Origin of the sequence: Silvibacterium bohemicum (genome assembly GCF_001006305.1) — a bacterium.
Taxonomy (GTDB): Bacteria; Acidobacteriota; Terriglobia; order Terriglobales; family Acidobacteriaceae; genus Silvibacterium; species Silvibacterium bohemicum.
In genome coordinates this window covers 615,881-673,551 of record NZ_LBHJ01000012.1, presented here as the reverse complement: position 1 = coordinate 673,551, position 57,671 = coordinate 615,881, and the positions used below count along the sequence as shown (strand labels likewise).

General features: G+C 60.0%; 44 protein-coding genes and 1 pseudogene (1 of these 45 cut by a window edge). 22 read left to right on the top strand and 23 right to left on the bottom strand.

All coding sequences use genetic code 11. The features are described from left to right. Together fabF and XX99_RS19060 are read right to left on the bottom strand one after the other, a co-directional pair. Positions 1-1,242: the 5' portion of a beta-ketoacyl-ACP synthase II gene (gene fabF / locus XX99_RS19065; protein ID WP_050060952.1), read on the bottom strand. Its footprint begins 6 nt before the window's first position; the window shows 1,242 of its 1,248 coding nt (coding positions 1-1,242); the start codon lies at positions 1,240-1,242; its stop codon lies off the left edge, out of view. A 2-nt stretch (positions 1,243-1,244) separates the two neighbouring features. Next, positions 1,245-1,490, bottom strand: a complete 246-nt coding sequence (locus XX99_RS19060; RefSeq protein ID WP_050060951.1) for an acyl carrier protein — start codon at positions 1,488-1,490, stop codon at positions 1,245-1,247. Positions 1,491-1,702: 212 nt separating this feature from the next. On the opposite strand from XX99_RS19060, the gene rmuC reads away from it, so the two are divergent. Beyond that, positions 1,703-3,205 carry a DNA recombination protein RmuC gene (gene rmuC, locus XX99_RS19055; RefSeq protein WP_231581497.1) on the top strand — a complete coding sequence of 501 codons (1,503 nt, stop codon included), beginning with the start codon at positions 1,703-1,705 and terminating at the stop codon, positions 3,203-3,205. Here rmuC and XX99_RS19050 read toward each other — a convergent pair whose 3' ends face one another. The 4 genes from XX99_RS19050 to XX99_RS19035 form a co-directional block, all read right to left on the bottom strand. After that, a complete protein-coding gene (locus tag XX99_RS19050; protein ID WP_050060949.1) occupies positions 3,206-3,424 on the bottom strand; it encodes a hypothetical protein in 219 nt (72 codons plus the stop codon). Between the two features lie 54 nt (positions 3,425-3,478). Continuing rightward, positions 3,479-4,054: an HIT family protein gene (locus XX99_RS19045; protein ID WP_050060948.1), complete on the bottom strand. Its 576-nt coding sequence runs from the start codon at positions 4,052-4,054 to the stop codon at positions 3,479-3,481. Positions 4,055-4,363: 309 nt separating this feature from the next. After that, entirely contained in the window at positions 4,364-5,536 is a 1,173-nt protein-coding gene (metK, locus tag XX99_RS19040; protein WP_050060947.1) for a methionine adenosyltransferase, read from the bottom strand. Positions 5,537-5,813: 277 nt separating this feature from the next. Next, positions 5,814-6,305: a helix-turn-helix domain-containing protein gene (locus XX99_RS19035; protein ID WP_050060946.1), complete on the bottom strand. Its 492-nt coding sequence runs from the start codon at positions 6,303-6,305 to the stop codon at positions 5,814-5,816. Positions 6,306-6,656: 351 nt separating this feature from the next. Here XX99_RS19035 and XX99_RS19030 point away from each other — a divergent pair, with 351 nt between their 5' ends. From XX99_RS19030 to XX99_RS19015, 4 genes are all read left to right on the top strand, one after another. Continuing rightward, on the top strand, positions 6,657-7,772 hold the full coding sequence (locus tag XX99_RS19030; RefSeq protein ID WP_050060945.1) for an ABC transporter permease: 1,116 nt from the start codon (positions 6,657-6,659) through the stop codon (positions 7,770-7,772). A gap of 163 nt (positions 7,773-7,935) precedes the next feature. Further along, the gene (locus XX99_RS19025) at positions 7,936-9,504 is read left to right on the top strand and encodes an ArnT family glycosyltransferase (RefSeq protein ID WP_050060944.1); all 1,569 of its coding nucleotides are present in this window, start codon (positions 7,936-7,938) and stop codon (positions 9,502-9,504) included. Between the two features lie 144 nt (positions 9,505-9,648). After that, positions 9,649-10,569 carry a DUF5715 family protein gene (locus XX99_RS19020; protein ID WP_050060943.1) on the top strand — a complete coding sequence of 307 codons (921 nt, stop codon included), beginning with the start codon at positions 9,649-9,651 and terminating at the stop codon, positions 10,567-10,569. 79 nt (positions 10,570-10,648) lie between these two features. Further along, complete coding sequence (locus tag XX99_RS19015) at positions 10,649-11,548, top strand: CPBP family intramembrane glutamic endopeptidase (protein ID WP_050060942.1); 900 nt, start codon at positions 10,649-10,651, stop codon at positions 11,546-11,548. Positions 11,549-11,573: 25 nt separating this feature from the next. Here the strand turns inward: XX99_RS19015 and XX99_RS19010 are convergent, their stop codons facing one another. The 3 genes from XX99_RS19010 to gyrA all read right to left on the bottom strand — a co-directional run bounded on the left by XX99_RS19010 (position 11,574) and on the right by gyrA (position 15,634). Then, positions 11,574-12,284 (bottom strand): CPBP family intramembrane glutamic endopeptidase, encoded by a 711-nt coding sequence (locus XX99_RS19010; RefSeq protein WP_156186075.1) that lies wholly within the window; start codon positions 12,282-12,284, stop codon positions 11,574-11,576. Between the two features lie 80 nt (positions 12,285-12,364). Beyond that, positions 12,365-12,778 (bottom strand): GlcG/HbpS family heme-binding protein, encoded by a 414-nt coding sequence (locus tag XX99_RS19005; protein WP_050060940.1) that lies wholly within the window; start codon positions 12,776-12,778, stop codon positions 12,365-12,367. 183 nt (positions 12,779-12,961) lie between these two features. Beyond that, positions 12,962-15,634 carry a DNA gyrase subunit A gene (gyrA, locus tag XX99_RS19000; RefSeq protein WP_050060939.1) on the bottom strand — a complete coding sequence of 891 codons (2,673 nt, stop codon included), beginning with the start codon at positions 15,632-15,634 and terminating at the stop codon, positions 12,962-12,964. A 268-nt stretch (positions 15,635-15,902) separates the two neighbouring features. On the opposite strand from gyrA, the gene XX99_RS18995 reads away from it, so the two are divergent. From XX99_RS18995 to XX99_RS18980, 4 genes are all read left to right on the top strand, one after another. After that, entirely contained in the window at positions 15,903-17,078 is a 1,176-nt protein-coding gene (locus tag XX99_RS18995; RefSeq protein ID WP_231581496.1) for a Fic family protein, read from the top strand. Positions 17,079-17,099: 21 nt separating this feature from the next. Continuing rightward, positions 17,100-18,269, top strand: coding sequence for a hypothetical protein (locus XX99_RS18990; RefSeq protein WP_050060938.1), 1,170 nt, complete (start codon positions 17,100-17,102; stop codon positions 18,267-18,269). A gap of 74 nt (positions 18,270-18,343) precedes the next feature. Then, positions 18,344-19,378: a Holliday junction branch migration DNA helicase RuvB gene (gene ruvB / locus XX99_RS18985; protein ID WP_050060937.1), complete on the top strand. Its 1,035-nt coding sequence runs from the start codon at positions 18,344-18,346 to the stop codon at positions 19,376-19,378. Between the two features lie 33 nt (positions 19,379-19,411). After that, positions 19,412-19,966 (top strand): thioredoxin family protein, encoded by a 555-nt coding sequence (locus tag XX99_RS18980; protein ID WP_050060936.1) that lies wholly within the window; start codon positions 19,412-19,414, stop codon positions 19,964-19,966. A 52-nt stretch (positions 19,967-20,018) separates the two neighbouring features. Here the strand turns inward: XX99_RS18980 and galU are convergent, their stop codons facing one another. From galU to XX99_RS18960, 4 genes are all read right to left on the bottom strand, one after another. Beyond that, positions 20,019-20,894, bottom strand: a complete 876-nt coding sequence (gene galU, locus XX99_RS18975) for a UTP--glucose-1-phosphate uridylyltransferase GalU (protein ID WP_050060935.1) — start codon at positions 20,892-20,894, stop codon at positions 20,019-20,021. Positions 20,895-21,011: 117 nt separating this feature from the next. Beyond that, complete coding sequence (locus tag XX99_RS18970) at positions 21,012-22,766, bottom strand: DUF885 domain-containing protein (protein ID WP_050060934.1); 1,755 nt, start codon at positions 22,764-22,766, stop codon at positions 21,012-21,014. A gap of 38 nt (positions 22,767-22,804) precedes the next feature. Further along, the gene (gene mfd / locus XX99_RS18965) at positions 22,805-26,359 is read right to left on the bottom strand and encodes a transcription-repair coupling factor (protein ID WP_050060933.1); all 3,555 of its coding nucleotides are present in this window, start codon (positions 26,357-26,359) and stop codon (positions 22,805-22,807) included. A 101-nt stretch (positions 26,360-26,460) separates the two neighbouring features. Continuing rightward, positions 26,461-29,088: a SpoIIE family protein phosphatase gene (locus XX99_RS18960; protein ID WP_184085095.1), complete on the bottom strand. Its 2,628-nt coding sequence runs from the start codon at positions 29,086-29,088 to the stop codon at positions 26,461-26,463. A 157-nt stretch (positions 29,089-29,245) separates the two neighbouring features. Here XX99_RS18960 and XX99_RS18955 point away from each other — a divergent pair, with 157 nt between their 5' ends. The 8 genes from XX99_RS18955 to cmk all read left to right on the top strand — a co-directional run bounded on the left by XX99_RS18955 (position 29,246) and on the right by cmk (position 38,967). Next, on the top strand, positions 29,246-30,178 hold the full coding sequence (locus XX99_RS18955) for a VOC family protein (RefSeq protein ID WP_050060931.1): 933 nt from the start codon (positions 29,246-29,248) through the stop codon (positions 30,176-30,178). Between the two features lie 144 nt (positions 30,179-30,322). Next, a complete protein-coding gene (locus XX99_RS18950) occupies positions 30,323-30,796 on the top strand; it encodes a thioredoxin family protein (RefSeq protein ID WP_231581495.1) in 474 nt (157 codons plus the stop codon). Positions 30,797-30,827: 31 nt separating this feature from the next. Further along, positions 30,828-31,706: a YihY/virulence factor BrkB family protein gene (locus XX99_RS18945; RefSeq protein ID WP_050060929.1), complete on the top strand. Its 879-nt coding sequence runs from the start codon at positions 30,828-30,830 to the stop codon at positions 31,704-31,706. Positions 31,707-31,844: 138 nt separating this feature from the next. After that, entirely contained in the window at positions 31,845-33,317 is a 1,473-nt protein-coding gene (gene pyk, locus XX99_RS18940; RefSeq protein WP_231581493.1) for a pyruvate kinase, read from the top strand. Between the two features lie 68 nt (positions 33,318-33,385). Beyond that, positions 33,386-33,826, top strand: a complete 441-nt coding sequence (locus XX99_RS18935) for a hypothetical protein (RefSeq protein ID WP_231581492.1) — start codon at positions 33,386-33,388, stop codon at positions 33,824-33,826. A gap of 100 nt (positions 33,827-33,926) precedes the next feature. Further along, a complete protein-coding gene (gene mutL / locus XX99_RS18930) occupies positions 33,927-35,867 on the top strand; it encodes a DNA mismatch repair endonuclease MutL (protein ID WP_050060926.1) in 1,941 nt (646 codons plus the stop codon). A gap of 32 nt (positions 35,868-35,899) precedes the next feature. Continuing rightward, positions 35,900-38,245: a hypothetical protein gene (locus tag XX99_RS18925; RefSeq protein ID WP_156186074.1), complete on the top strand. Its 2,346-nt coding sequence runs from the start codon at positions 35,900-35,902 to the stop codon at positions 38,243-38,245. Next, positions 38,242-38,967: a (d)CMP kinase gene (gene cmk, locus XX99_RS18920; RefSeq protein WP_050060924.1), complete on the top strand. Its 726-nt coding sequence runs from the start codon at positions 38,242-38,244 to the stop codon at positions 38,965-38,967. Before XX99_RS18925 ends, cmk begins: the two co-directional genes overlap by 4 nt. On the opposite strand, the gene XX99_RS18915 is transcribed toward cmk, so the two are convergent. From XX99_RS18915 to XX99_RS18885, 7 genes and pseudogenes are all read right to left on the bottom strand, one after another. After that, on the bottom strand, positions 38,924-40,489 hold the full coding sequence (locus tag XX99_RS18915) for a DUF4097 family beta strand repeat-containing protein (RefSeq protein ID WP_050060923.1): 1,566 nt from the start codon (positions 40,487-40,489) through the stop codon (positions 38,924-38,926). The genes cmk and XX99_RS18915 overlap by 44 nt on opposite strands. A 3-nt stretch (positions 40,490-40,492) precedes the next feature. Beyond that, the gene (locus XX99_RS18910) at positions 40,493-40,810 is read right to left on the bottom strand and encodes a hypothetical protein (RefSeq protein WP_050060922.1); all 318 of its coding nucleotides are present in this window, start codon (positions 40,808-40,810) and stop codon (positions 40,493-40,495) included. After that, positions 40,807-41,889, bottom strand: a complete 1,083-nt coding sequence (locus tag XX99_RS18905) for a LiaI-LiaF-like domain-containing protein (RefSeq protein WP_050060921.1) — start codon at positions 41,887-41,889, stop codon at positions 40,807-40,809. The genes XX99_RS18910 and XX99_RS18905 overlap by 4 nt, the downstream gene beginning before the upstream one ends. Beyond that, the gene (locus XX99_RS18900) at positions 41,886-42,776 is read right to left on the bottom strand and encodes a hypothetical protein (RefSeq protein ID WP_050060920.1); all 891 of its coding nucleotides are present in this window, start codon (positions 42,774-42,776) and stop codon (positions 41,886-41,888) included. The genes XX99_RS18905 and XX99_RS18900 overlap by 4 nt, the downstream gene beginning before the upstream one ends. After that, entirely contained in the window at positions 42,777-43,577 is an 801-nt protein-coding gene (locus tag XX99_RS18895) for an RNA polymerase sigma factor (RefSeq protein WP_231581491.1), read from the bottom strand. It lies immediately after the preceding gene. Between the two features lie 313 nt (positions 43,578-43,890). Further along, a pseudogene (glgC, locus tag XX99_RS18890) lies at positions 43,891-45,150 on the bottom strand (glucose-1-phosphate adenylyltransferase); the annotation flags it as partial. Between the two features lie 107 nt (positions 45,151-45,257). Then, positions 45,258-45,551 carry a hypothetical protein gene (locus XX99_RS18885; RefSeq protein ID WP_050060918.1) on the bottom strand — a complete coding sequence of 98 codons (294 nt, stop codon included), beginning with the start codon at positions 45,549-45,551 and terminating at the stop codon, positions 45,258-45,260. A gap of 121 nt (positions 45,552-45,672) precedes the next feature. Here XX99_RS18885 and XX99_RS18880 point away from each other — a divergent pair, with 121 nt between their 5' ends. Together XX99_RS18880 and XX99_RS18875 are read left to right on the top strand one after the other, a co-directional pair. Then, the gene (locus XX99_RS18880) at positions 45,673-46,086 is read left to right on the top strand and encodes a hypothetical protein (protein ID WP_156186073.1); all 414 of its coding nucleotides are present in this window, start codon (positions 45,673-45,675) and stop codon (positions 46,084-46,086) included. A gap of 72 nt (positions 46,087-46,158) precedes the next feature. Beyond that, positions 46,159-47,751 (top strand): acyl-CoA mutase large subunit family protein, encoded by a 1,593-nt coding sequence (locus XX99_RS18875; protein ID WP_050060916.1) that lies wholly within the window; start codon positions 46,159-46,161, stop codon positions 47,749-47,751. An 8-nt stretch (positions 47,752-47,759) separates the two neighbouring features. Here XX99_RS18875 and XX99_RS18870 read toward each other — a convergent pair whose 3' ends face one another. Beyond that, positions 47,760-48,821, bottom strand: a complete 1,062-nt coding sequence (locus tag XX99_RS18870) for an SDR family oxidoreductase (protein ID WP_050060915.1) — start codon at positions 48,819-48,821, stop codon at positions 47,760-47,762. 397 nt (positions 48,822-49,218) lie between these two features. On the opposite strand from XX99_RS18870, the gene XX99_RS18865 reads away from it, so the two are divergent. Together XX99_RS18865 and XX99_RS18860 are read left to right on the top strand one after the other, a co-directional pair. Next, positions 49,219-51,702 carry an ABC transporter permease gene (locus XX99_RS18865; RefSeq protein ID WP_050060914.1) on the top strand — a complete coding sequence of 828 codons (2,484 nt, stop codon included), beginning with the start codon at positions 49,219-49,221 and terminating at the stop codon, positions 51,700-51,702. Then, on the top strand, positions 51,703-52,116 hold the full coding sequence (locus XX99_RS18860; protein ID WP_231581489.1) for a pyridoxamine 5'-phosphate oxidase family protein: 414 nt from the start codon (positions 51,703-51,705) through the stop codon (positions 52,114-52,116). 94 nt (positions 52,117-52,210) lie between these two features. Here the strand turns inward: XX99_RS18860 and tyrS are convergent, their stop codons facing one another. Further along, the gene (gene tyrS, locus XX99_RS18855; protein WP_050060913.1) at positions 52,211-53,470 is read right to left on the bottom strand and encodes a tyrosine--tRNA ligase; all 1,260 of its coding nucleotides are present in this window, start codon (positions 53,468-53,470) and stop codon (positions 52,211-52,213) included. 516 nt (positions 53,471-53,986) lie between these two features. Here tyrS and XX99_RS18850 point away from each other — a divergent pair. Then, on the top strand, positions 53,987-56,149 hold the full coding sequence (locus tag XX99_RS18850) for an elongation factor G (RefSeq protein WP_050060912.1): 2,163 nt from the start codon (positions 53,987-53,989) through the stop codon (positions 56,147-56,149). A gap of 75 nt (positions 56,150-56,224) precedes the next feature. Here the strand turns inward: XX99_RS18850 and XX99_RS18845 are convergent, their stop codons facing one another. Beyond that, complete coding sequence (locus XX99_RS18845; protein WP_082125715.1) at positions 56,225-57,517, bottom strand: sensor histidine kinase; 1,293 nt, start codon at positions 57,515-57,517, stop codon at positions 56,225-56,227. Positions 57,518-57,671: the final 154 nt, after the last annotated feature.

The following is a 57,671-nucleotide window of genomic DNA, read 5'->3' as shown; positions in this document are numbered from 1 at the left end:
CTCCCAGCGGCGGAAGACCAGCGAGCCGTTGGTGCCTCCGAAGCCAAAGGAGTTCGACAAGGCATAGTCGAGCTTCGCATTCTGAGGATGATTGGCAATGTAGTTCAGCTTGCACTCCGGATCGACATTGTCGAGATTTGCGGTCGGAGGAACGATCTGATTCATGAGGGCCATGATGGTGATGCCGGCCTCCAGACCTCCGGCGCCGCCCAGCAGGTGGCCGGTCATCGATTTCGTCGAGCTGACCAGCAGCTTGTGGCTGGTGGCATGTTCGCCGAAGAGGCGCTGCATGGCCTTCGACTCGGTGGCGTCTCCCAGCGGGGTCGAGGTGGCATGTGCGTTTACGTAGTCGATCTGCTCGGGCCGCAGGTTGGCGCTCTTGAGAGCGTTTTCCATAGCACGGAAGCAGCCGTCTCCGTCTTCGGGCATGCCGGTGATGTGGAAGGCGTCCGCGCTCATGCCGTAGCCGATAATCTCGGCCACGATCTTTGCGCCGCGAGCCTTGGCGTGTTCGAGCTCTTCGAGGATCAAGATGCCCGCTCCTTCGCCGCAGACAAATCCATCGCGATCTTTGTCGAAGGGACGGCAGGCGTGCTCCGGATCATCATTGCGCGTAGAGAGCGCGCGCATGGCCGCAAAACCGCCGATGCCCATGGGAGTAATGGCCGCCTCAGAACCGCCGGCGATCATTACGTCCGCGTCGCCCCGCTCGATGATGCGATAGGCATCGCCGATGGAGTGCGCGCTGGTGGTGCAGGCTGTCGCCGTGGCCTCGTTGGGGCCTTTGGCGCCGTACCGGATGCTCACCTGGCCGGCAGCAAGATTGATGATGGCTGCAGGAATGAAAAATGGGGATATCTTGCGCGGACCACCGGCAAGCATGGCGCTATGCTCGCGCTCGATGATGTCGAATCCGCCGATACCGGAGCCGATGTGAACTCCAACGCGCGTCGCATTCTGGTCGGTGATCTTGAGGCCTGAGTTCTCCATGGCTTCGTGGGTAGCGCCAAGGGCAAGATGGATGAAGCGCGCCATCTTGCGCGACTCCTTCTTATCCACGAAGTCGAGTGGATCGAAGTTCTTGACCTCGGCCGCAAAGGTGACGGAGAAGCCTGTCGTGTCGAAGGCGGTAATGGGCGCCATCCCGCTCTTACCCGCGAGCAGCTTCGACCAGATCTCGGGAGCCGTGTTGCCCACTGCGCAAACCAGCCCGAGCCCGGTAACTACAACGCGCCGTTGCAAGGTTACTTGCCGCCTTTCGCGTTCTTATCGATGTACTCGATAGCATCCTTCACGGTCTTGATCTTCTCGGCGTCCTCGTCGGGGATCTCGATGTCGAAGGCTTCCTCAAACTGCATGACCAGCTCAACGACGTCGAGCGAATCGGCGCCGAGGTCTTCCTGAAAAGAAGCGCTGGGGGTGACTTCGGCTTCATCGACCTGGAGCTGCTCGACGATGATCTGCTTAACCTTCTCTTCCACTGCTGCCATGCGTGTCTCTCCTCTTGGGTGCTACTGAATCAGTTCGGTTGCAGATTTTTGTGCCGGATATAGAGACACAACTTTTCCTTGCCCCGAAATTTCAAGTCTACTGAGGCCGTTTAGTGGTGTAAAGCGGCGGAGGCGTTTCTCTTCAACTTCTCCACAGAGATGCCCGGACGCCGGGAAGGGTGCAGCGTTATAGTTCATCCATGATTCTATGGATGGTAATCGCGCTCGCGGCTGCGGGACTGGCCGCATTGCTGGCGTGGCTGGCGGCAAAGGCGGCCACTGGGCAGCGCGCTGAGGGTTTAGCCGCAGAAGTGTCCCAGAAGTCCGCCGCGCTCGATGCGGTGATGCGCGAGAAATCCGCGGCAGAAGCGAACTGGAACGAACGCGATGCGAAACAGCGCTCCGAAATTGCCAGGCTGGAGGCCGGAAACAGCCATTTACAGCAGCGAGTCGAGGCCCTGCAGAGCGAATGCACCAGCAATGAGTCGCTTAAGGATCAGCTGCGTGGGGACATTTCGGGGCTCAAATCGACGGTCGCAGAGCTTACGGCTAAGTTTGAGGCAGAAAAGAACGCATCGCAGGAGAAGCTTACGGTGCTGACCTCGGCCCGGAAAGAGCTTTCAGATCAATTCGAGGCTCTCGCCAACCGCATTCTGGACGAGAAATCGAAGAAATTCACCGATCAGAACGAGGCGAATCTGGGCAATCTGATTAAGCCGCTCAAGGAGAAATTCGGCGAATTCCAGACCAAAGTCGAGAGCCTGGAGAAAGACGGCCTCACCGGCCGGACCGAGCTGAAGACTCAGATTGAGCAGCTTCGCACGCTGAACGAGCGGCTTTCGCAGGACGCGACCAACCTGGTGAGCGCGCTGCGCGGCTCGTCCAAGACCCAGGGAGACTGGGGCGAGTTAGTGCTCGAGAGCATCCTCGAATCTTCCGGATTGCGCAAAGGGTACGAATATCGCGTACAGGAAAGCTTCACGCGCGAGGATCGGACGCGGGCGCGGCTAGACGTGATCCTGGATTTGCCGGAAGGACGGCACCTGGTGCTGGACTCCAAGGTGTCGCTCAACGACTACAACGACGCCTGCAGCGCAGTGGAGGACTCCCTGCGCGATGCCGCATTGGGCCGCCATCTGACTGCGGTGCGGACGCATATCCGCGACCTCTCGAAGCGCGACTACCACGCCCTTTACAGCCTCAACTCGCTGGATTTCGTGATCATGTTCGTCCCCATCGAGCCGGCATTCATCGCCGCCATCGGCCGGGACAACAAGCTGTGGCAGGAGGCCTGGGAGAAGAGCGTCCTACTGGTGAGCCCCAGCACGCTACTGTTTGTACTCCGCACCGTTGCCCAACTGTGGAGACAAGAGCAACAGACCAAAAATGTGCAGGAGATCGTCCGGCGTGGCAGCGAACTTTATGACAAGCTCGCCGCCTTCGCCAAAGATCTAACCGATGTCGGCAAAAGCCTGGACGCAGCGCGGAGCAGCTACGACGACGCGTACAAGAAGCTGGCTCAGGGCAAGGGCAACGCCATCCGCCAAGCAGAGATGCTGAAAGAGCTAGGGGTGAAACCGGTGAAGTCCCTTCAGCAATCGCTGCCTCCAAAGCTGGCCGGGCTAGCCTTTCAGGATGAACAGGACGGGAGTGATGACGGCCTGAGCCTGGCTGCCAAAAGCGATGAGGAGACAGCGTTAAATCGCCGCGAGTAGCTATTTCTCGTCGTTCGTCGTGAACGAGCCAGTCGCATGCTGGCCGGGCGCCTCTTGCGGATGCCGCTCCGAATCTTTGGGATCTTTGTTTACGACCGCGCGGTGTGTTGCCTGGCCGGCTTGACGGGGATCTGGGGGCTCTACGGGCTGCACGCTGGGCTGGGGCTGATTTTTGGCCTGTTCCTCAGCCGGCTCCTGCTGTTTCGCTGCTTCCGCCATGAATGACTCCTCCGTGCTTCTCCACCGTTGGATGCACAGGGCAGAGATGGCGCGTTAGCTTCCCGGGGCGATACGGAAGGCTTGGCGCAGGCGCTGCCAGGTCACTGAGAGATCTTCGGGAAGGACGCGGCTTTCGGCTACCACAGTCATGAAGTTGGTATCTCCAGCCCAGCGCGGCAGCGCATGCAGGTGAAGGTGTTCGGCCACTCCCGCTCCCGCCGCCTTCCCCAGATTCAGTCCAAAATTAAATCCGTGGGGATGGTAGACCTCTTGGAGCGCCAGCTCGCAGCGCTGGGCCAGATCGGCCATCTCGTGCGCGGTCTCCCGGTCGAGCACGGCAAGCGACGACCTGTGAGCATACGGGACGATCATGACGTGTCCGGCATTGTAGGGATAGCGGTTGAGACAGACGAAGTTGAACTCGCCGCGATCGACGATGCCGGCTACGCGCTCGGCCTCATCCACAGCCATGCCTTGGGTGATGGCGTAGTCGGCGGCGGCGATGATGTTGCAGAAGACGCAACCCTCGTCTCCAGGCCACGCGCTCAGCTCCTCGGGAACGCCCTTGCGCGCGTTCTTTTGCTCATCGGTGACATAGGCATAGCGCCAGGGAGTCCAGAGATGGTCCATGGATAGAGATTAGCTAAAGTCCGGGTGGCTAAAAAGCGGACAGCTAAAAAACGGGTAGCTAAAGTCCGGTTGGCGGTAAGACGGCGAGACAGGCTGCACGGAAGGAAACCTGAGCTTGGGGGGGCCTCATTTTGACGACCGCAGAAAGGAAGAATTCCGGCGATGCTTTGGTCAAACAACACTTGGAATGGCTCTACACATCGCACTTCGCTAAAAAAAACAAGGCAGACTCCGAAGAGCCTGCCTTGTTTTGCTAACCGTTTCTTTGCTAACTGCTTTTAGCTGACCGGACTTTTAGCCAGCCGCTTCTTAGCGACCCGCCTTTTCGCTAACCGCCGCCTGTTCCTTCAGAGCAGCTGCCTTGTCCGTTAGCTCCCAGCCGAAGTCGGCTTCGTTGCGGCCGAAGTGGCCGTAGGCTGCCGTCTTGCGGTAGATGGGCCGACGCAGGTTCAGGCTCTCGATGATGCCCTTGGGCGTCAGCTTGAAGTTGTCGCGCACCAGCTTCTCGAGCTGCTCGGCCGGAAGCTTGCCGGTTCCGAAAGTGTCGACCAGTACGCTGACCGGCTCGGCCACGCCAATGGCGTACGCCAGCTGAACCTCGCAGCGCTCGGCCAGGCCGGCGGCAACGATGTTCTTGGCGATATAACGCGCCATGTAGGCAGCGGAGCGATCGACCTTTGTCGGATCCTTGCCCGAGAACGCGCCGCCGCCGTGACGGCCCATGCCGCCGTAAGTATCGACGATGATCTTGCGTCCGGTCAGGCCGGTGTCGCCCATGGGACCGCCGATGACGAAGCGTCCGGTGGGATTGATGTGGTACTTGGTGTTCTCATCGAGAAGATGCGCGGGCAGGACAGCCTGGATGACATGCTTCAGGATGTCGGCGCGAAGATCTTCGGTCGAGATGTTCTCGGCATGCTGGCTGGAGATGACCACGGCATCGATGCGGACCGGCTTGTGGTTCGCGTCGTACTCCACGGTGACCTGGCTCTTGCCGTCGGGACGCAGGTAGGGCAGCTTGCCGTTCTTGCGGACTTCGGTAAGGCGACGCGTGAGCTTGTGCGCAAGCGAGATCGCGGTCGGCATCAGCTCTTCGGTCTCGTTGCTGGCATAGCCGAACATCATGCCCTGGTCGCCGGCCCCGCCGGTATCCACGCCCATGGCGATGTCGCCCGACTGCTTGTTGATCGAGGAGATGACGGCGCAGGTGTTGGAGTCGAAGCCATACAGCGCGTTGTCGTATCCGATAGCCGCCACGACACCGCGGACCAGCGATTGGAAATCGACATAAGCGCGCGTGGTGATTTCACCGGCGATGACGACCAGACCGGTAGCGGTCAGGGTTTCGCAGGCTACACGGCTGTAGGGATCCTGCTCCAGGCAGGCATCGAGGATAGCGTCGGAGATCTGATCGGCGATCTTATCCGGATGCCCCTCAGTCACCGACTCTGACGTAAATAAAACTCTATTGCGTGCGGACAATACGGAGTTCCTCCAATTTGGGATGGCAACGGCTCGCGGAAACTCGTCTTCCGCATTGGCCGGATTGATTCACAGGTAGATTCCATGACTTGGAGAGAAATGACTGGCGGCCAGGAATCTGGAGTGGACATCCCGAAATCAACATCTGTTCGATGTTACAAGACCAGAGCTAACTGCGACAAAGGACTAAAGCGAATGGGCGAAACAAAATGGTCACCAGCGATTGGCTAGCTTGAACGGGGCAGAGGTGGGCAACTGTGGAAAGAGAAATGACGGGTCAATGCGGAAGACGGTGCGGAAGGTCGGCGGCGGCGGCAGAGACTTCCTGCGTACGAGGATGAGCAACTTGCGCCGACATCTTGTTGCTGACGTAATGCCAGACAAACCATCCCAGCACCGCGAGAAGGGTCAACAGGAGTGCGACTCCAGCCCAGCGGAGACGCTTGTTGGGGAGGTCGCCTACATTGGTGCGATTCTTGCCCACGTTTTCGGCGAATTCGATCCAGCTGGCGTCATCGTCCTTGAGCTGCCCGCTGCCTTGATAGGCAGCCATGAACCGCTCGACCCAGGCATCTTCGTCCAGGCCTACGACTCGCGCATACCCGCGCACGATTCCCTTGTTGAAGACTCCGCCGGGCAGACGCTGGAAGTTGCTGGATTCCAGAGCTTGCAAGTGGCTGCTGCTGATCTTCGTGGCCTCGCTGATGGCCTCCAGACCAATGCCCCGGCTTTCCCGTTCTCTCCGTAACTCGGTGCCGAATTCAGACATGCTTCCGAACCTCACTACAAAAGGCAGAAGGGCAAGGATTTCAATGACTTACAGTAGATATATCGCCGGAGCCTGGGGGACGTCAAAGGAAAACTGCATAATTTCCCTTTATTTTCATATACCTACTGGATACTGCCTGCACCACCGGTGGTGCTTTTGTAACTCTGAATTCACATATCGGCAACTTCCGTCCGATATTTCTCATTTTGGTACACTCACCAGAGTGAGTGCAACTGAGGGGACTGATCTAATCGCTTCGATTAAAGCGTTAGCACCCCGGAATTCAGGGTTGTCGGACAGCTGTAAATGCTCCCTCCAACCGCTCATTTGTAGCCTGACTTCTATCCACTCATGAATAAACTGGTCATCGGCAACCTTCTTCACCGCCCTCTCCGCACGCTCATCAGCGTGGTGGCCGTAGCCATCGAAGTGGTGATGATTCTATCCATCGTGGCTGTCATGGTGGGCCAGGTCAGCAATGCCAGCCGCCAGACGGGCGGCATCGGCGCCGACATCATCATGCGCCCCCCAAACGCCAGTTTCATCAGCTCGGTGGGCGGCGCGCCGGTTCCGGCGAAGATTGCCGAGGTGCTGCGCAAGCTGCCCCATGTGGCAGTTGCTGCGCCCGCGATTACCGACTTCAATATGGCGGGCGGATTGGAGACGATCTGGGGGATCGACTTCCAGAGCTTCAATGCCCTGCGGCCCTTCGTCTTCCTCTCTGGCGGCCCCTTCACCGGCCCGAACGACGTCATGGTCGACGATCTCTACGCGCGCTCCGCGCCCAAGAACAGCGGACCAAGGGTAGTCGGCGCCACCATCCAGGTCTTGAATCATCCCTTTCGCATCAGCGGCATCGTCGAACACGGCAAAGGAGGACGCGTCTTTCTTCCCATCCGTACCCTTGGTGCGCTGATGGGGAGCGCGGACAATGCATCGCTCTTTTACATCAAAAGCGATGACCTGAAGAATCAGGACCTGATCCGCAACGAGATTCATGCCACGCCTGGCCTAAGCCAGTATCAGGTTCAGACAGTTCAGGAGTTCTTCTCGCAGATGACTCCCGACCACCTGCCGGGCTTCAATATCGCGCTGCGCGCCGTGATCGGCATTGCGGTCATCGTCGGCTTTCTGGTCATCTTCCAGTCGATGTACACCGCGGTTCTGGAGCGCACCCGGGAGATCGGAATTCTCAAATCGCTGGGCGCATCGAAGACCTATATCGTCAATGTCGTTCTGCGGGAAACGGCGCTGGTCACCATTGCGGGCATTATCGCTGGCATCCTCCTGGCGGAGGCGCTCAGGCTCATCATGGCTTATCGATTTCCTACCTTGCCCTTCCCCATCACTGCTGAATGGAGATTGCGCGGAGCGGTGATCGCACTGGTCGGGTCCATCTTGGGTGCAATTTATCCAGCCTGGAAGGCGGCACGGAAAGATCCCATCGACGCTTTGGCCTACGAATAAGGCCACGTCTGCGGGCTTTCCGTTGTGACGGTTATCATCATTTCTATACTTCAATAAAGTGACTGTCGTTCACTGGCATTGCCCCTTGCCTTGCTCCGGAACCCCATCGGGAACCGCTACTTCTGCCGACGTTCGTGTTCGTTATCAAGAGAGCCAGAGTGCAATGAAGCGGAAGCAGCTCGTCCAAAATCTGGGCTGGTGCCTGTGGATCGCGGCGATCGTGGTGATTGCCGCGGTGCACGCGGTCCATCTGCGCGCCGATTTTCCCAACTACTCGCCTTGGATGGACTACTCGAAATACACAGACGAGGGATGGTACGGCAAAGCGGCGATCGAGCACTACGTGCTTGGGTCGTGGTATGTGCGCGGCGATTTTAATCCCTCGGTCGCGCTCCCTGTTCTGCCTGCGCTGGAGTGGATCGTGTTTCACTTCACCGGCGTGAGCCTGGTGGGTGCGCGCTTGCTCGTGCTGGCGGCGTTTGCGCTAAACCTGGTGCTGGCTTACGGAATCGTGCGCACACAAGCCTCGCGATGGATAGCGTTGCTGGCGCCGAGCCTGCTCGCGGTCAACGCATTTTTATACGCCTTCAGCCGCCTGGCCATCCTCGAGATGCTGCTGATCCTATTTCTGCTGGCGTCGTGGCTGCTTGCGCTGCGGCTGCCAAAGACGGTGAATGAGGTAAGCAGGATTGCTCTGCTGTCCGCCATCGGGCTTCTGCTCTGCCTGATGGTTTGGAGCAAAACCACAGCGATCTTCGTGGCGCCGTCGACGCTGCTGCTTATCTGGCACGCTTATGGTTACAGATTCCGAGCCGGCTGCAAGGCCATCTTTGTAACTCTCCTGGCCGCCGTTCTGCCCTGGAGCGCGTATTACCTGCTGTGCGTACGTCCGCACTATGCCTTCGATTACCACTATCTCTTTGCGGCCAACGAATGGGTGCAGCCACCGACGCTGATGGGACGTCTCGCTGCGTTCTGGTACGCGCTGCATGGATCGCTGTGGATCGATCCGTGGCTGTGCCTGCTGGCGCTGTTTCTCATCGCGCTCTCCGTAGTATTCTTTCGCGCCATCTGGAAGAATCCGGTCTTCACCGCGTCTTTGCTGGCCATTGCCGGCTACATCTTCTTCATCGGCTGGCATAACAATATGCAGCCGCGCTATTACCAGGTCATCGCCTTTCCTGTGGTATTCATCGTCGCTCTAAGCCTCGACACTCTGCTTCTAACAAAACATGCGGACGGTATTACGGGGAAACTACGGCTGCCGCTGGCGATCGCGTGCATTGGCGTCGCTGCAATTTCCTCGGTGCGAAATCTGAACGAAGTCGTCTATTGGACCGGGCATCCGCAGTATTCCTGGATCTCAGCAGCGACTCAGATCACCCGTTACATCGACGAGCATCCGAACGGCAATCGTCTGCTGCTCTCGATCAGCGGTGACAACATCACGCTGGTGACGCACCTACCGGCCATCTGCGATGACTTCGGGACCTGGGACCTTCCGCTGCGGATTCATCACTATCAACCGGGGTGGTATGCGGCATGGAATGAGCTCGATCCTGGCACTCTGCAAGATCTTCATACGCAATATTCGCTGGAGCAGGTGGCGGTTTTTCATGCCTTCGACGATCCGGATCGCAACCAATTGGTGCTTTATAAGCTGCATCCTCTGCCTCCCAACCAGCAGCACTATGACGAAGCCTTCGAAGAAGCCGGCAACGCGGGCAGATGAACGGGCCGCTTATACAAATCCTGGCCTGAATCCCCCAAATTGGGGAACGCGTGAACCCGAATGGCTACTTTTCTTTTCGGAATGGGTTCAGTAGGCTAAAGAAGCTCTGAACGGCTTTTACCGCGACCGGCTTTTGGGTCCCTCATGCGTAGTTTTCGTCTCATTGCTGTATCTGCTCTGGTTGTGCTGCTGAGCGGGCTTGCACCCTTAGCGCTCGCGACCGTGTCGCATCCGGAGACATACCACCGGCATGCACGGCACCTGCAGGCCGCGTCCTCCGCTCGCCATGCGGGCACTCGGAGTCGATCGCGGCGCCCGGCATCGGTTTGTCGCACACGTCAGCAGCTCCCGGTTCGCGGCTCGAGACGACGCGGCGCAGCGCTGATTGCTGCGCACCGGCATGCCGCTCCCATTGCTCCACAGAAGATAGAGGTAGCGACGACGATTCCAACTGCTCCGTTGAAGCACTGGGTGATTCTGCCTCCGCTCACCGGCTCGCATCAGTCGCTGGTGCGGCAGAACGTGCGGACCGTGGCGGACGGCCTGGAGCGTATTGAGGACGACGCGCAGCTCAATGAGTTGCGGCGCGAACGAGCGCTAGTGCCGGTGCCGGTAAGCGCGCAGCTGCACATCAACGAAGGATTGCCGATGAACCGGCGTTATTGCCGCCCGTGGACGGCGCAATTCCTCGCCGATCTGGCGAGAGCGCACACTACACGCTTCCGCCGCAGCCTGCAGGTGAACTCCGCAGTGCGGACGGTCGAATATCAGCGCTATCTGATGGAAGTCAACGGCAATGCAGCGGCCGCCGACGGCGATATCGCCTCCCCGCACCTCACCGGCGCGGCCGTGGATATTGCCAAGAAAGGCCTCTCCACTTCGGAAGTCTCGTGGATGCGCGCTTATTTGTTGCCGCTGGAGCAGGCCGGAAGGATCGACGTCGAGGAAGAGTTCTACCAGGCCTGCTTTCACGTCACCGTGTATAAGTCCTATACGCCGGCGCCCAATCCTGGAATGCCGAGATATCGGGCAGGCTCTACTCTGCTTGCGGAGCGCGTGAAATAAGGAGTCTTCCGTGCGGCTACGTTCAACGTTCGATCTCCATTTGACAACTTTAGTGAGCGATTGGCTTTAAGATCGACCGGTGACCACTTTAGTATTACCTGCATGGACGACAGTAGCCGGTGGTGCCCTTGCTTTGGCTCCGGTGCTGTGGTTCGGCTTCAACAGCGAACGACTACAGGCATGGCCCTCTGACCGCAAAGCGGCTTCGTCCGCAATCCAATTGGCATTGCCAGCGCTGCTCTGCGTGCCCTATACCGTCGTCACCGCTCCGCTGGGAATGTTTCATTGGAAGTGGTTCTTGCTCTATGCATTTCTGCCGGTGTTGATCGCCGGGGTCCTGATGCTGGTCACAAGGCTGGATCCGGAGCAGCGCGGGCATTGGCTGGAGTTCGTTGTCCTGCTCACGCTGGGGCTGACCGTCGACCTTCGCTGGTTTGACAACGCCTGGCCACGGCACCTGGATGCGTTCAATAAGATTCTTCTGCTGGATGCAGGACTCTACGCGTTTCTCATCATACGGCGGTTGACCGGCGTAGGCTTCGATCTGCGTCTGCGGCGGGATGACTGGAAGATTGGCCTTCGCGAATGGGCCTTTTACGTGCCGATCGCCCTCTCGCTCGGTTTAGCGGTGGGATTTCTCCACTGGCATCGCCACCTGGAGCGAGCCTGGATGGCGCCTCTGATCTGGATAGGCATCTTCTTTGTGGTCGCGCTGCCCGAGGAGATCTTCTTTCGCGGCTGGATGCTGAATCTATTGGAGCGCAGGCTGGGACGGACGGCGGCGTTGATCATCACGTCCATTGTCTTTGGGCTGGCGCATTTCAATAAACGGACGACTTCGTTCAACTGGCGCTATGTGCTTCTTGCGGCCATCGCCGGCATCTTCTATGGGCGAGCCTGGAGTAAGCAGCGGCGCTCGAGTGCATCTGCGATTACGCATGCGTCCGTGGATACGATATGGGGCGTGTTGCTGCGGTGAGCCCGCAACGCCGATATCGTCCGCATCAGGGCTGATGGGGATGAAGATATCTTGCTGGGGGATGGTAGTGGAGATAGCCGATCCCCACGCGCATGTGCCGCTGGATGTGGTTTGGCACTGTGATGGCCACGCCGATTCCCAGGATGGCGTGGGCGATTCCCAGAGTGTAGAGGTTGCGATAGCGCAGAAATAAAGCGCACGCGATGAATCCCCATATCAGCGTGAGGACAACGAGGATCGGATTGGGAATATGCGCGAGGGTGAAGAGCGCGGTGGCTCCGGCTGCCGCGACCCATCGATTGGAGAATAGACGCAGGAAGCGGCCGAGGAAATAATCCTGCAAGAGAAATTGCTGCACCAGAGCCCAGAGGATGTATCCGGTGAAGTGGAAGTCGAGAGAAACGCGGCCCAAGTGACGATGCAGGGTATGAGCGTGCCACGCAACAGCGATGGAAATCGCGGCGAGCAATGCGGCAAGGCCCACGACCCATAGCGAACGCAGGAATCCTTCGCCGGTGAGTCCGAGCGCTGCCGGTTTTTCACGGCGCAGAACAGTCACCGCAATCAGAACAATGATGGCAATCCAATAAAGGATGCGCTGCGCGGGATTGGGCGTCCAAATGACGGCGAGGATCAGACCATAACCGAGAGTGAGTTCGAAGATGTCGCGACGGCGTGAGACATGCCGCTCTGCGCCAGAGCGATTCTCCACCATCACGGTTTCCGGGCGGGTCATGCTTACTTTGACGGGCCGGCACATCGGCTGGACGCGGCAGAATGAAGGTTCATTCCACCGCGTGTTGGCCAATGGGAAGGTTAGAGAGCCGCTGCGCCGGCTTCGGCTACCGCGTGGTCCTGATCGCCCGATCCACCGCTAACACCAATGGATCCGATCACCTTGTCGCCCTTCTTCAGCGGAATGCCGCCCGCGAAGATCATGATTTTTCCATCGTTCGATGCGTGAATGCCGAAGAACTGGCTGCCAGACTGCGAATGAGGGGCGAGATCCTTGGTGGCGATGTCGAAGGCCCGCGAAGTGAAGGCCTTCTTGATAGAGATATCGACGGAGCCGATCCATGCCCCGTCCATGCGGACATGGGCGACGAGATTGCCGCCCGCGTCAGCAACAGCAATGTTCATAGGCTGGCCGATCTCGGCGGCTTTCTTTTCGGCAGCGGCGATAATGCGGCGCGCGTCTGCGAGGTTCACGGTTTCTACGGATGTTGGCATGAGTTCTCCTATGCTTTTGTTAAATGTTCAAGTGGGTCGTTGACCAGAAAGCAGACTAGCATCTGCCGATTAAGATCCGTACAGGCGTCGCGACGCAAATGCCGCGCGAAATCCCTGCAAAGGAAGGGATGCTGCGAGGAAAGAAAAAGGCGCTGTTGCCAGCGCCCTTCCTTTTGATATTGCTTACTGCAGCAGCGTTCCGTTCTCCGGCTCGATCTTGGCTTCCTCGGGCGGGATGACGACGGCTGCGGCGACCTTGTCGTCTTCCTCGAGGTTGAGCAGCTTGACGCCTTGCGTCGAGCGGCCCGCGGCGCGGATGGTCTTGGTGTCAATGCGGATGATCTTGCCGTATTGGCTGATGACCACCAGCTCCGATGTGTCGTCGACGAGTAGGATCGACGTGACCTTGCCGTTGCGCGTGGTGGTCTTGACGTTGATGACGCCCTTGCCGCCGCGCGTCTGGAGACGGTACTCATCGACGTCAGTACGTTTCCCGAAGCCGTTGTCGGTGACGCTGAGAATCAGGCAGGCGCAGTCAATGCCTTCCCCATCTTTCCTGCGCTCCTTCGGAGTAACGGCAATGCCCACCACGTAATCGTTCTTGCCAAGATCGACTCCGCGCACGCCATGGGCGGTTCGTCCCATGGATCGAACGTCGTTTTCGTCGAAGCGGATGGCCATGCCGTCGTGCGTGGCGATGAAGACAACCTGGTTGCCGTCGGTGATGCGAACACCGACCAGCTCATCCTCGTCGTCGATGCCGATGGCAATGATGCCGCGCGCCATAACGTTAGAGAAGTCCTTCAGCGGCGTCTTCTTGACCGTGCCTTTGCGCGTCGTGAAGAAGATGAACTTGCCTTCTTCCTCAAGATTGCGCAGGGCAAGGATGGTGCGCACATTTTCGCCGGGCTGCAGGTTGAGCAGGCTGGCCATCGACTTGCCCTTGCCGGCCGCTCCCACATCCGGAACCTCGTATACCTTGAGCCAGTAGACGCGTCCGGTATTGGTGAAGCAGAGCAGGTAGGCGTGCGTGGAGTCGATGATGAGCTGCTGCACGAAATCTTCCTCGCGCGTCTTCATGCCCAGCCGTCCGGTGCCGCCGCGGCGCTGCTGACGGTAGGTGGAAATAGGCGTCCGCTTCAGGTAGCCGGAGTGCGAGACGGTGACGGCAACCTGCTCATCGGCGATGAGATCTTCGAGCTGCAACTCGGCGGTCTCATCCAGAATCTGCGTGCGGCGCTCGTCGCCGTATTCCTTCTTGACGGCTTCGAGCTCTTTGACGATGACAGCGCGCAGCTTCTTCTCCGAAGCCAGGATCGATTCGTACTCGGCGATGTGCTCGCGAATCTCAGCCAATTCTTTGAGTAGTTCGTCGATCGAGAGCTGAGTGAGGCGATAGAGCTGCAGTTCGAGAATTGCGTCGATCTGACGGTAGCTGAGGGTCAGCGTGGCGGTAACGATGGTCGCCGGATCGATGTTGTACTTTGCCGGATCGAGCGTGACGCCCGCCAGAGCCTGATCGCGGACGGTGATGGTGCGTCCGGAGAAGAACTGGAAGAGGTTCTCGCGCGCATCGGCGCGGGAGGACGATCCGCGGATGATCTTGATGACGTTGTCGAGATGGTCGAGCGCAATCTGGTAGCCAAGCAAGATATGCTCACGCTCGCGCGCCTTGCGCAGCTGATAGGCCGTGCGGCGGCGCACCACATCGATGCGGTGATCGAGGAAATGCCGGATCGCGTCGGGGAGCGAAAGCTCCTTCGGCTGACCGTTAATCACGGCCAGGAAGATCATGGAGAAACCTTCCTGCATCTGCGTGTGCTTGTAGAGCTGGTTGAGCACGATCTGTGCTTCGGCTCCGCGCTTGAGCTCGATCATGATGCGCATGCCGTCGCGGTCGCTCTCGTCGCGAACGTCGGAGATCTCGTCGATGATCTTGTCGTTCACCAGCGCAGCGATGCGCTCGATCAGCTTCGACTTGTTCACCTGATAGGGGATCTCGCTGACGATGATCGCCTGGCGTCCCTGGGGCATGTTCTCGATGGCGCACTTGGCGCGCATGAGGAAGCGGCCGCGGCCGGTCTTGTAGGCCTGCGCGATGCCGCTGCGTCCGTAGATGAATCCGCCGGTCGGGAAATCCGGACCCTGCACGTGCTTCAGCACTTCGAGGAGGCCGGCCTGCGGATTATTGATCATCTCGATGGCGGCGTTCACAACCTCGGTGAGATTGTGCGGCGGAATGTTTGTCGCCATGCCCACAGCGATGCCGCTCGATCCGTTAACGATGAGGTTGGGGATACGGGTGGGCAGGACGGTAGGTTCAAATGTGGACTCGTCGTAGTTAGGCGTGAAGTCGACGGTCTCCATCTCGATGTCGGCCAGCAGATCGCCGGCTACCTTCATCAGGCGGCATTCGGTATACCGCATGGCCGCGGGCGGGTCGCCGTCGACCGAGCCGAAGTTGCCCTGTCCATCGATCACCGGATAGCGCATGCTGAACGGCTGCGCCAGACGCACCAGCGTGTCGTAGATGGCCGAGTCGCCGTGCGGGTGATACACACCCATGGCCTGTCCTACGACCTTGGCGCACTTGGTGTACTTCTTGTTATGCTGCAGGCCCATCTCGTGCATGGTGTAGAGCACGCGGCGGTGAACGGGCTTGAGCCCATCGCGGGCGTCGGGCAAGGCGCGGCCGATGATGACCGACATCGAATAGTCGAGGTACGACCGGCGCATCTCGTCTTCGATATTGATCGGAATGAGATTGGCGGCGCCGGTGGGACCGGTCGAACCATTGGGGCCATCGCCATTGTTGCCGTCGCCGAGGGGAAGCTGAGGGTTCTGATCGTCTGCCATAGTTGATTGGGGTCAGGGCGCAGACTGTTTTCATCCGATGAAGAGCTGGGAAGAATGAGTTACGAAGAGAGCCTGCGGAAAATGACCTAAATCTATGATACTGCTTTAGTTAGTCCGCAGCAATGGCGGTTTGGCCAATGGATTCAGGAGTTTGCCGCCCACACTATCGTGTCATCTCGAATTTTGTTCGAAGCGGTCTTGAGAGCCCCTGATTAAAGATCGTTACTTAAGGGTGAGCTTATTTAAGAATTTCTCTTTTTTTTAAATTATGCTTAGCTTCATGCTGCGAGGCCTTCAAGGAAAACACTCCATTCAATTCCGTGGCAAGCCAGAAAGCTATTTGGCTTTTGTTCCAGCATCGCTGCCCCCGGCGCCTGCACTGGAATGGAATGCGCGCATCCGCCATGCGCTTTCAAGAGCGGACAGCATGATCGGCAGGTTGGATGGAATAGGACAAATCCTTCCGGATACCAATCTGTTCATTTCTATTTATAGCCGTAAGGAGGCAGTCCTTTCCTCGCAGATCGAGGGAACGCAATCGACCTTATCCGAGCTGCTGCTGTTCGAAGCTGACCAGTCATCCACAGAACATAGGCTGGATATTCTCGAGATTTCGAACTATCTGGCAGCAATGCGCCATGGCCTGAAACGCCTTGGCGGGGGGTTTCCGCTCTCGCTGCGACTCATTCGCGAGATGCATCAAAAACTTCTTCATACTGGCCGTGGGAGCGATAAGACTCCGGGCGAATTTCGCACATCTCAGAACTGGATTGGAGGCAGCGGCCCGAGCAATGCCACGTACATACCACCCCCGGTCACGGAAATGCAAGAATGCCTGAACCGATTCGAGCAGTTTCTACACGACGGCGCCAAGGATTTCCCACCTCTTGTGCAGGCGGCGTTGCTGCATGTTCAATTTGAGTCCATCCATCCTTTTCTTGACGGCAATGGAAGGCTCGGCCGTCTGCTTGTGACCCTGCTGCTGGTGGAGCGGGGCGTCCTGGCTGAACCTCTGCTTTATCCTTCCCTCTATCTCAAACAGAACCGGGACACTTACTACAGGCTGTTGCAGCAGGTACGTATGGAGGGTGACTGGGAGCTTTGGGTTGAATTTTTTCTGGATGCGATTGCAACTACCGCAGAATCGGCGGTTAAGATGGCCAGAAAAATTCTGGACTTGTTCGATGAAGACGAGCAGAAAGTCCGTGGAAAAGGAGCGCGCGGAGCCTCGGCACTGGCGGTTTTGCGGGCCATGCAGGCAAGGTCTGTGTCCGTTCCTCCCATGCTTGTCGAACAAACGCAGCTCAGCATGCCGACCGTGCTTCGTGCCGTAGAGGAATTGCGTGCCATGGGCATCGTACAAGAGATCACTGGCCGGGAGCGCGGGCGTATCTACCGGTACACGAGATATGTAAATCTCGTGAACGAAGGGACCGAGCTTTAAACGTTACACTTGCCTAGAACGATGCCTCCTTCGACCCACCGAATCCGCAAATTTCGATTCAATCGTCCGCAACAGTACGCTGCCGTCCTGCTCGGCCTTTTACTAGCGCAATGCCTGTGGGTGGCATGGCATCGGACGCTCTCCGAAGACGATTACCAGTACGCGCGCTGCGGCCGGGAGATGTGGGAGAGGCCCTCGCCGCTGGCGGGGTACTTCACCAGCTGCGGCAACATCCACGATGGCACCCTGGCCTACAGGGCAGCGGGATTGCCTCTGACGCTGCAGCGCATTCTCGCCGGCCAGGCAGCATCCACCTCGACCTGGGAGATGCGGCACGAGGTCAGCTCTATCGGCGTGCTGATGCGCATACCATTTATTTTCGCGGCGCTGGCTCTCGGCGCTTGCCTTTGGTGGGTCACTCGACGGCTCTATGGCAATACGGGAGGCTACGTCGCGCTCGCTCTCTACTGCTTTGCGCCGCCGGTCATTGCGGCGGCCACCGATCCGAACAACGAGATCTGGGCAGCCTTCGGCCTCTTCGCCGCCGTGTACACAGCCATTGGCGTGTCGCATGCGATGCAGGGGCCGCGCAAGAAGTGGCGTCCGCGCATCGTGTTGTTGACGGTAGTGCTGGGATTCACTGCCGCCGCCCATGTCTCAGCATTTGCGCTGGCGCTCGCACTGACGGTCATTTTCATGGCCTATCTCGCCGAGGGCAAGCGGGCCTACCTTCCCACGCTGCTGATCGTCTGGGTGCTGGGATCGATGTTCATCCTGTTTGCCTCGTATGCCTTCCACCCGGATGCCTTCAGCTACGTCTTCCGCAGCGAGGCGGCGAAAATCGGCTTCTCGCTGGAGCCGGCGAAGACCTTCTTCGGCTCATTGACGAACGCCGGCATCGCCATCTCTTCGGCCGGTGCGCTAGGGCTCTATCTCGCCATGCCGCGATCGCGCTACTTCGGCAACACGGCGCCGCTCGTCGTGGCTGCACTGCTCCTGTTGATGATCACCACCGGCATCCAGACCGAGATGTGGCTCTGGTCGCTGCCCTTCCTGCTGGCTTTTGTGGGCGGCGTCTTCGCCGATGTGCTGGAGTCGCAATATCGCCGCTGGTTTTTGTGGATCACCGGCGCTCTGCTGCTGGCGCAGGCAGCACTGTGCGTGGCCGGACTGCCCATACTTGCGCGGTGACGCCGCATCTCGCTCGCTATCGAACGCGAGCCGCGATTGCTTCACCCGTCCGCAGCCGGTAGACTCCGAGTGAAATGCCATCGCATAGCGACAATCCTGAGCGGCTGATTTCGGCCGCGCGCGCCGAGGATGAAAACTCGTTCGAGCTGAAGCTGCGCCCCAAGCGTCTGGCCGAGTTCATTGGACAGGAGAAGGCGAAGGAGCAGCTGTCCATCGCGCTCGAGGCCGCGCGTTCGCGGGGCGAGGCCATGGACCATGTGCTGCTCTTCGGCCCTCCAGGACTGGGCAAGACCACGCTGGCCACGATCATTGCGAACGAGCTGAATGTGGGATTTCAGCAGACCTCGGGCCCGGCGCTGCAGATTCAAGGCGATTTGACGGCGATTCTCACCAACCTGCGCGATCGCCAGGTGCTCTTTCTGGATGAAATACATCGACTGCAGCCGGTCCTCGAAGAAAAGCTTTACACCGCGCTCGAGGACTACAAGCTGGACATCATCATCGGGCAGGGACCGGCGGCCCGCACTCACGTGATGGACATCAAGCCCTTCACCTTCGTCGCGGCCACCACGCGGCCAGGCCTGCTGTCGTCGCCCCTGCGCTCGCGCTTCGGCATTCTGCTGCGGCTGGAGTTCTACTCCGACGACGATCTGCGCTTCGTGGTCGAGCGTTCGGCCGAGGTATTGGGCGTGCCCATCGACACGGACGGTGCGGCCGAGATTGCCATGCGCTCGCGGGGCACACCGCGTATCGCCAACCGGCTGCTGCGCCGGGTGCGCGACTACGCCCAGGTGCGCGGGTCGGGGAAGATCGATCGCGAGACAGCTGAGTATGCATTGAAGATGCTTGAAGTGGACGCGCACGGCTTCGACGAGCTTGACCGGCGGTTGCTGCTCACCATCATCGAAAAATACGACGGCGGCCCGGTGGGATTGAACACGTTGGCGGCCACGCTGGCCGAGGAGCAGGACGCGCTTGAAGAGGTCTATGAACCGTTTCTAATCCAGCATGGATTTTTGGACCGCACACCGCGCGGCCGAGTTGCAACAAGGCTGGCCTACGAACACTTCGGCCTGCCGCTTCCGCGCAAGCAGACGCCTCTGTTCTAAATTCCGCATCCAACCGCGTGAAAGGATTTTTCCATGGCTCGCACCGAATCATCGATGTTGAAACTGGGCACGGCGGCGCCGATTTTTGCATTGCCCGATGTTGCGACGGGAAAAGAGACGATCACCCTGGATGTTGCGGGCACCAAGGGCCTGCTGGTGATGTTTCTCTGCCGCCACTGCCCTTTCGTGAAGCATCTGGAGAAGGGGCTAGCGCAGCTCGGCAACGATTACGCCGGCAAGGGCGTGGGATTTGCTGCGATCAGCAGCAACGACGCTGCAGCCTATCCCGAGGATTCGCCCGAAAAACTTGCGCTCCAGGCCAAAGAGTTGGGACTGACCTTCAGTTATCTCTACGATGAGACGCAGGATGTGGCGCGCGCTTTCCATGCGGTCTGCACACCCGACTTCTTTCTCTTCGACCCGGCACTCAAGCTGGTTTATCGCGGGCAGTTCGACGACAGCCGGCCGGGAAACGGAATTCCGGTGACAGGGAAAGACCTGCGTGCGGCTCTCGATGCATTGATCGCAGGACAGCCGATCGATGCAGAGCAGAAGCCGAGCCTGGGCTGCAATATCAAATGGAAGTGATGGAAACGAATGGACGCCCCACATCCGGATCTCAGACGCGGGGCTTTGTGAACTAGAGAGAAAGTGACTTCAGGTATTCGCGAAAGGCCGGGCCAAGGTCCTTGCGCTTCAGAGCGAAATCAACCGTCGCCATCAGCATTCCTAATTTGTCACCAGCATCGTGACGAGTTCCCTCGAAATTGTAACCGTAGACTTTCTCTGTTTTGAGCAGCCCCTTGATCCCGTCTGTCAGCTGCAGCTCACCGCCGGCGCCGGGCTCGATCTTCTCCAGCAATTCAAAAATCGCAGGGGTAAGAACGTAGCGGCCGATGATGGCGTTCTTCGACGGTGCGTCTTCAAGCTTTGGCTTTTCAACCATGCCCTTTGCTTCGATGATGCGCGGATTGTCGGGCAGCGCTTTGCCGTCCATCACTCCGTAGGCCGAAATGCCGGGGCCGTCCACTTCCATGGTGGCGAGGATTGAGCTCTGCATCTTGTCGAAGACGTCGATCATCTGCTTCAGGCAAGGCGTAGGTCCATCGATCACGTCGTCGGGCAGGATCACGGCGAAGGGCTCGTCGCCTACCAGGTCCTTGGCCATGAGGACCGCGTGGCCGAGACCTTTTGCTTCCTTCTGGCGCACATACGAGATCTGCGCCATGTTCGAGACGCCGCGCGAGATTTCGAGCAGCTCTTTCTTGCCGCGCTTCTCGAGCGATGCTTCCAGCTCGAAGCTGACATCGAAGTGATCCTCGATCGACGTTTTGCCACGCGCGATGATGATGATGATGTGATCGCAGCCAGCGGCCAGCGCTTCTTCAACGCCGTACTGAATGATGGGCTTGTCGACGACAGCCAGCATTTCCTTGGGGATCACCTTGGTCGCGGGCAAAAAACGCGTGCCGAAACCTGCTGCGGGAAAGACTGCTTTGCGTACTTTCGTTTTCATCAAGGTCCTTTAGGGGGTTAGGATCGGCAGAAAACAACCATCCGGATCAAGTTTGACAGACGATTCGCTTCAGGCAAAGACGGGAAATGCAATCGCCCGCCGGCCTTGAGATGCAGTTTACAAGGTGGGCGAATCGTCGCCGAGCATTGCCCTACGAACGATTTTGATCGGAGCCCCGCCCTGGCGCATGAAGTCGTCGTGAAATTTCTGCAGCGAGAACGCCGCACCCTCTTTTTCCTGCATATCGGCGCGTAACTTCATGATCTGCAGCTTGCCCAGCGTGTAGTACAGATACGTCGGGTCCGAGGTTCCACGCTTGGTCTCGACATCGCCGATCGAGCGGGACTGATAGCCATCGGAGACGAAAAATTCGATCGCCTGGTCCAGCGACATCTGCCCGGTGTGCATCTTGATGCCGACGATGAACCGCGCGTCGCGCAGCAGCGCGTCCTGCAGCTGCCCCAGCCGAATGAGGTTTGACTCGCGCTCATCCGTCGCGCCTGTCCCCGGCTGCGCATAGCCTTCGTCCAGCATCATCTGCTCGCAGTAGTGGGCCCAGCCCTCCACGTTCGTGTTCGATGTGACCAGCTTGCGCACCTTGCTCAGGTCGGTGTGATTGACCCACAGGAACTGCACGTAATGGCCTGGATAGGCCTCGTGCACAGACGTGCTTACAATGGTGCCGACGTTAAATGCTGCCATGTGCTCGGCGACATGCTGCGGCGACCAGTCCTTCTCCGGCAGCGTGACGTTGAAATAAGCCGTCGTCGAGTGCGTCTCGAACGGTCCCGGAGGATCCATCGACGCCTGGGTCGTCGCCCGCATGAAAGGCGGCGTCTCCTCAAGCGTCGGCTGCACCTCGGAGGGGATGGTGATGATGTGATGCGACCGGATGAAACCAATCTCGCCGTCGAAGCGGTCATGAAAGGCCTGCAGCAGTTTGTCGGGGGCGGGATGAATCGTCGCCAGTTCGGCCAGAACCTCCTTCGGCGTCTTCGCTGCATCGACCTCGTGCGCAATGCGCTGGAATTCCGCTTGGTTCTTGTGCAGATCGGCGTAAGCGATGATCAATAGCTTGTCGAGCGGGGTGTCCACCATTTCGTCGTATTGCAGCTTCTTCGAGAACGTCTCCGCGCCGATCCTGAAATCTCCATTCGAACGCGGAAGCAGATCCGTCTTGATCCACTGCTCGTAGCTCTGCAGAGCGGCAATCACTGCGGCGTTCGTCTTGTGGAACTCCGTGATCGTGGCCTGATCCTTGGCATCCGCAAAGGCCTCAGGCACGTCATGCTGGAAGAAGCTGATCAGGCCCGGCAATTGCTCCAGCGCAATCTCCGTATAGATCTTTGGCGGATTCTTCAGATTCTTCCGCGCCTCGTCAAACACCGCCGGCATCAGCTTCTCGCGCGCGATTAACGAGCGCAGCCGCTCGTCAGGCGAGGCGAACTTTCGTTCCATCAGGACGAAGGCGCTGTTCGTGATGCCGCTCGAATAGTTGTCGGGATTCTTCTCCCATGCGCGAATGGTTTCAAGCGCAAGCAGATTGCCGCGGATGTTGTTGCGCACCATCGCCAGATCGCCCTGCGTGCTCAGATCCAGCTGCCCTGCGGGTACAGCGTCGAACTTCGCCTCGAAGCTGTGCAGCGCCGAGGCCTCCTGTTCAATGCTGGCCCGGCTGTAATTCTCCAGCTGGCTGTCGTACTGGTGCAGTCCCGCCATGGTTCCGAAGGTGGGCGCAAACTTGAAGGTCACCTGCTCAAAATACTGGTCGGCGAGGCTGCGGAAACTGACGGCAGCATCTTGCGCGTGCAGCAGGGGAGTGGCAGTCATCATGCCTCCAAGAAGAAGAGGAGTAATTAATCGAAGGTTCATCGCGCCTCGCAGAAAATCTGTAACAGATGCGGTGACAACTATGCAGGAACGGCGGTGAGAGCGAGCTGCTCGAGCAGTATTCGAATCTCGATGAGCACATCGTCGGGCTTCATCCCGGCGAGCGGATATTTGAGCACTCCCTGCGGAGTAAACTGTGCGCCGCGCTTGGCGGCCTTGGCAACCAGCTTCATCAGGCGGCCGGGGTCGATGCTGGCATTCTCGGTGAATTTGATGTGAAGCTGGTCCTTCTTGCGGTCGATCTGCGCCACGCCGATCTTCTCGCAATCGATACGCAGCTGCGAAGCGTCGAGCAGATGGCGCACGCTGTCGGGAATCGGTCCGTAACGATCTTCGAGCTCGGCGCGCACATCGGCGAGCGCGCCCTCGGTCTGGACGCCGGCAATCAGCTTGTACATGCGCAGCCGCTGGTTCTCTTCGGCGATGTAGCTTTCGTCGATGCGCAGTCCGATGCCGAGGCTGAGTTGTGTCGTCGCATGCTCGGCGCGCTCTTCGCCTTTCAGCTTGCCGACCGCCTCTTCCAGCATGGAGGTGTAAAGCTCGAAGCCCACGGCCTCGATGTGTCCGCTCTGCTCGCCGCCCAGCATGTTGCCGGCGCCGCGCAGTTCGAGATCGAGAGCTGCGATTTTGAAGCCTGCGCCGAGATCGGAAAACTCTTTGAGCGCAGCGAGGCGGCGGCGCGCGATTTCGGTAAGCTCCTGCTTCGGTGGAATCAGCAGATAAGCATAGGCGCGTCGATTCGAGCGTCCCACGCGGCCGCGCAGCTGGTAGAGCTCACTGAGTCCATGGCGATCGGCGCGGTTGATGATGATAGTGTTGGCGAGTGGAATGTCGAGTCCGTTCTCGATGATGGTGGTGGCTACGAGAACGTCGTACTCCCCGTTCATGAAGGCCAGCATGACCCTCTCGAGTTCGGTCTCGCCCATCTGCCCGTGTCCCACGATCACGCGCGCAGCCGGAACCAGCTCGTGAATCTTTGCCGCGAGTTCATAGATCGTCTCCACGCGATTGTGGACGAAGTAGATCTGCCCGCCGCGCTCCAGCTCGACCTCGACCGCCGAACGGATCAGCTTCTCGTCGAACTTGGCCACGATGGTCTGGATGGCCATGCGGTCCTTGGGCGGCGTCTCGATCACGCTCATGTCGCGCAGGCCCACCAGAGACATGTGCAGCGTCCGCGGAATAGGCGTGGCACTCATGGCCAACACATCGATCGCGCTGCGCATCTGCTTCAGGCGCTCTTTGTGGCGCACGCCGAAGCGCTGCTCCTCGTCGACGATCAGCAAGCCGAGATCCTGAAACTTGATGTCCTTCGAAAGCACACGATGCGTACCGATAAGGATGTCGACCTTGCCTGCTTCCACCTGCTCGAGAATGGCCTTCTGTTCCTTCGCGGAGCGGAAGCGCGAGATCATCTCGACGTTGATGGGGAACATTTTGAAGCGCCTCTTAAATGTCTCGAAGTGCTGGAAGCAGAGCACCGTCGTTGGCGTGAGCACCGCGACCTGCTTGCCGTCCTGCACGGCTTTGAACGCCGCGCGCATGGCTACTTCCGTCTTGCCGTAGCCCACATCGCCACACAGCAGGCGGTCCATAGGCATGGTCGATTCCATGTCGCGCTTGATGTCGTTGATGGCGGAGAGCTGATCATCGGTCTCGTTGTAGTCGAAGGCGTCTTCGAATTCGCGCTGGAATTCGTTGTCGGGCGAGAAGGCGTTGCCCTGCGCGGCCTTGCGCTGCGCGTAGAGCTTGAGCAGCTCGTCGGCCATGTCGGCCATGGCCTTGCGCACGCGGGCCTTGGTCTTGGCCCACTGCTGCGATCCGAGGCGATTGAGAATCGGCGCCGGTCCGGCATCGGTCGATCGATACTTCTGGATGAGATCGAGCCGCGTGAGGGGCACATAAAGCCGTGCTCCCTCGGCGAATTCGAGGATCATGAACTCGATCGCGACGCCGTCCTGCACGATCTCACGCAGCCCCTGATATTGCGAAATGCCGTGCTCGACGTGAACCACATAATCGCCGACAGTAAGATCGCGAAAATCGGAGACGAACGCCGCGGTCTTCGATTTCCTGGGCGCGACGCGCGCAGTAACGTCCGCATCGTCCGAAAAATCGTTGGCGCCGAAGATCATGATGTTCGCATCGGGCATGCTCACGCCATAGGCGAGGCTGCTGCGCACGATGATCGGCGTGCGGTAGTTGCCGGCCAGATAGCTGGACTCGTCGTAGACGTTCTCGCTGCCCGCGTGCTGGTTGCGGCTGCCCAGCCGGTAGGGCAGCTCGTACTCGCGCAGCAGATTGGCCAGGCGCTCGACCTCGCCCTGGTTGGGCGCAACGAGCAGCGTACGGGTCTCCTGCTGCACGAGTTGCCGCACCTGCTCGATGAATGCCGGGATCGATCCGTGGAAGCGCAGAGTCGGACGAGAGTGGAACGCGACTTCTCCCAGCGTATTGTCCTCGTCCAGCACGTCGATAGCGCCCAGCTGATCGAGCTCGAGTCCCGGATGCGAGGCCATCTGCGTTGCAAGCACCTCGGGCCTCACATAAATATCCTGCGGAAGAATCAGCGAGCCGATGCTGGCGCGCTCATGGCGCTGCTCGATCTTGTTCCACCAGCGGTCGAGCTGGTTTTTGACCATCGACGGCTCATCTACGAACAGCAGGCTCTTCGGCAGCAGATCCATCAGCGAGCTCGATGCGCCGGAGACGCCGGCGAAGAACTCCCATCCCGGAAAGACCGAAACGCCGCCGGCTGCAACCGCCTGCTCGACGAGTTCCGGATCGCCGCCCGATTCCACGCGTGCTCCACTCAGGCGCGTGTGGACCGCGGCCAGCAGCCGCTCGGTCACCGGCGTCTCGGTGAGTGGAAGCAGCAGGGCTTCGTCGAGCGGGGCGGCCGAGCGCTGCGTTTCGGGATCGAATTTCTTGATGGTCTCGATCTCGTCACCGAAAAATTCGAAGCGCACCGGACGGTCGGCCTCAGGCGAGTAGATGTCGAGGATGCCTCCGCGCCGCGTGTACTGGCCGGGCATCTCGACGATGTCCATGGGTGTGTATCCCACGCTGGCCAGGTGAGCGAGCAGGGTCTCGACGTCCACTTCCTCGCCGCGGCGCAGCACCTGCGCCAGACCCGCATAAAACGGCGCGGGAAAAAGCTTCATCGCCGCCGCTTCTACCGGTGCGATCACGATGGATGCACCGCCGGTCGCCATCTTCCAGAGTGTGGCGGCGCGAGTCTCCTGAATCTCTGGATGCGGCGAGAGGTTTTCGAAGGGAAGCACATCGTGCGCCGGCAGCTTGAGGACGCGATTCGGCGGAATCGCTCCGGTCAGGTCGCAGCCGGCGCGAAGCGCAACCTGCAGCGCATCGGCAGCCTTGTTATCGGGAACGACGATGACGATTGGGGCATTCGCAGCACGCGCAAAGAGCGGGATATAGAGTGAACGAGCGGTCGAAGTCAGCCCAGAGACACGACGACGCCCACGGGCAAGGGCGAGATGCCTTCGTGCCTGTTCAAAAGAAGGTGAGTTCTCCAGGTCCGCGAGAAGTTCCCGGACGAAAGGGAGGATCATTCTCTTTTCAGTTTAGCAGCGGGACCGCTAATCGATCGAACGAGGAAAAAGCTGGGCGGAAAGCAGCCTCAGCGGAGATTCGCGCCACGCATTTCGGCGCGTCATGCTTCCAGCTTCAGGATCAGCAATGTCATGTCGTCATGCTGCGGAGCGCCGGCGGTAAATGCATCGGCGTCGGCGAAGAGCTTTTTCAGGATCTCATCGGCTGTCAGGTGCTTGCATGAGTCGGCTGCGGCGACCAGGCGTTCTTCGCCCCATTCCTCGTCGTCATGAGTCATGGCTTCGCTGATGCCATCGGTATACATCAGCACCAGATCGCCGGGTTCCAGCGTCAGGGTCTGCTCGCCGTAGGGTGCAAACTGCAGCAGCCCGACGACTGGGCCGTCAGCCTCGATGCGAAGCACTTCCGTCGAGCCGTTCGCGCTGCAACGCAAGACGAGAGGCGCATTGTGGCCGGCATTGACACAATCGAGCTGGCGCGTCTTCGGATCGTAAGCGGCGAAGAAGAAGGTCGCGTAGCGATTCGAGGCAGAAGCTTCGTAGACCAGTCGATTCACCTTATCCATGAGTTTGGCGAAGTCGCGCGGATTATCGAGCGTGACGCCGCGCAGGCTGGCGCGAAGGCTCGCCATCAGCAACGCCGCGGCAATGCCTTTGCCGCTCACGTCGCCAATGGCAAGGCCGGTTCGTCCGTCGCTCAGCTCGAAGACGTCGTAGTAGTCGCCGCCCACGCCGAGCGCCGGGCGGCAGTGGCCGGCGACGGTCGCACCCTCGAGGTCGGGCATGGCCTGCGGAAAGAGCCGCTCTTGCACTTCGCGGGCGATCTCGATCTCGCGGTTCACGCGCTCGCGCTGCGCAGCTTCGGTGGCCAGCGAATGCGCCAGCTCGGCCACTTCGATGGCCAGGCCGGTCTGCGTGGCCACTGTCTGCAGCAGATGGAGGTCGGCCTTGGTATAGGCGGCCTCTGACCGCTTGGGGCCGAGAGCCATTACCCCCATCAGCCGGTTGCGTCCGGGCATGGGCAGCAACAACTCGGCGTTCACCAGGTCGAGCACGTTGCGTTCTGCGGTCCCAGCCATCAGGTACCAGGCGTCGGGATCGTCGCGATAGAGACGCGCCGGCTCATTCGTCGAGGAGAGATAGCGCACCGCCGAGGCCTGCGAAGGAAGCGATAACGTTCCCGAAGTGGCGATGCCGATCGATTGCTGCAGCTGGAAGAATTCGCCCCGGCGGAGCAGCATCGCCACCTGGCTGACGTGCAGTGTATCGGCCACCCGCCGCGCAACGGTTTCCAGCAGCGGTCCGGTCTCGGTAAAGCGCCGGACTTCGTCGGAAAGTTCATTGAGAACCACTTCTGCGTTGTAGGCCTCGCGAAAAAATTTACGGTCCAGCCACGCCTGCGCGCGCTTGCGTATCCCCAGGCGCAGAGCCAGGACCAGCGCAAAGAAGACCAGAATGCCGGCCATGTCGGAGGCTTCGGGCTGTTTCTTATGCAGCGCCGGCAGCAGCAGTCTCCATGTGGCAATGGCGATAAGCGCCATCTGCAGTACAAATAGAAATGCCTTCGCCAGGAGGTAGCGCGTCCCCATCCGCGCGATCATGCGCACGTCCATCGCGCGCTGCACCAGCACTACGTAGCCCAGCGTGAAGGGTGCAACCATAAAGAGCGCGGCGCCGGCGGAGCCGATCCAAAAAGCCGCGGGCGTATCGCCCCTCATGCTGGCGATGCCGAAGTGCGGCAGCAAAACGAAGACAAAGAGCAGAGATCCGACACCAACTGCCATGCCCACGGTGAGCACCCGCAGGCGGCGGCGCGCGTCAGCCGTCGAGGCGGAGCGCAGTTTATCGAGAGTGAGAATCAAATAGAGGACAATGCAGACGAGGTTCAGAGCATTGACAACTCGGTCGGCGATATCAATGGTATGCGTCCAGACCGGAGCGACTCCGCCCATGAAATAACTGCGGACAAGGTAGGGAAAAAGCACAATGGTGAAGGCCAAAATCGGCCCAACCACCAGCCATTTGAGCCAGGGAACTTTCTGGTCGATACGCGAGCGCTCCGGAAAGTAGACACCGAAGAGCAACAGAGCCGGCGAGGCCAGCAGCTGCATGGTTTCGAACCACATGCCTCGCGCCGCAAACGCTACCCCGGTCGACATCCCCTTGTCGATGGTGAGCACGCTGGGAAAGGTCAGCAGGATCAGCAACAGCCAGGCATTTCGATCCAGGGGCTTCGCCAGCACCACCCAGTAGCCGATGAAGAGGCAGACGAGAGGCAGCAGCAGGTCTATAAAGCCATCGCGGATGAGAACCGTCCAGTCCGATATCCCTGGATGCGCGCGCTTCCGCTGCGTGAGCGCGAAGGTGGCCACACCTTGCGAGCCGTTCGGACGCTGGAACTCGACATCGAGCATATCGGTGGAATGGGCTGTAACCAGAATCTCGGTCCACTGCGCGATGCCGGCATAAGGGGCTCCGTTCAGCCCGGTGATCTTGTCGCCAACCGCTACTCCCACAGCCTTTGCTTCTGGCTGGACATCCGTCACCAACAGGGTGTCACTGTCATAGGAGAATGGACTCTGAACATGACGGTCCCAGTGAAGGTCGACTTCCCACACGTCGATCGCTCCACCAATCCAGTAGCTCACACCGGCCAGGATGAACAGCCCGACCAGGGCACGCAGCAGATTGGGAGATGCCGTTTTTGGACGCCGGGGTCGCTTCTTCATTGGTCTGGCCACCATAGTATCTTGGCTGGACGATCGGCCTTCATGCTTTCTACAAAAGCTGATGATCTTCCGCTCGTAGCGTTGTGATCCGCTTCGGCGCTGCTTGTGAGTCCGCGCCGGCGGCGCTATCTTGGTAACGCTATCCTGAGGGTTTTCTATGAAGCGCTTTTTCGCTCTCCTGCTGTTGCCATCGCTCGCCGTACTTTGCCCGGCCCAAAGCTCTTCTTCGTCGCAACCGCCGATTACCGGCATCTCCCACATCTCCGTTTACACCGGCAATTCCTCGGCGGCGGAGCATTATTATGTGCATGACATCGGCCTGAAGAAAGGTCCCGATCCTGAAAATTCCAACGGCGTTCGCTACTACGTAAACCCCGATCAATTCGTAGAAGTTTTGCCGCTGCCTGCGAACGCAGGTAATTCCCGCCTCGATCATCTGGCCTACACGACGACAGATGCGGAAGCGCTTCGCGCCTATCTCGGCGCCAAAGGAACTACGGTCCCTGAAAAGGTGGAAAAAGCCTCCGACGGCAGCCGATGGTTCGTTGTAAAAGATCCGGAGGGAAACAAGGTCGAGTTCACTCAACCTGCGGCGCACAAAATTGCCATGACCGGTGCCAATCCCGTCGGAAAGCACATTATTCATGTGGGCATGCTGGTGCGCAGCCGCGCCGTCGAAGACCCGTTTTACCGCGGCCTGCTCGGTTTCAAACCCTATTGGTTCGGCGGCATGCAGCCGGACAAGGTCGATTGGGTCTCGCAGCAGGTTCCGAATGGCCACGATTGGCTAGAATACATGCTCACGAGCGGTCCATCCGGAGGCGGAATTCGAGACGTTTCGCAGAAGCAGCTCGGCGTGCTGAATCATCTCTCCATCGGCGTGGTCAATATGGAGAAGGCTGTCACCACGCTCGATTCCGAAGGCCGGTTGAGCAACGAGCATGTCGGCCCGCAACTCGGCAAGGACGGCAAGTGGCAGTACAACCTCTTCGATCCGGATGAGACACGGCTGGAGCTGATGGAATACGCGCCGGTGGAGAAACCGTGCTGTTCGTCCTTCACCGCGCCCAACCCCACTCCGGTGGAGTAATCGATATACCCTCGAAGCTGCTTTTTCCGCAGCTCATTACAAACTTGAGCCGTTCTTCGATCTCGATGAACCCACAGCCGGTTGCCGCTAACGGCTATGGCATCCTTAAGGCTTAATATTGACGTGCAGTACTGGAGAGCTTGAGTGCGCCTGCTGAAAAACTGTCTGATGTCCCTTGCTGCGGTTCTCATTCTGACGGGCGCCTCTGCGTTCTCCCAGATCCCCAACATCTACTCGGATACGGCCGATGCGCATGCCGATATCACCCAGGCGCTGCGCACCGCCGCGCGTGAGCACAAACGCGTCATCGTCGACTTCGGCGGCAACTGGTGCGGCGATTGCCATGTGCTGGATATCTATTTTCACCAGCAACCCAATCTATCTCTCCTGGAAAGCAACTTCGTCATGGTCCATGTCGATATCGGCCACTATGACAAGAACGCCGACATCATCGCCAAATATGACATCCCGTGGAAGCACGGCGTGCCGCTGTTGATGGTTCTCGACGCCCGCGGCAAGGTTCTCATGGTTCAGAGGAACAGGGAGTTCGAGAAGATGGGGTTGGTTACTCCGGGCGTGGTCAACGCGTTTCTTAACCAGTGGAAGCCCAAGCGTTGATCGGAAGCCTGTCATCTGTGGTGTTCACGGCATGCTGAAAAGCCTCATCCTAAACATTCGCCGAGCCACCTGGAGCGCCTTCTCGCACAGCACGTTCACGAATGCCAAGGCGGCCGCCTACTCCGCCATCCTCAGCCTGTTCCCCGCGCTCCTGGTGGTTACGACGCTGCTCGCTTTAAGCCCGGAGACGGACACTTTTCGCGGCGAGCTGCGGGCCGGCTTCTCGGAGCTTCTGCCGCCCGACACCATGTCCCTGGTGCAGGCCTATTTTCAGAGCAATCACGCCCGCTCGGTGCACCTCATCTGGACCTCGTCCCTGATTACCATCGGCGCGTCCATGGGGGTCATGTTGTCCCTGATGGAAGGCTTCCGCAGGGCCTACCTGCTGCCGCGCGGCGAGTGGGGCTTCTGGCGGGAGCGCGTGGTAGCCCTGGCGCTGGTGCCTGGCACCCTGGTGCCCATGATTTTCGCCACCGGTCTGGTGGCGTTCGGTCATGTGATCGAAGGGTGGATGATCGACAATACCGATCACGAGTTGCGCTTTTACGTGGTGCTTGCCGGACGAATCCTCCGCTGGGGCATTGCCATGCTCACCAGCGTCGTGGTTCTGGGCGTCATCTATCACTTTGGGACGCCGCGCAAACGCCCCTGGAGGCAGGTCGTGCCCGGGGCAACCCTGGCTACCGCGACCTGGTTCCTGGCCACATTAATTTACGGCTGGTACCTGACCCGCTACGCGGATTACAGCGTCGTCTATGGCTCGCTGGGGGCCGGTGTCGCCACGCTGGTGTGGCTCTATATGGTCTGCTTCAGCATCCTGATCGGCGCGGAATTCAATGCGCAGATTTTCCCCATCGTTCCGCGGCCGCAGCTTGCGCCAGATGAACATACCATTTCAGTCGGCTCCTGAGGCGGGCCGATTCTCCCGAAAACGATTGCCAGAGGTAGAATGTAAGAGTTTTCAGTGCCAGGAAAACATCTGGAAATAGCTGTCGGGGGATGGATGAACGCTACGCTTGCTGGTTTGAATTTTGTGTCAGGAGAAAGAATGCGCCGCGCCAAAATCGTTGGAACTTTAGGTCCGGCCTCGAACACCGAGGCTACTTTCCGCGGACTCGTCCGCGCGGGACTGGACGTTGCGCGCCTTAACTTCTCGCACGGCACCCATCCCGAGAAGCTTGCGCTGATCCAGATGGTTCGCAAAGTGGCACGCGAAGAGAACCGTTACATCTGTATTTTGGGTGACTTGCAGGGTCCCAAGATCCGGACAGGCCGCCTGGAAAACCGTAAGCCGGTGCAGTTGGAAGCAGGCCAGAACCTCACCATCACTCCCCGCGATGTTCCCGGCAACAGCTCGGTTATTTCCACAACCTTTCGCACGCTGGCGGAAAATCTGGAAGCCGGGGCCCGCATTCTCCTCTCCGATGGCCTTATCGAGCTGAGTGTGATTGCCGTTACCGGCGACGACGTGGAGTGCCAGGTCGTAAATGGCGGCATCTTGGGAGAAAACAAGGGCATCAATCTTCCCGGCATCCCGGTTCGCGTGCCTTCGCTCACTGAAAAAGATGAAGAAGACCTGGAATTCGCCATCAAGAATGGCGTCGATGCTATCGCCGTCTCCTTCGTGCGCACCGCCGACGATGTGCGGCTGGTGAAAGAGCGGATCGCCTCTCTGGGATCGGATACCTGGGTGATCGCGAAGCTCGAAAAGCCGCAGGCCATCGAGCATCTGGATGCGATTCTGGAAATCACCGACGGTATCATGGTTGCCCGTGGCGATCTCGGCGTGGAGATGCCTCCCGAGAAGGTTCCCGCCATTCAGAAATTGATGATTCGCCGCGCCGCAGAGTACCGCAAGCCAGTCATCACGGCCACGCAAATGCTGGAATCGATGATCGAAAATCCACGGCCGACGCGCGCCGAAGCCAGCGACGTCGCCAACGCCATTTATGACGGCACCGACGCGGTTATGCTCTCCGCAGAGAGCGCAGCCGGAAAATATCCCATCGAGGCGGTCAAGATGATGGCCAAGATCGTCGTCGAAACCGAATCGAATATTCACGATGCCTCGCCGGCCCATAATGGTCGGCCGAGCCGGATGCATCTCTCGGTCGCGGAAACCATCTGCGAATCGATGGCTCACGCGGCGCAGGATCTGGACATCAAGGCCATCGCCGTCTTCACAGAAACCGGCACGACGGCGCGCCAGCTTTCGAAGTATCGCCCAAACCCGCCCATCTACGCGCTATCCAGCGTCGACGCGGTCATCCACCGGTTGAACCTCCTGTGGGGAGTGCAGCCGGTGCGCTGCACCAAGGCCAACACCGCCGAAGAGATGGTGGACATGGCCGAGCGCCTGCTCGAAGAGGGCGGACACGCCCACGCGCAGGACATCATCGGAATTGTCGCCGGCACCCGCACCAAATCCGGGTCGACAAACTTCCTCCGCCTGCATGTGCTCGGCGACCGCCTGAATGAGACTGCTGAAGCTGCGGTGGTGGAAGAAGTCGTCAGCAAGTAGTGCGGATTTCTTGCGGGTATGTTTCCGGGGAAGGGTGTAAGACCTGAATGCCTGATCGGACGCTGAAGATGCTGGCTGCAATATCGCTTTCGCTCTTGGCGTCCGGTTTATATGCGCAGACAAGTCCGCTCGCGATTACGCTTCGCGCAGTTCACAGCGAAAATAATAACGAGAAGAAGATTGAAGCTACTCTGACTTCGACGCAGATCGTGCATTTTCCATGTTCAGGTGTTTCGATGCTCAAGGTCAGCGTATACGGGCCTGACGGCACAGTTGCGAGAGACACCGCAAAGGGGGCAGCCCGTAAAACAGCTCAAAGCACGTCCCCATCGCACTCAACGATATGCATTTCGGACACCATGGAACCGGGTCAGTCCGTAAAGGAATCGATCGATGTCGGTGAGCTCTATGAGATGAATATCCCGGGCACTTATATCGTGCAATTAAAGTTCGATATTCCCGGAGGGCCACCTATTAGCTCGAACAAGTTATCGGTGGTGGTGAAATAAGACTCCAGCCTTCTTCAGTTTGTTCAAGACATGGCGCTCTCGCCCCAGGATCGGCGGGCGAGTGCTGTAAAACACTGGTCAAGACCGACGATAGGAATTTATGGGTCGCATACGCATTCTCACAGACCAGGTAGCGAATCAGATTGCTGCCGGCGAGGTGGTCGACCGCCCTGCGTCGGTGGTGAAGGAGCTGCTGGAGAACGCGCTCGACGCGGGCGCAACCCGCATCCGCGTGGAAGTTGAGGCAGGCGGCCGCAAGCTGATCCGCATTATTGATAACGGTATCGGCATGGTGCGCGACGACGCACTGCTGGCCTTCGAGCGGCACGCCACTTCGAAGATCCGCTCAAGCGACGATCTGCTCTCGATTGCGACCCTGGGCTTCCGCGGCGAGGCTTTACCGTCGATCGCTTCCATCGCCCGCGTGGAACTGGAGACGCGCGCCGCTGGAGAAGAGAGCGGCACACGCATCGAAATTGTTGGCGGAAAGATCTATCGCGTAGAAGACGCCGGCCTGCCGGCTGGAACCACCCTCGCCGTGCGCGATCTGTTCTTCAATACACCGGCCCGGCGCAAGTTTCTCAAGGCCGAAACCACCGAATTGTCTCATGTAACTGCGCTGGTTACGCATTATGCGCTGGCACACCCGGAGAAGCACTTCGAGCTACACTCCGCGACTCACGCACTGCTGATCGCTCCGCCGGTGCAAAGGCCCGCCGAGCGCATCTTTCAGATCTTCGGCCAGGACACGCTCGATCAGCTCATTCCCATGGCCGCTGAGCGGCCCTTCGACCGCGCCGGATTGCCCGAGCCGCCGCCGTGGAAGCGCGACGAGGACTACAGCCCGCCCGATCCGGGATTTCTGCGCATGAGTGGCTTCATCTCTAAGCCTGAGCTGCAAAAGCTGAATCGCAATTCGATCTACGTCTTCGTCAACCAGCGGCTGATCCGCGACCGCCTGATCCTGCATGCGGTGAGCGAGGCCTACCGCAACGTGATTCCGCCGACATCTTTTCCGGTTGTCCTCATCTTTCTGGAGATGCCGCCGCACGAGGTCGACGTCAACGTGCATCCGGCGAAGACAGAAGTCCGCTTCCGTCAGCAATCCGCGGTACACGACTTTGTCCGTGACAGCATTCGCAACACGTTGATCAAAAGCCGCCCGGCTGCCGGCTTTCTGGCTGCAATTACGGCGAACCCGCACGCGTCGCCCTCGCTGCTGCCGTCTGTCTCTCCGATTCCGGGAAGCTCGCCGCTTCCGACGGCAATCGACGAGGCGCGAGCCGAGACCGCGTCGTTTGAACTCGTGCAGCCCTCGCTTCCTCCAGAAGAGGTCAAGCTGCCGTTTTCGATTGCTCCGCCGCAGGTCAATGGAACAGCTTTCGCAGCGAAGCCTCCTGCGCACGATTGCGAAGTTGTGGATTTTCCCGAGGACGGGGAGCCAGTCTCCAACCTCAATTCGCTGGCGTCCCTCAAACCGCTGGGGCAGCTGCGCGAGTCGTTCATTCTGGCCATGAACGACGAAGGATTGTGGATCATCGATCAGCATGTCGCGCACGAGCGGGTGCTCTTCGAAAAGATCCTGCGTGAGCGGGAGGTCGAACGTGTGGAGCGTCAGCGGCTGCTGATGCCGCTGCTGATCGACCTGCAGCCGCACCAGATGGTGCTCTTCGCCACTATTTCAGCGGAGCTGGAGCGCAACGGCTTCGAGGTTGAACCCTTCGGGCCGCACACTATTGCGGTCAAGGCCGCGCCGGTGGGTCTCGAGGGCAAGCGGCTCGAAAGAATGTTAACGGAGGTGCTGGAGCAGGCTGGAAATCCGGTGCAATCGGAGAATATGGGCACCCTGCGCACGCGCATTGCCGCCTCCATCGCCTGCCACTCCGCGATCAAAGTCAACATGCCGCTCGATACCCAGCGCATGGAGTGGCTGCTGGCCGAACTGGCCCAAACCGAGCATCCCACCAGCTGTCCGCACGGCCGGCCCATCGCGTTACGGTATTCTTGGAGAGACATCCAGCGGGCGTTTCACCGTATTTAACTTTGTTCCCGTTCGATCACAGAAGGGTCTCTTTGACATCCGAGCAGCTACAAGCGACGCGCGCCGAGCGCTGGCGCCAGATCGCCAATCCACTTTTGACCGCAGACGACGCACGAGCGTGGCTCGATGCCGCAGGACTCTGCCTCTTTCTTCCGCGCCGCCAGCAGCTGCTGGCCCCCGCGCCATCGTTCGTTGAGGCCTGCTCCGGCGCGCCAGCCGAAGCGCCTTCGCGCGAAGCCATTGACAACGCCGGGGACCTGATGCGGCGGCTGGTTTCCGAAGCGGCGATCATCCCACTCAATCTTTTTGGAACTCCTTCAGAGACGCCTGATTTCCTGGCCACCACCGAAGCGTTTCCTTATATTTTCAGCCTGCGCGGAACCCGCGACTGGAAGACCGAGCCGGGCGGCAAGACCTCGCCGCTGGTTCTCGGAATCTGGAATCTCCTCGAAAAAGAGGGCACTCTCACCGCCGTCGAGATTCAATCCACGCTGGGACGCGAGCTGACCGAAGCCGCAGCGCTGCGCGGCCTCATGGAGTTGTGGAGCAATCTGCGCGTGATGCCCGAATTTGCAGGCGATACACCTACCCGCTGGAGCCTCACCCAGCTGCGGTTCAAGGATCAGCTCAACGCCGGCGGCAAGATGTCGCAGACGACCGCTCTCTCGGCCCTGGTCTCGCTTTATCTCGAGTCGGTCGTAGCAGCCAGCAGCGAAGACATCGAAACCTTCCTCTCGCCGCTCACCTCCCGCTCGCGGGTTCGCGAGACGGTGAACGGATTGGCCGCTACGCGGCAGCTTTCCATGGTGTCCGTCGGAGCTCAGCCGATGTTCCACATCGCCGGCACGCTGCCGGAGTTTGCCGAACCTGAAGCAGCCGAGAAAGCACCTGCCGAAGGAGCAGCCGACGACTCCAAGCCCGCCTTCAGGCCCCGCCAGGCGGATCGAGCTCCGCGCACCTTCGAGCGCAAGCCTTTTGAGCGCAAGCCCTACGAACGAAAAACCGGCGAACGAACGACAGGCGAGCGAAAGACTTCAGATCGTCCCGCCGCGCGCGGCCCCCGCAAGCCCGATGGCGAGCGGAAGCCTTGGCAGCGCAAATCCGAGGGGGATGGTAAGTCCTTCGGAAGGAGCACCGGCTTTGGCAAGAAGCCGTTCGATAAAACGGCAAGACCCCGGGATGCCGCTTCTCGCGATGCGAGACCTTCGGACGGCGAGCGTCCGGCACGGACAGAGCGCGGACTCGGCACCAGCCGTGGTCTCAGCCGTGGTCCGGGATCGGATCGCGCCCCACGCACCGGCCGTACTTCAGGCACCGGGCGTCCCAGCTTTCGTGCGGGTGCGGGAGCAGGCGGCGCAGGCCGCAGCAGCGGCGGAAAGTTTCCGCCCAAGAAGTTTGGCGGGAAGCCGGCAGGCGGCAAGTTCGGCGGCCGCGAAGATCGCCCCTGGACGCCGCGACCGGCAGGAGATGGGGAGCGCCGGCCCGTAGAAGATTTCGAACTGCCAACCCGTCCGCGCCGCGAGGACTCGGACGACCGTCCATCCAGCTTCCGTCCCCGTGAGGCAGGCGCTAGCCGGCCATCAAGTGGGTTTGCTGGCAAGAGCAAATTCGCCGGATCCAAGAAGTTCGACGGACCAAGAAAGTTTGACGGGCCGGGCAGGCCGAAATCCGGCGCTGCAAAGTTTGGCGGCTCGAAGCCGGCCGGCCGCACCTTCGGCGGAGCCCGTAGCGACAGACCCCGCACTGACAGACCCAGTTCTGACAGGCCTCGCACCGATAGGCCCAGATCTGGCGGAGCCGGAACAGACAGACCCGGAACAGACCGACCCCGGACTGATAGACCCCGGACCGATAGACCGAGAACCGACAGGCCCAAGTTCGGCGGAAGTAAGTTTGGCGCAGGCGCAAAGGGCAGAGACGCTGAAGGCGGCAAACGGCCCTTCTTCCGCAAGCGGCCAGAGGAAGGCTCGGGTGGCGAATCTCGCCCTCGCTCTTCTGCGCGTCCGTCTTTTGGATCATCGCGACCCAGCGCTGGACGCCCACAAGCAGGTGGGGCCCGTAGCGGTGGAGCGTGGAAAGACAAACCAGCCGGCGCAAGAAGCTTCAAGCCGGCGGGTGACGCATCTGAACGGCCGAGGTCGCCGCGTTCGGCATTCGGCAAGAGCAAGCCGGCCGGCGGTGGATCGTTTGGCGCGGGAAAGAAGTTCGGCGGCAGACCAGCGGCCGGCGGGAAGAGCTTCGGGGGAGCCAAGAAGTTCGGGGCACCCAAGAAGTTTGGGGCTGCGAAAAAGTTCGGCGGCTTTGGAGCACGGAAGCCCGGCGGTGCGAAACCGCCCTTCAGAAAGCGAAAGGACGAAGGTAGCAAGAGCGCGGAATGAGTGAACGGCGTCCGACCATTGCCCCCATTATTGCGATCGACGGGCCTGCGGGCGCCGGCAAGAGCACAGTCGCCAAGCATCTTGCCGCTCATTTCGGCCTGCTGAATCTCGAGACCGGCGCGATGTATCGCGCCTTCGCCTTGAAAGCGCAGCGCAACGGCATCGGCCAGGACGATGCCGCCGCGCTGCAGGCGCTGGCAGCCACGACTTCGATCACGCTGGAACCGACACCGGCAGGCAATCGTGTTCTGCTCGACGGAATCGACGTCACCGGCGAGATTCGCAACGCGGAGGTGACCCAGGCCGCCTCGCGCGTCAGCGTGCACCCGGCGATCCGCGCCTGGATGGTAGATCTGCAGCGGGAGATGGGGCGCAAGGGCGGCGTGGTGATGGAAGGGCGCGACATCGGCACCGTGGTCTTTCCCGACGCCGACCTGAAGTTCTTCCTCGATGCCTCGCCCGAGGCACGCAGCCAGCGCCGCTACGAGCAAGCGGGAAGCGCGGCGGTGGTCACTCCGGAGGCCATTTCGAGGGAACTGCGCGAGCGGGACGAGCGGGACAGGAATCGCGCCGAGTCGCCTCTGCGCGCCGCTCCGGATGCGGTGGTAATCGACTCCACCGGCCTCACGCTGGATGAGGTTCTAGCCAGGATCGAAGACATCGTCTCCCAGCGATTGGCTACTGCGCGGTCGGCTGCGGAGCCGCTCCCTTCGGCGCTTTAAGGTGCTTCGGCGCCGGTGACCCTGGCGGCAACGGAGGTGCAGGGGGAGCCGAAGGCAGCACTGCGTTCGATCCCTTCTTCAGCTCCAGATTGCCGTGCGAGGTGGTGAGTTCCAGCTTCACCCCGCCGTGGCCGACTGTGCCTTGCAGCGTCCTGCGGTCGCCCGAGTTCGAGGTCTGCAGCGGAAAATCGGTTTCGAGGTCATCGTCCTCGGTGGTGCTGGCGGTGATCGCGAAATTCGCACTCTCCGGAACGGTCAGCGCTAGACTGCCGGAGCGGTTGGAGATCTGCACGTTGCCCAGAGGCGCTAACGATGCGACGCTTACATCGCCATCGCTGTTATCGATGTGCACATCGCCCGCCACCTGAGTCAGATCAATATTCTTCGAGCGGGTGACGATGCGCACCGGCCCCTGAATCTGGCTGGCGGTCAGGTCGCTTGAATCCATGGTCAGGTCGCCGCTCATCCTCGGCATATCGAGATCGGTGCGGCTGGTGTGGAAGTGGACGTTCGATCCTACCTGTTCGAGATGGGTATCGCCGAAGAACTCTCCATCGAGAACGACCTGCCCTTTGACCTCGGAAAGGGTGACGTCATCGGCGTGGCCATCGACAAAGGCGTGGCCGTCCACCTGATGAGCCGAGACATCGCCATGATCCATGCGGGCGTGGACGTCACCGCCGATGTTGTCGAACTTCACATCGCCATGATGATTGGTGACATCGACATTGTTCTTGAGTCCTTCCACCGTTACGTCGCCATGACCGGCATTGATGGTCGCAAAAGACTTCTCGGGAATCTCGATGATGAGATCGACCCGGGCGCCGTTTTTGCTCGGCACCGAGATTACAGCGCCGGAGCTGGAGGGCTCGATCTTAGGCTTCACCTGATCGAAGAACTTGCGCGCGTTGTCGTCTGAGCTGGTGTGAACCACCTGGTGCGCCCGAACGTGCATCTGGCCATCGGTCGAGGTCGTAACGGTGACGTCGCCGCGTGGATTGTCGATGTTCACGGTTCCCGCAGCGGGGATCGCCTGGTCTAGCTGAACGTCGTTGTCATGCTCTTCGCCGAGCATCGAAAAAAAGTCGTCGCCGTTCTCGCCGAACTGCTCGCTGAACGGACCCCAGTAGCGGGCAGAGTGCGATCCCCATCCCAGGAAAGCGAAGAAGAGGATGAGAAAGACGATGCCGCCTGCCGAGCGACGGCCGGCGTAGGGATTATTGCGGTCGAAGAAGTACTCGGCCAGCGAAATCAGGCCGACGCCGATGAGAATGAGCGGCCACCAGCGCGCGTACCACATCCAGACGGCGTAGCCGCTGACGCGGCCGGTCTCGACAAGCAAAGCGATGATCCCGACGGTGAGCAGAATGACCGGGCCGGTGATGGAGGACCGGCGGTAGCCGTTCCAGGAGCGCCAATAGTGACGCTGAGCACGAGCCTGGTCGCGCATGGCTCGCGCATAATCACGGGCCTGGCGGCGGGCATCGCGAGGCGAATACGGCGGCGGAGGCGCGGCGCCCATGGCTTACCTCCCCTCACTGTCGTACGGGGTGATCGATAGCGAGCTGGAGGGCGCGGCGGGCGGAGTTGGCACGGGCGGCTGGCCGGGAACTGCGCCGTAGGGCGGGTTCTGCCCCTGGGCGTAATACTGCGCATATTGCTCCTGCTGCGCCTGGGACCACGCCGCGCGTTCGGCGAGCTGCAGAATGCCGAATGTGATCAGATACAACGGCCAGCTCTTGCCGTAGGAGATGATGTCCCATTCGTCCAGCAAGGCGGTGATGCCGAAGACCACCAGCATTGCAGGACCCTTGATGCGATGAATCCAAAGATAGGAGTTCATAGTCCGCCTCCTGCCGGTGGGGGTGGCGGCGGGTTGTCATGCGTCTTTCCCATTCTTGCGCCGAAACGAAGATCTGCGCCCGTTCGGCGAATCAGCAGCCACGCACCCAGGCCGATGACGAAGATAGGCCAGAAGTGCCCGATCCAGTTGAAGCGGAAGAAGCCGAGGGTATTGAAGAGAAACACCATTCCCAGGCCGATCAGCACAATCGCTCCCACCGGCTCGCGACGTCGCAGCGGCATTGAGGGATCGCCATCAGGCGGCATGGCGCCAACGGGAGGCACCGTCCCATAAGGCGGGATATTTCCCGGAGGTTGGGTTCCGTACTGAGGTATCCCAGCCGGCGGCACGCTTCCTGCATACGGCGGCATGCTTCCCGGAACCGGAGGCACATTCGTATACGGCGCGTTGTAAGGCTGATAGGGATCGTTGAAGCCCGCGGCGGGAACCGCCGGCGGTACGGGGGGCACGGCCGTCGTGGTGTACGTCTGCGTAAAGGGCGGCGTGACCGGCGAATTCGAGATGCCCAGCTTGGTCCCCAGCTCGTTCAGGCCGAAGGGATCGGGCAGCGGCAGGCCGTCGCGGCGGGCCTTGGCCGTCTGGTGGGCATCGAAGACCTGATAGGCAACCCAGGCGGCGATAAAGATGCCGAAAATGCCGTGATTGTCGGTGATGCCGATCAGTATGACGAAGACCAGGACATGCACCAGCGCCTTGACGAACTGCCCGTTGTACATGGCGCCGACGCCGGGAATGAATCCGAGAAGAGTGGCGGTGCCGGGATTCGGCGCGCCGGAGGGCGGAATGACGCCGTTGGCGACGAAGTTCACGTCTCCCGCAGTTGAGCCCGTCGCGGTGTAGCCGCCCTGGTTCACCGTGTATTGAAAACCGCTGGCCGGCGATCCGGAGACGGTATAGCTGCCGGGCGCCGGAGCACCCCCGATTCCGAGTTTCGCAGCAAGGCACTGTTCGCAATAGATCACACCGGAAACGGACCGTACGCATGCCGCGCACAAGGCCTTTCCGCAATTCTGGCAATATGCTGCAACCGCAGCATCAGGATGATTCGCGCAGTTCATGCCAAGCTCCTCTCCGCCTGGTCTTGTGTCAAAAGGACCAAAGTCTCTACCTCATCTCGATTTCCGCAGATTCGCCCGCTCGCGCAGCCTTTGTCCGATTCAGAATACGGGGCACTGGCCAGCACTGGATGCCCCCACATCACATCCCGTTTCGGCGCGCTCGGAATCGGCTCCAGCTTTCCGCCTGTCTTGTGGCTTCCCGCAGGAGGATTTACCGGCTTTTCGTCTTCTTTCGGCTGAGCCGCCGGCGGAGCGGTGTCTTCATCGCGGCGCATATCGCGCAATTTGGACTCAACCTCCAGGACGAAGCGCAGATTATCGTAATAGCGCACCGCCTGGCTCTTGGCCCCGTAGAACTGGCGGGTCAGGTTGCCTTCAAGACTCGCGGGAGTGAGAGCCGCGAGCCGAAAACCTGTGAGCCGTACACCGGCCAAATTCAAAGTAAGGGCGATCGAGAAGAAGGCCATGGCCGCAGTCATCATCAGACGCGTATCCCAGACCATCCGCCGCATCGGCATGCCCAGAACCACCGGGCCGCCCGCAGGGATCGGTGCGCCATAAACGGCCAGGGGATGATCGGCCACTGCGCCGCTAGTCTTACCCAGAATCCGCTCGACCAGGTCGACCGGCATCTCCGGCTCTTCCTGCAGGAAGACCATCCACTCCTGCCCCTGTTTGGCTTCGGCCAGCAGCAGCGCGCAGACGGCACACTCCGCGCTGTGTCCGTCGAAGACGGCGCGGTCGTCCACCGCCAGCAGCCCATCGAGCGCATCGGCCAACAGAGCTTCCCAGTCCTCGCAGCGAAGCACACGCCGGAGACCTTCGCCGGAGATGTGTTGCGAGGAGGCAGCCTCCTTCCGCTGATCAAATGGATTGCGCTCCGCCATCTAAACCACCTGTCCTTTATTACGTTCCAGCAGTCGAGCCAGTTCCGCCCGGCCGCGGCTGATGCGGGACTTTACGGTCCCTTCGGGGATGCGCAAAACCTGCGCGATCTCCTTGTAATCCATATCCTGCAGATCGCGAAGAATCACCGCTTCACGCAGCTCCGGCGATATCTTCGTCAAAGCCTCCTGCACCATGCGCGCAATCTCTTTTTGCGCCGCCCGGTCGTGCTGGCTGGGTCCTGACGCAGCCAGGCGATCGGAGAGCGGCAGCTCTTCGGTCTCTTCCCAGCCTGCGTCCATGGAGTCGGTGACTCGCTGTTGTTTGCTGCGGCGGAAGTGATCGACCAGCAGATTACGCGCCAGGGTTGTAATCCAAGTCTGAAAGCTTCCCCGCGTTAAGTCAAAGCTGGCCAGATTTCCATACACTTTGATGAAAACGTCCTGGGTAAGATCCTCAGCATCGTGCGAGGAGCCGGTGAAGCGATAGCAAAGCGCGTAGATGCGGCGGTGGTGGAACTTCACCAGCTCCGACCATGCCCCGGAATCGCCGTCCAGGCAACGCTGCACCACTATCTGCCAATCGGCTTCCAACGCTCGTTCCGCTCCCCGAGGCCGGGTAACTCCCTGCGGAGCCCGTCCATGACTGTCCGTGTGACGACTGCCCGTCTGACCCGGCACTGGTTGAAACTCCGAGCCCTGGAGTGCCGCCGGCTTGACGACAGGACGCGGGTGAATGCGGGGACTCGTCCGGATCACCCGGAACCCATCCATCTCCCACGTCATTGTCCCTGCCGCGCTCATGGAGATCCATACGCAACTAATGCCGCGGCGGTTCCGTGGGGTCAATCCGCCGCAGCTTTCATCTGGTGAAACCGCAAGGATACAGGAAAGGGAATAAAACGCGGCCAGCTAAATTGCGGGTGGCTAAGAAGCGGTCAGCGATGGACCGGCTAGCTAAGAGCCGAATTGATAAAGAAATGCGAAAGCCGCAGCAATGAAACGTCCAGCGAGACAGCAAATAAGAAGCGGTTAGCAGGAAGTAAAACCCGCTAACCGCTTCTTAGCTATCCGCACTTAAGCCAACCGGCCTTCAGCGACCCGCTTTTCAGCGGCCCTAGCCCTCTTGCATGAAATCCGGAGCTACGGGATTCTCGTACAACGAGTAGTCGCGGGTGACCACGGTTAGACCGCTGGGCGTGACGAAGTAGTTTCGCTTGTCCTCATTCTGGTCGTAGCCGATGACCGTGCCCTCGGGCAGATGCACGTCGCGATCGATAATCGCCCGCCGGATGCGGCAATGACGGCCGATGTTCACGTGCGAGAAGACGATGCTGGAGTCGACCTCGGAGTACGAATTCACACGCACATCCTGCGACAGCACGCTGTTGCGCACCACCGCTCCCGAAACGATGCAGCCCGCCGAGACGATGGAATTGATGGCCATGCCGGTGCGGCCTGGCTCGCCGAAGACAAACTTGGCCGGCGGATATTGGCGCACGCGGGTACGCATGGGCCACGCGCTGTCATATAAGTTGAAGGTCGGCGACACCGAGGCGATGTCCATATTCGCGTCGTAGTAGGCCTCGAGTGTGCCAACATCGCGCCAGTAGAGGGCGTGTTGCCGGTTCTCATCGACGAAGTTGTAGGCGACGATCTTGTACTTGCCCAGGATGCTGGGAAGGATGTTGTGCCCGAAGTCGTGCTTGGAGTTGGGATCTTCGGCATCCTGCATCAGCGCCGGCAGCAAGACGTCGGTGTTGAAGAGATAAATCCCCATCGACGCATCGACCATGTTGGGATTGAAGGGCGAGCGCAGGTTCGTCGTCTTGGGCTTCTCCTGGAAGCCGATCACCTCGCCGTTGCGCTCCACTTCGACTACACCAAAACGCGAGACCTCAGACGGATCGATGGGGAGCGTGGCCAGGGTCACATCGGCGCCCATCTCGTTGTGGTGCTCGAGCATCTTGCCGTAGTTCATTTTGTAGATGTGATCGCCGGAGAGGATCAGAACATGCTTCGGCTGTTCGGAGCCGATGGAGTAGATGTTCTGGTAAACGGCGTCCGCTGTGCCCATGTACCAATTCGCGCTGACGCGCTGCATGGGAGGCAGGATCTCGATAAACTCGCCCAGCTCCTGAGCAACGACGCTGGTCCAGCCCTCGCGGATGTGGCGATTGAGGGAAAGCGCCTTGTATTGCGTGAGGATGTAGACCCGGCGCAGATCCGAATTGATGCAATTGGAAAGGGTGATATCGATAATGCGGTAATTTCCACCGAATGGAACCGCGGGCTTTGCCCGGTCGCGGGTAAGGGGAAATAAACGTTCGCCCGCGCCACCTGCTAACAACACGCCAAGTGTATCTCTCATTGCTCTGGTCGCACCCTCTTCATCCCGTTGTCTTCAACTGTGGATCAAAGATAAAAATTACCAATCATGGACGAGCGGATACTACCACAGGATCATGACGCATGTAGGTGGCGCTAATCCGGAGTTTTCTCGCCCTCAATTGCGATGCGAAGAGACTTCAGAAAATTCAAATCCTGCGCGGTAAAGGTCTCGTTCCCTTCCTGACTCTGTGCGTTCGATGGTTCCAACGCAGCCGCAGGTTGCTGTTCCACTTCATTTAGCCCGATTGTCGCTTCCAGCATCAGGAGTACATCGAATCCCTGTTTGCGAATATCGTGTACGACGCCGGCAATATGTTCGGATTCGGAAACGCTCTCGTGAATGGCCTCGCCCAGCTTTTGGACCAGCTTCCGCAGTTTTTGGTTCAAGGATCGGCTCCATTTCCGCCCTCGCACGATGCGAAGGCGCTTCGACAGGATTTCTCTTACCTTACTTCTGATGACGCAAGGCTGCAATCCGAATCAAAATCCGGCTGCTACACTTTTATTCATGGAGCCGGACCGCGTAGGCCGAAAAATCGGGGTCGGCTTCCGTGTCGCCTCGGGAATGCTGCGCGACCGGGCCTCGCAAACCACTCAATCCATGCAACAACAGGCCCCGGCTTACGCCGAGCGCGCCCGCGTCGCCAAGCGCGAAGGGAAGAGATTCGGCCAGTCCATTTGGGGACCGTTCGCCCATGCCGGAAGCGTTCTCTGGCTGGAGGTTACGGGGCTGTTCTTCGGTCTTTTCGGCGTTTACTTCGCCCAGAACGCCTATAAGCTGCGCCAGGAATGGCACGCCGGACCGGAGCATACGAAATTTATCGTCTATTGCGCCATCACCCTGGTCTTTCTCTATTTCACCTTCAGCTCGTTCCATAATGCGAGACGGAAGGAAAAGCTGAAGCGCGAACGCGCGCGTTAGCTTTCACCCTCGACGAGGGCATAGCATCCCGATGAACCGAATCATGCCCGGACTCGCTACAATACCGAGTTCATGCCGAAGCCAGATTCGAACCCAAAATATGTCTACAGCGCCTCCGACCTCGAAGCGAATGCGTTCGATGCCGAGCGCGATCTCGGCTATCCGGGCGAATTCCCGTTCACGCGCGGCATCCAGCCGACCATGTATCGCGGGCGGCTCTGGACCATGCGGCAATATGCGGGCATGGGCGATGCCGAGGAGAGCAATCGTCGCTACAAATTCCTGCTCGCCAACGGCACTGCGGGGTTATCGGTAGCCTTCGATCTCCCTACGCAGATCGGCTACGACTCCGACGACCCCATGGCTCTGGGCGAAGTCGGCAAGGTGGGCGTGGCCATCGATTCCATCGAAGACATGGAGCGGCTCTTCGAGGGCATCCCGCTCGACAAAATTTCGACGTCGATGACCATTAACGCGACAGCCAGCATCCTGCTCGCTTTGTATGTGGGCGTGGCCCGGCGGACCGGCGCCGACGTGAAGAAGCTCTCCGGCACGGTGCAGAACGACATCCTGAAGGAATACATCGCGCGGGGAACGTATATCTATCCCATCGGCGACGCCATGCGCATCATCACCGACATGTTTGCCTGGGCCAACGATGAGGCGCCCGAGTGGAACACCATTTCCATTTCCGGATACCATATGCGCGAGGCAGGATCGACGGCGGCGCAGGAGATTGCCTTCACCCTGGCCAACGGCATGACCTACGTTCAGGCGGCCATCGATGCGGGTCTCGATATCGATCGCTTCGCGCCGCGACTATCGTTCTTTTTCAATGCGCACAACAATTTCTTTGAAGAAGTCGCCAAGTTTCGCTGTGCGCGCCGGCTCTGGGCGCACCTCATGCGCGACAGGTTCGGCGCAAAAAATCCGCGCTCATGGATGCTGCGCTTCCACACCCAGACGGCCGGCTCCACGCTGACCGCGCAGCAGCCCGAGAACAACATCGTCCGCACCGCGATCCAGGCGCTCTCCGCGGTGATGGGCGGCACGCAATCGCTCCACACCAATGGATTCGACGAGGCCCTGGCGCTGCCTACCGAAGAGGCTGCGCGCACCGCGCTGCGCACCCAGCAGATCATCGCCAGCGAATCGGGGGTAGCGCAGACCATCGATCCCTTCGCCGGGTCATATTATGTCGAGTCGCTCACCAACGATCTTGAGAAGCAGGCCCGCGCCTACTTCGAGCGCATCGATGCCATGAGCCCAAAAAACGGAGGCGGCATGCTGCGCGCCATCGAGCGCGGCTGGGTGCAGCAGGAGATCCAAACCGCGGCTTATGAATACCAGCGCGCCGTCGATTCCGGCGACGCGGTCGTGGTGGGCGTCAACCGCTTCACCCGCGAAGAGGAGCCGGGAATTCCGATTCAGCGCATCGACGAGAACCTGGAGCGGCAGCAGGTGGAACGGGTGCGCGCGCTGCGCACCCGCCGCGATCCTAATTGCTGGCAAGCGGCCATCGATCGTGTGAAAGAACATGCGCGGTCAGGACAAAACCTGATGCCCGCGATCCTCGAAGCCGTCGAGAGCTATGCCACAGTTGGCGAAATCGCGACAGCCATGCGCGAGGTCTTCGGTGAGTATCGGGAGTCGGTGGTTATCTGAGTTGCGGGTTAGGGGATGATCCGTTCCGCTTTTAAACGATCGAAGAGCTGGAAGAATGAAGCCGGAGTTTCCTGATATTCCATGAAGCCGAGCTGCCGGCTCTTGGTCATGTCATTCACGCATTCGATCTGCCGCCCGAGATCGGCGTCGGTGTGCCACCAGGAGACCAGCTTATCGATGCGGCTCTCGGTGAGACCGTGTTTCGCCGCGATCTTCTCCCACAAAGGTGCGGCGTCGCGCATCTGTTCTTCGAGGGGAGCGCTTGGCTTCGGTGGAGGAGCTGCTTCCACTCCAAAATAGGCAGCCAGTTGCGGCCACAGCCAGCGCCAGCGAAAGATGTCGCCATTCACCGTGTTGAATGCCTGGTTGTGCGCCTGCGGAGTGGTCGCAGCCCATTCCAGTTGCCGGGCCAGCACGCGGGCATCGCAGACGTCGGTCAGAAATCCCCACTGCTCCTGCGATCCGGGAAAGACAAAGGGCCGTCCGGTCTCGCGGCAGAGGGTCGCGTAAACAGCCAGCGTCACACCCATGTTCATCGCATTGCCGAGCGCGTAGCCGATCACGGTGTGCGCACGGTGGACGCTCCAGGTGAAGCCCCTCCGCTTCGCAGCGGCGAACAGGATGTCTTCCTGCGTGTAGTAGAAATTTTCACCGGGCAGGCGCGGCTGGTCTTCGCGGAAGGGAGTCTCGGCCCTGGTCTTCCCGTAGGACTCAAACGGCCCGAGATAGTGCTTGGTGCCGGTCACCAGCGCGGCGTGCGAAAGATTCTTTGCGCCTTCGAGCGCAGCGAACAGATGCTCGACCATCCCGCCATTCACCAGCACATTCTCATGCTCCGTTGGCTGACGCAGCCACGCGCAGATGAACACATCGGTGATATCCAGCCCGGCCAGCGCCTGCTTCACCGAATTCTTGTCGGTTAAATCGGCGGCGACAGGCTGAATCCCCGTTCCCGGCTGCGGATTTCGCGCCAGGCCGTAGACCTCCCAGTTTTTACTGACAAGATGCTGCGCAAGATTGATTCCGGCAATGCCCGTGGCGCCGACCACCAAAGCTTTTCTCTGACTCATTCCAACGACCTGCCTTTTTTTAATATTCTCTTTGGATGAAGCAGTGGCTCCCAAGGGAGCAACGCCGCCGGCCCCCCGAATCACCGGGAACCAACTGTCCATTTCCGCACAGCCGGCAGCGGAATACGAACAATTTGCGGAGAGAGATCCGACGCTGTGACGCCTGCCTTCAATGACTTGGTTAGTTTTTATAGTGGCCGTGCGCGTGCATCTACGTCGCTTTTCCTCGTTTTGAGGTGCTTGCCGTGACTGGATGGCTCCGCGATATTCCCTACGTAATGCGCAGAGGGCGAGACGCCGCTTTTGCCCTCACCGAGATTCTGCCGCTGGCGCTGGGTATTCGAAACTTCATTCGATATAGATTCGTACCTTGCTACATGTTTCAAGGAGACCGTGGATGATCTTGCAGGATTTGAAGTACGCCGTGCGTCAGCTGCGCTCAGGATGGGGATTCGCGACGCTTGCCGTCGTCACCCTGGCGCTGGGCATCGGAGCGAACACCGCGATGTTCACAGTGGTCGAGAGCGTTCTGCTGCGGCCCCTGCCTTATCCACACTCGAATCGGCTGGTCATTGTGGCTCCTGCCGGGACGGCGGGATCGGGCAACGCCTCCTATCTCAACTATCGCGATATCCGCGATCAATCGCAGAAGCTTGAAGCGGTCGCGAGCTACTCGGAAGACGTAAGCGTGGTCGAGGGCAAAAACGGATCGATCAGCGTCACGGCTCCCCGCGTTACTCCGAATGCACTGACCATGGTCGGTGCGCAGCCGTTGCTGGGACGCACGTTCACTGAGACGGAAGGCCACGCTGGAGGCCCGCAGGTTACGATTCTGTCGGAAGGACTATGGCGGCAGAGCTACGACAGCGATCCAAACATTCTGGGACGCACCGTAAAGATCGGCGGGATCGAACGCACCGTGGTCGGAGTGATGCCGGCCAGCTTCCGCTTCCCGGAGACCGTCGGTCCAGACATGGCCAAGGGCGTGTGGCTGCCGCTGCAGCCCAGCGCCGAGATGCTCAAGGATCGCGGCTACAACTTCATCGGCATCGTCGGCAGAATGCGGCCGGGAGTTTCGGTGGCGCAGGCGCAGCAGGATTTGAATGCGATTGTGCAGCGCATCGTAAGGGCCGAGCCGGATCATGCTGAGGGGCTGGCTCTGGATATGACCTCCTACCAGGAGATGCTGACCGGCAACGTTCGCCCTGTGTTTCTTGCATTGATGGCGGCGCTGGGACTGGTGCTGCTGATTGCATGTGCCAACGTAGCAAATCTGCTCATCGCCCGCTGCCTGGGACGCCGGCAGGAGTTTGCCGTACGCGCTGCGCTCGGCGCCAGCCGCGGACGCCTGGTGGGCCAGCTGATCGCCGAAGGCGCGGTGCTGAGCCTGCTCGGCTGCGCCCTTGGAGCAATGCTGGCCCAGTTCGCTCTGGCGGGTATTCACAAGCTGCCCAATGGAACTGTGCCGCAGGCCGACTCGATCACCATGCATTGGAGCGTGCTCGTGACGCTGGCCGTGATTGCGACCCTCACCACCGTGCTTTCGTCGCTGCTGCCCGCGCTGCTGGTGGCGCGCACCGATCCTCAGCCGGCGCTGCAGGCGTCGTCGCGCGGCATTGGGTCGCGCTCGGTGAGCGGCAAGTTGAGCGGCGGCCTGGTTGCGGGCGAGGTCGCGCTCTCGACATTGTTGTTGGTAGGAACCGGCCTGCTCTTCCACACGCTCTGGAACCTTGCCCACACGCGGCTGGGCTTCGATGTTGACCGCATCACCACCTTCACGGCCATGCCCGCGGATTCGGCCGGATTCTCCGCAATGGCCGTCTCTGCGGATGCCGAGCATGCTCCGCTCTCGATTGCCTCGACGATCTATTCACCATCGCTGGCGCGGCTCAGACAGACGCCGGGCGTGCGCTACGCTGCCCTGGCAACTGCGCCACCGCTCTCCGGCGTGGATATGCATTCCAGCTTCGACATTGTTGGTCATCCGACGACTCACGCCCATCACCCTGAAGCTCGCATCACTGCGGCGAGCGAAGACTACGCGGCAGCACTGGGAACACCCTTGGTGCACGGGCGCATGATCTCCGCCGACGACACTGCGGCCGCCTCTCCCGTGGTCGTGGTGAACGAAGCTCTGGTGAAGAAATATTTTCCCAATACCGATCCTCTGCAACATCAGATCGATCTCGGCGGCAAAGATACCGGCATGCTCAAGCCCTGGACGATTGTGGGCGTGCTCGGCGATCAGATCGACCATAAAGTGGGCGGAGAGGTGCAGCCGCTGATTCTCATTCCTTACCAGCAGGTGCCGACCATCTCACTCTTCTATCAGGCGCTGCTGAAGACCTTTGTCACCTTCATCGTGAAGACGCGCGGCGACATGCCGGTGGCAGCGACAGCGCGCGACCTCTTCAAGCAGACCGCGCCGGATTATGCACTCGACAATTTCCAGACCATGCAGGAGACCATCGACTCAGCTACCTTCAGCCAGCGGCTGGGGCTGTATCTGACCGCTTCGTTTGCCGGCCTGGCGATCGTGATGGTGGTCGCCGGACTCTACGGCGTGCTGGCGCAGCTGGTCAGCTATCGCCGCCGAGAGATCGGCGTGCGCATGGCGCTGGGCGCGACTCGCGAAGGGATTGCGAAGATGATCCTGCGCCAGGGCGGCATATTAATCGGCATCGGGCTGGGCGCGGGATTGGTCATCGCCGTCTTCGCCGGCCAGTTGGTCAAGAGCTTCCTTTACCAGGTGAAACCCATCGATCTCGGAACATATGTAGGAGTGACGATTCTGCTGCTGGTGATCGGCTCGATCGCCTCGCTGATTCCTGCGCATAGCGCCTCGACGATCGAACCGATGGAGGCGCTCCGGGAGGATTGAGTGCTGGATCGCGCCGAAGTTTACAACTTCATCCGCAGCCGCAAGCTGGCCGTGGTCTCGAGCCTCGGACCGCAAGGCGAACCGCAGTCAGCGCTGGTCGGCATCGCCGTGTCGCCGGATCTCGAGATCGTCTTCGATACGGTGAAGACGTCGCGCAAATATCCCAACCTCAAGGCCGATCCCAGAATTTCCGCGGTGATCGGCTGGGAAGAGGAGCAGACCTTGCAGTATGAGGGCCTGGCTATGGAGCCGGATGGAGAGGATCTGGTTCGCGCCAAGGAAATCTACTTCGGCGCATGGCCCGATGGGAAGGAACGGCAACTGTGGCCGGGCATTGCGTATTTTCGGGTGCGTCCCCGCTGGCTGCGGTACAGCGACTTCGCTGCCGGGCGCATTGAGGAAATATTTTTTTGATGGTTCGCTGGCGGTCCGGTCCTCAGGGTTGAAGCCCGCGCCTACCGTATTCCGCACCAGTCCTATTCCATAGTTATTTTATTGCGCGCCTGCCCTATTCGATGACCGCGATTTTCGCGCGTTTGCCGACGCGGACCGTCAGTCGCGAATTCCCTTGCAAGGAGATGTGCGACTGCTTGCAAACCTCGCCGTCGAGGCGTACGGCTCCCTCTTTCATCTTGCGATCCGCTTCGGTAGACGATGCTGCAAGCCCGGAGGCGGTGAGGAGCTTCGCAACGCGGATGCGGCCGTCGGCATCGCGCCCCAGCTCGGATGCCGCAATGCGAATCTCTTCCAGTCCCTCCACCTCATCGCTCTTCTGCTGAAACTGCTTTGCCCAGTTTTCATCCGCGGCCTGTGCTGCTTCCTGCGAGTGAAATCCTCCGACGATGGTGCGGGCCAGGCGCTTCTTGGCTTCCATGGGATGCAGGCCGCCGGCGACAACTTCCGCGCGCATGGCGTCGATCTCGGACTGACGGAGGTCGGTGAGCAGGGTCCAGTAGCGCCACATCAGCTCGTCGTTAATGGACATGAGCTTGCCGTACATCTCGGGCGCGGGCTCGTGAATGCCGATGGCGTTGTTGAGCGACTTCGACATCTTCTGCACGCCGTCGAGTCCCTCGATGATCGGGGTCATCAGCACAATCTGCGGCTGCTCGCCGTAGTCGCGCTGCAACTCGCGTCCGGCCAGCAGATTGAACTTCTGGTCGGTGCCGCCCAACTCCACATCGGCCTTGAGCGCGACCGAGTCGTAAGCCTGTGCGAGCGGGTAGAGCATTTCGTGCAGCGAGATGGGCTTCTCTTCCTGGAAGCGCTTGTGGAATTCATCCCGCTCCAGCATCTGCGAGACGGTGAACTTCGCAGCCAGGCGGATCATGCCCTCGAAGCCCAGCTTATCGAGCCATTCGGAGTTGAAGCGGACCTCGGTCTTCTCCCGATTGAGGATACGGAAGACCTGATTGGTGTAGGTCTTTGCATTCTCGTTGATCTCTTCCCGGGTCAGGGCCTTGCGGGTGACGGACCGCCCGGTGGGGTCGCCGATCAGAGAGGTGAAATCGCCGATCAGAAAGATCACCTGATGGCCGAGATCCTGGAAGTGCTTGAGCTTGCGCATCAGCACGGTGTGTCCGAGGTGTAGATCGGGCGCGGTGGGATCGAAGCCGGCTTTGACGCGCAGCGGGATACCGGTCTGCCGCGACTTCTCGAGGCGCTCGCGCAGATCGGAGGCGCGGATGATTTCGGCCGCACCTTTTTCGAGCAGATCCATCTGCTCATCGACGGGAGGAAAATTGACGACAGGAAGAGAGTTTGCCATTGCTCTCATTAGTATAGGGAACGGCATCGCCGGTGCGGGAGCATGGCGCTTCTATCGACGGGGCCCGGAGTTGGCTCTTACCGCTTTTGACAACGGGCCTTGGCTGCTATTTCCGCTCTCGCCTTGAGACTGACCCGCTCCGGTAGCGAAGATAGACAATTCCCGCCAAGAGTATGACGCCGGCAATGAGTTTGAACATCATCCTTGATGTCATTTTAGGCTGGTTACTTCGGGATTTGATGGCCGCGGGAAAGCCATGCTAGCATGCAAGGCTCTTGGAGGGGCGGTCTCTTCGCCGTTACGAAACGCCACTCCTCCTGTATCGGCCTCGTATGAAGGATGAGGACGGCAGCTTCGGTTTACGCGCAATCAGGGCGTCCCGAGTGACGCGCGCGCGAATTCCCTGCGCGCCGGATGCCGCCACTCCCAAGGCCGGAATAAATCTCGCTCCAACCCTCTCTAAAATTTGCCGCCGCCGCTCGGATTCGGGGCGAATCTATCTTTCAGGAGCACTCCATGAAGTCTTATCCCGGGAATGAGATCCGCAATGTAGCCGTGGTCGGACATGCGCACAGCGGCAAGACAACGCTGGTCTCCGCACTGCTTCATGCGGCCAAGATGACACCGAGGCTCGGCCGGGTCGAAGATGGCAGCGCCATCACGGCTTACGACGAAGAGGAGATATCGCGGCGCACCACCATGCAGAACGCGGTGGCGTTTGCGGAGTGGAATGGCGTGAAAGTGAACCTGGTGGACACGCCCGGCTTCCATATGTTCGTGCATGAGGCGAAGTCGGCGATGATGCCGGTGGAGTCCGCGCTACTGGTGGTGAATACGCCCAACGGCGTGGAGGCGATGACCGAGCGCGTTTGGAAGTATGCCGAGGAGTTCAACCTGCCGCGCGTTGTGGTGCTCAACCAGATGGACCATCCTCGCGCATCGGAATCGGTGCACTCCACCATCGCGGCCCTGCGTTCGCGCTTCGGACGGAATTTGATACCGGTCCAGCTGCCGATCGCCAACGGCAACGGCTTTGAAGGGATCGTCGATCTCGTCACCATGGAGGCTTTCTATTACACGCCCGGCGGAGACGGCTCAGGCAAAATCGGCGAGATCCCGGAGGGCATGAAGGATACCGTCAAAGCCGCTCACGAAGTGCTGGTCGAGCTGGTTGCCGAGGGGAAAGACGAGCTGATGGAGGAGTTCTTTGCGGAAGGAACGATCCCCGAGCAACACCTCATCACGGCTTTGCATGAAGCCATCCGCGAGGACCGAATCTTCCCGGTGCTTTTTGCCAGCGGAGGAGCCAACATCGCCACCGATCACCTGCTTGATTTCCTGAAAGTGTACGTTCCGGCGCCGGCCGAGCGCTCTCCCATTGCGGCGCGTGCCGTGCTGCAATCAGTTGCTGCGAACGGCCACGCGCTGAACGTGAACGCGACATCGCCGAACCCGGAGCAACATGAATTCGTGATGCGCAAGGTCGAGGACCAGGAGCCGGTCTCACTCTTCGCCTATAAAACCATGACCGACCCCTTTGCCGGCCGCATCACCTTTTTCAAGGTTTTTTCAGGCGTATTGAAGAATGACGCGGCGGTGGAGAACTACTCCCGGCGCGGCACGGAGAGGTTTTCCCATCTTTCCATCATGCAGGGACATAGCGCCGTTCCCGTTATGGAACTACATGCCGGCGATTTGGGAGCCGTGGCCAAGCTCAAGGACACATTCACCTGCGACACGTTGGGCGAAAAAGGCCATGAGATCTTCTTCGAGCCGGTATGCACGCCCGAGGCGGCCATGACCTATGCCATCGAGCCGAAGACGCGAGCGGACGAGGACAAGCTTGCTCCCGCCGTTCACAAGATCATGGAGGAGGATCTCCTTGTGCGCTTCTTCCGCGACCCGCAGACGAACGAGTTTCTGATTGCCGGAGCGGGACAGCCGCATATCGAGGCCATCGTCTCCAAGCTGCGCCGGCGCTACCATACCGAGGTCACTCTGAAGGCTCCAAAGGTGCCGTATCGCGAGACGATTCGCGGCCGCGCCGAGGCGCAAGGACGTCACAAGAAACAGACTGGAGGCCACGGACAGTTCGGCGACTGCAAGATCCGCATCGAGCCGCTGCCGCGCGGATCGGGCTTCGAGTTCGTGAACGACATCTTCGGCGGCTCCATTCCGCGGCAGTACGTGCCTGCGGTCGAGAAAGGGATTCAGGAGTCAGCGGCGCGCGGCTACCTGGCGGGATATCCGGTGGTCGACTTCAAGGTCACCGTCTATGACGGCAGCTATCACGAGGTCGACTCGAATGAACTCTCCTTCAAGATGGCGGGGCGCATCGCCTTCCGCAAGTGCATGGAGCAGGCCCGGCCTGCGCTGCTCGAGCCAGTCATGAAGGTAGAGATCGAAGCGCCCGACGAGTTTGCCGGTGCACTGATGGGCGACCTCAATCAGCGGCGCGGACGGGTGCAGGGCATGGAAGGGCGTGGGACATCCACGCTCATTCGCGCCGAAGCTCCGATGTCCGAGATGCTGAGTTACGGTCAGGCATTGACCGCAATGACCCAGGGCCGCGGGAGCTTTCACATGGAGATGGATCATTACGATGTGGTGCCGCCGCCTATTGCAGAGAAGATTCTAGCGACAGCTGGCCGCCGAGGAGCCGATGAGGATGAGGAGTAATGGAGATGCGGCCGGGGCTATCGTCACTCAGCATGTCAGCATGCCGCCCGAAATTGCGCAGGGCAAAGCTAGCGCCTAATGACCGCCGCTGACGCGAAGTTGGGAGTCATTTCGCTGGGAGTCATTTCGCTCGCCTTCCGTCCGTGAAAACTTGATTGCCGAGCCTTGGCGGGTGGATTCCCCAACCGGAGACGGGGAAGCTCCGCCACGCGGAATCACTGCCAGCGGCCGCATATTGGTGGGAAGGAACATGCTAAACACAGTTCCGTGGCGCTCGGGGGACGTCGACGAACGAAGCTGCAAGTTCCCGCCATACCGGCTGAGAATTGCGCGCGTGACCCACAATCCGAGGCCAGTTCCGTGCTGTCCCTTGGTGGTAAAGAAGGGTTGCCCGAGGCGATGACGGACTTCAGCCGACATGCCCGAGCCGTCGTCCGCTACGGAGACGCGTATCCCCTGGACGCCCTGATCTGACCAGTTGCGCGCAGAGCGAATCCGAAATTTCAACAAGCCGCCTGCGCTGGTGGCTTCGATAGCATTGGCGATCAGGTTCGACAGAACTTGCCGCATCTCGCCAGGAAAGACCGACACCTGCTCCGCAGATTCGTACTGCCGCAGGATGCGTAGATTCTTTTCGGATATTTTCCGGTGGTAGAGGGCCACAACCTCCTCGATCAATTCGGAGAGCTGCACCCGTACTGGGACGGTGGTCTCCCGCGAAAAGGTCAGAGTCTGTTTGCTGATTTGAACAACCCTGCTCAACTCTCGCTGCGCCAAGGTCAAATACTGCTTCCACTTGTTTGGATCATTCCGCTCGGCCTCCATCAGGTACAAAAGGTTGGTGATCGACTCCAGCGGATTGTTGATCTCATGAGCGATGGAGGCGGTAAGCCGCCCGATGGTGATGAGCTTCTGGTTTTCGCGCAGGATCTCGGCCGCGCGGTCCAATTCTCCCTGCACGCTGGCATTCACCCGGTGGGTTCTGCTATCGCGAAGCGCCCGCGCGAGGATCGAGGGCAAGCGGTCGAACTCCGATACCTTGACGATATCGGTTGCCGCGCCACGCCAAGCTTGCAAGGCACCGCTTGCGTCGCCATCGCTTCCGAGAAGAATAAGAGGAATTTCATGCGGGCCGCTGCGAGTCTGGTCGATGATCTCCGAGACTTCCATGCCGTTGTAGCCGCTGGCGGGAGCCAAAATCATATCGACACTGCCGTTGCGGAAGCGGGAAAGAAACTCTTCGCGGCTGGAAACGGGGTCCAGAATGACGGTTAGGCCGCCCCTGCGGACCGCCTGCCTCACTGCGTGTGTCGACGCCAAGTCGTTCATCAACAACACGATTCTCGATATGGACAGTTGGTTGATCATTTAAAACCTCAATGCGCAACGGCTTAGTATCTCCGCTTCCAACTAAACCGAGGCATGGGACAAACAAGTGTGCGTACCGCTTCACACGGTCATCTCGCCGGAGCTCTTGCGCGTCCGGATCGTACCAGTTACGATGTCGGCCACCCCTAGGCCG

Bases quoted from the DNA above. Each gene is read 5' to 3' on its own strand.
- XX99_RS18990 (WP_050060938.1), top strand. From the start codon at position 17,100: ATGCCTCCTTCGACCCACCGAATCCGCAAATTTCGATTCAATCGTCCG.
- XX99_RS18980 (WP_050060936.1), top strand. From the start codon at position 19,412: ATGGCTCGCACCGAATCATCGATGTTGAAACTGGGCACGGCGGCGCCG.
- pyk (WP_231581493.1), top strand. From the start codon at position 31,845: ATGCGCCGCGCCAAAATCGTTGGAACTTTAGGTCCGGCCTCGAACACC.
- XX99_RS19010 (WP_156186075.1), bottom strand. From the start codon at position 12,284: ATGACCCGCCCGGAAACCGTGATGGTGGAGAATCGCTCTGGCGCAGAG.
- XX99_RS19060 (WP_050060951.1), bottom strand. From the start codon at position 1,490: ATGGCAGCAGTGGAAGAGAAGGTTAAGCAGATCATCGTCGAGCAGCTC.
- XX99_RS19035 (WP_050060946.1), bottom strand. From the start codon at position 6,305: ATGTCTGAATTCGGCACCGAGTTACGGAGAGAACGGGAAAGCCGGGGC.
- XX99_RS18875 (WP_050060916.1), top strand. From the start codon at position 46,159: ATGCCGAAGCCAGATTCGAACCCAAAATATGTCTACAGCGCCTCCGAC.
- XX99_RS19005 (WP_050060940.1), bottom strand. From the start codon at position 12,778: ATGCCAACATCCGTAGAAACCGTGAACCTCGCAGACGCGCGCCGCATT.
- XX99_RS18850 (WP_050060912.1), top strand. From the start codon at position 53,987: ATGAAGTCTTATCCCGGGAATGAGATCCGCAATGTAGCCGTGGTCGGA.
- XX99_RS18945 (WP_050060929.1), top strand. From the start codon at position 30,828: ATGCTGAAAAGCCTCATCCTAAACATTCGCCGAGCCACCTGGAGCGCC.
- XX99_RS19045 (WP_050060948.1), bottom strand. From the start codon at position 4,054: ATGGACCATCTCTGGACTCCCTGGCGCTATGCCTATGTCACCGATGAG.
- XX99_RS18995 (WP_231581496.1), top strand. From the start codon at position 15,903: ATGCTTAGCTTCATGCTGCGAGGCCTTCAAGGAAAACACTCCATTCAA.
- XX99_RS19020 (WP_050060943.1), top strand. From the start codon at position 9,649: ATGCGTAGTTTTCGTCTCATTGCTGTATCTGCTCTGGTTGTGCTGCTG.
- XX99_RS18970 (WP_050060934.1), bottom strand. From the start codon at position 22,766: ATGAACCTTCGATTAATTACTCCTCTTCTTCTTGGAGGCATGATGACT.
- XX99_RS18845 (WP_082125715.1), bottom strand. From the start codon at position 57,517: ATGATCAACCAACTGTCCATATCGAGAATCGTGTTGTTGATGAACGAC.
- XX99_RS18865 (WP_050060914.1), top strand. From the start codon at position 49,219: ATGATCTTGCAGGATTTGAAGTACGCCGTGCGTCAGCTGCGCTCAGGA.
- XX99_RS18895 (WP_231581491.1), bottom strand. From the start codon at position 43,577: ATGAGCGCGGCAGGGACAATGACGTGGGAGATGGATGGGTTCCGGGTG.
- XX99_RS18960 (WP_184085095.1), bottom strand. From the start codon at position 29,088: ATGAAGAAGCGACCCCGGCGTCCAAAAACGGCATCTCCCAATCTGCTG.
- cmk (WP_050060924.1), top strand. From the start codon at position 38,242: ATGAGTGAACGGCGTCCGACCATTGCCCCCATTATTGCGATCGACGGG.
- ruvB (WP_050060937.1), top strand. From the start codon at position 18,344: ATGCCATCGCATAGCGACAATCCTGAGCGGCTGATTTCGGCCGCGCGC.
- rmuC (WP_231581497.1), top strand. From the start codon at position 1,703: ATGGTAATCGCGCTCGCGGCTGCGGGACTGGCCGCATTGCTGGCGTGG.
- XX99_RS18915 (WP_050060923.1), bottom strand. From the start codon at position 40,489: ATGGGCGCCGCGCCTCCGCCGCCGTATTCGCCTCGCGATGCCCGCCGC.
- XX99_RS19050 (WP_050060949.1), bottom strand. From the start codon at position 3,424: ATGGCGGAAGCAGCGAAACAGCAGGAGCCGGCTGAGGAACAGGCCAAA.
- XX99_RS19030 (WP_050060945.1), top strand. From the start codon at position 6,657: ATGAATAAACTGGTCATCGGCAACCTTCTTCACCGCCCTCTCCGCACG.
- mfd (WP_050060933.1), bottom strand. From the start codon at position 26,359: ATGATCCTCCCTTTCGTCCGGGAACTTCTCGCGGACCTGGAGAACTCA.
- XX99_RS18955 (WP_050060931.1), top strand. From the start codon at position 29,246: ATGAAGCGCTTTTTCGCTCTCCTGCTGTTGCCATCGCTCGCCGTACTT.
- XX99_RS19025 (WP_050060944.1), top strand. From the start codon at position 7,936: ATGAAGCGGAAGCAGCTCGTCCAAAATCTGGGCTGGTGCCTGTGGATC.
- XX99_RS18870 (WP_050060915.1), bottom strand. From the start codon at position 48,821: ATGAGTCAGAGAAAAGCTTTGGTGGTCGGCGCCACGGGCATTGCCGGA.
- tyrS (WP_050060913.1), bottom strand. From the start codon at position 53,470: ATGGCAAACTCTCTTCCTGTCGTCAATTTTCCTCCCGTCGATGAGCAG.
- XX99_RS18935 (WP_231581492.1), top strand. From the start codon at position 33,386: ATGCTGGCTGCAATATCGCTTTCGCTCTTGGCGTCCGGTTTATATGCG.
- XX99_RS18880 (WP_156186073.1), top strand. From the start codon at position 45,673: ATGGAGCCGGACCGCGTAGGCCGAAAAATCGGGGTCGGCTTCCGTGTC.
- mutL (WP_050060926.1), top strand. From the start codon at position 33,927: ATGGGTCGCATACGCATTCTCACAGACCAGGTAGCGAATCAGATTGCT.
- XX99_RS18900 (WP_050060920.1), bottom strand. From the start codon at position 42,776: ATGGCGGAGCGCAATCCATTTGATCAGCGGAAGGAGGCTGCCTCCTCG.
- XX99_RS18905 (WP_050060921.1), bottom strand. From the start codon at position 41,889: ATGAACTGCGCGAATCATCCTGATGCTGCGGTTGCAGCATATTGCCAG.
- galU (WP_050060935.1), bottom strand. From the start codon at position 20,894: ATGAAAACGAAAGTACGCAAAGCAGTCTTTCCCGCAGCAGGTTTCGGC.
- gyrA (WP_050060939.1), bottom strand. From the start codon at position 15,634: ATGGCAGACGATCAGAACCCTCAGCTTCCCCTCGGCGACGGCAACAAT.
- XX99_RS18910 (WP_050060922.1), bottom strand. From the start codon at position 40,810: ATGAACTCCTATCTTTGGATTCATCGCATCAAGGGTCCTGCAATGCTG.